Genomic DNA, 57,249 nt, shown 5'->3' with positions numbered 1-57,249 from the left:
ACTTGTAACGGTGGATGTTGGACAGCTGCTTGTTCGGCTGTGGGTTCTTGCGGTAGATCAGCGCTTTCTTGCCGATGGTCTGCACCAGTTCGGCGCGGCCGGCCTTGCACAGTTCGGCGATGGTCTCGGCGCGTTCCTCGCGATCTTCCGAGCGAATCTCGACCTTGATCAGCTCATGGTCGACCAGGGCGCGCTCCAGTTCGGCGATCACGCCTTCATTCAAACCGTTGCCAGCAACGATCAGGACCGGCTTCAGGTCGTGACCAATGGACTTGTATTGCTTCTTCTGCTCGTTATTGAGCGGCATAATCTGACCCTTTTCGTCTGATTCTGTAAAATTGACGGGCATTTTACCCGAGGGCCTGTGGCTCCGCCCAGTCAAACACGACGCATATCATCGAGGTGCCCCGTGGTACAACGTTCCAAAAGCAGCGCAAACTGGCTGCGTGAACATTTCAACGATCCTTTCGTCAAGCAGGCGCAGAAGGATGGCTACCGCTCGCGCGCGAGCTACAAGCTGCTGGAGATCCAGGAGAAAGACCGCCTGATCCGTCCGGGCATGAGCGTGATCGACCTCGGTGCGGCTCCCGGTGGCTGGTCGCAGGTAACCAGTCGTCTGATTGGCGGGCAGGGCCGCCTGATCGCCTCGGACATACTGGAAATGGATTCGATCCCCGACGTTACCTTCATCCAGGGCGATTTCACCCAAGACGAAGTGCTGCAACAAATCCTGCAGGCGGTCGGCGATTCGCACGTCGACCTTGTGATTTCCGATATGGCCCCCAATATGAGTGGTACGCCTGCAGTGGACATGCCGCGCGCCATGTTCCTCTGCGAACTGGCCCTGGATCTGGCGACCCGCGTGCTCAAGCCCGGCGGAGATTTCCTGATCAAGATCTTCCAGGGCGAAGGCTTCGACATGTACCTCAAGGACGTGCGCAGCAAGTTCGACAAGGTGCAGATGCGCAAGCCGTCCTCCTCGCGAGACCGTTCCCGTGAACAGTACCTGCTGGGCAAGGGTTTCAAGGGCGCATGAAAGGCGTGTTGCGGGGTTGCCGATAGTTATTTCCAATCGGCCGTCCCGACTGGATCGTCCGAACTTCGTGTAGTCTAGCTTTCACAAAGGGTTACAGACGGTGCCTGCGGATGCGTGGGTAATGTAGTAAGTTAGGGCGATGAATATCATGCGAGGCACGGCTGCGTCGTGCGCCGGCCTCAGAGGGTAGCGAATTGAACGACATGGCAAAGAATCTGATCCTGTGGTTGATCATCGCCGCCGTCCTGGTGACGGTGATGAACAACTTCTCCAGCCCTAACGAGCCGCAGACCCTCAACTATTCCGACTTCATCCAGCAGGTCAAGGATGGCAAGGTTGAGCGGGTGACCGTCGACGGCTATATCATTACCGGCAAGCGCACTGACGGCGACAACTTCAAGACCGTACGCCCGGCGATTACCGACAACGGCTTGATCGGAGACCTGGTCGACAACCACGTCACCGTCGAGGGCAAGCAACCTGAACAACAGAGCATCTGGACCCAGTTGCTGGTTGCGAGCTTCCCGATCCTGGTGATCATCGCCGTGTTCATGTTCTTCATGCGCCAGATGCAGGGCGGTGCCGGTGGCAAGGGCGGGCCAATGAGCTTCGGCAAGAGCAAGGCGCGCCTGCTGTCCGAAGACCAGGTGAAAACCACCCTGGCTGACGTCGCCGGCTGCGACGAGGCCAAGGAAGAGGTTGGCGAACTGGTCGAATTCCTGCGCGATCCGGGCAAGTTCCAGCGCCTGGGTGGTCGTATCCCTCGCGGCGTGCTGATGGTCGGCCCGCCGGGTACCGGTAAAACCCTGCTGGCCAAGGCCATTGCCGGTGAAGCCAAGGTGCCGTTCTTCACCATTTCCGGTTCCGACTTCGTCGAGATGTTCGTCGGCGTGGGCGCCAGTCGTGTTCGCGATATGTTCGAACAGGCCAAGAAGCACGCGCCGTGCATCATCTTCATCGACGAGATCGACGCTGTCGGTCGTCATCGTGGCGCCGGCATGGGTGGCGGTCACGATGAGCGCGAGCAGACCCTGAACCAGTTGCTGGTCGAGATGGACGGCTTCGAGATGAACGATGGCATCATCGTCATTGCAGCCACCAACCGGCCCGACGTGCTCGACCCGGCGCTGCTGCGTCCCGGTCGCTTCGACCGCCAGGTGGTGGTTGGCCTGCCGGACATTCGCGGTCGTGAGCAGATCCTCAAGGTGCATATGCGCAAGGTCCCGGTTGGCGAGAACGTCAACGCGGCGGTCATTGCCCGTGGTACCCCGGGCTTCTCCGGTGCCGACCTGGCCAACCTGGTCAACGAGGCGTCGCTGTTCGCCGCCCGTGCCAGCAAGCGCCTGGTCGAGATGAAGGAGTTCGAACTGGCCAAAGACAAGATCATGATGGGCGCCGAGCGCAAGACCATGGTCATGTCCGAGAAAGAGAAGCAGAACACCGCGTATCACGAGGCGGGCCACGCCATCGTCGGTCGCGTCGTTCCCGAGCACGACCCGGTCTACAAGGTCTCGATCATTCCCCGTGGCCGCGCCCTGGGCGTGACCATGTTCCTGCCGGAAGAAGACCGCTACAGCCTGTCCAAGCGTGCGCTGATCAGCCAGATCTGCTCGCTGTACGGTGGCCGTATCGCCGAAGAGATGACCCTGGGCTTCGACGGTGTTACCACCGGGGCCTCCAACGACATCATGCGCGCCAGCCAGATCGCCCGGAACATGGTCACCAAGTGGGGCCTGTCCGAGAAACTCGGCCCGCTGATGTACGCCGAAGAGGAGGGCGAGGTATTCCTCGGTCGCAGCGCGGCGAGCCAGCATGCCAGCGTCTCGGGCGAAACCGCCAAGATGATCGACTCCGAAGTGCGCAGCATCATCGATCAGTGCTACGCCACGGCCAAGCAGATCCTTACCGACAACCGCGACAAGCTCGACGCCATGGCCGAGGCCTTGATGAAGTACGAAACCATCGATGCCGACCAGATCGACGACATCATGGCTGGCCGTACCCCGCGCGAGCCACGTGACTGGGACAATGATTCCGGAACCTCCGGCAACCAGGCTTCCCAGGATGATCGTCCGGAGTCGCCGATCGGCGGTCCAGCGGCTCAACACTAAGGGTATCTATGAGCTTGACGCAGTACCCGACCCGGTTGCCTTGCGGCAACCGGGTTCTTGATTTGTCCCGTACCCATGTCATGGGTATCCTCAATGTCACCCCAGACTCGTTCTCCGATGGTGGGCGCTTCAGCCAGCGCGATGCGGCCTTGCGCCATGCCGAGGAGATGGTTGCGGCCGGTGCGACCCTGATCGACGTGGGCGGGGAGTCTACCCGTCCTGGGGCTCGCGCCGTCTCGCCTATCGAGGAACTGGAGCGCGTGGCGCCAATTGTCGAGGCGATCAGCAGTCGGCTCGACGTGATCATCTCGGTCGATACCTCGACGCCCTCGGTCATGCGCGAGACGGCCCGCCTTGGTGCAGGGCTGATCAACGATGTGCGCGCCCTGGAGCGTGACGGCGCGCTCGATGCGGCGGCCGATACCGGCCTGCCGGTGTGCTTGATGCACATGCGTGGCGAGCCGGGCAACATGCAGGACAATCCGCAGTACGAGGATGTGACAGCCGATGTAACGCGCTATCTTGAGCAGCGTATGGCCGCCTGCGCGGCGGCCGGCATCGGGGCTGAGCGCATCATCCTCGATCCAGGGTTCGGCTTTGCCAAGACCCTTGAGCACAACCTGAGCCTTTTCAAACACATGGAAGCGCTCTATCGCCTGGGGCGCCCGCTGCTGGTGGGCGTTTCGCGCAAGAGCATGATCGGTCTCGCGCTGGACCGTCCGGTCGGTGAGCGGCTCTATGGCAGTCTGGCCCTGGCCGCCCTGGCCATGACCAAGGGCGCGAGCATCCTGCGGGTACATGACGTCGCCGAAACCGTCGATGTCGTGCGCATGATCGCCGCGGTCCAGAGCGCCGAATAAGAACATTGGAGTCACTATGAGCAGAAAATACTTTGGTACCGATGGTATCCGCGGTCGCGTCGGCCAATTCCCCATCACCCCTGATTTCATGCTGAAACTCGGCTGGGCCGCCGGCATGGCCTTCCGCAAGCAGGGCAACTGCCGGGTACTGGTGGGCAAGGACACGCGGATCTCCGGCTACATGTTCGAATCCGCGCTCGAGGCGGGCCTGTCCGCCGCCGGTGCCGATGTGATGCTGCTCGGCCCGATGCCGACGCCGGCCATCGCCTACCTGACTCGCACTTTTCACGCCGAAGCCGGCATCGTCATCAGTGCTTCGCACAACCCCCATGACGACAACGGTATCAAGTTCTTCTCCGGTGCCGGCACCAAGTTGCCGGACGAAGTCGAACTGATGATCGAGGAGTTGCTCGACCAGCCGATGAATGTCGTCGAGTCCGGCAAGCTGGGCAAGGTCTCGCGCATCAACGACGCGGCGGGGCGCTACATCGAGTTCTGCAAGAGCAGCGTGCCCAGCAGCACCAGCTTCGAAGGCTTGAAGATCGTCGTGGACTGCGCCCATGGCGCCACCTACAAGGTCGCGCCGAGCGTGTTCCGTGAGCTGGGGGCTGACGTCACCGTGCTGCACGCCGCCCCGGATGGCCTGAACATCAACGAGAACTGCGGTTCGACCCATATCGAGTCGCTGCAGGCGGCGGTCCTGGTTGGCCATGCGGATATCGGCATCGCCTTCGATGGCGACGGCGACCGCGTGCTGATGGTCGATCACACCGGCGCCATCGTCGACGGTGACGAACTGCTGTTCATCATCGGTCGCGACATGCAGGAGCGCGGCAAGCTTCAAGGCGGCGTGGTCGGCACCCTGATGAGCAACCTGGGCCTGGAGCTGGCGTTCAAGGAACTGGACATCCCGTTCGTGCGGGCCAAGGTGGGCGACCGCTACGTCATGGCCGAACTGCTCGAGCGCGAGTGGCTGCTGGGTGGCGAAAACTCCGGTCATGTCGTCTGTGGCAGCCACACCACCACCGGTGATGCGATCATCGCCGCGCTGCAGGTGCTGATGGCGCTCAAGCGCCGTGGCGAAAACCTTGCCCAGGCCCGACAGGCCGTGCGCAAGTGCCCGCAGGTGCTGATCAACGTGCGTTTCGCGGCGGGCAAGAACGACCCGCTGGAAAACCCCCTGATCAAGGAAGCCAGTGCCAAGGCCACCGAGGCCATGGCCGGTCGTGGGCGGGTGCTGCTGCGCAAGTCCGGTACCGAACCGCTGGTGCGGGTGATGGTCGAGGGCGACGATGAAAGCCAGGTACGTGGCCATGCCGAGGCCCTGGCCAAGCTGGTCGAAGAAGTTTGTGCCTGAAAGAGGCTTGCCAGCGCAGATCGGGTTGGGTAAGATCTGCGCCCACTTTGACCGACGAGGTAAAGCATGCGTCGCCCCATGGTAGCTGGTAACTGGAAGATGCACGGTACCCGCGCCAGCGTCGTAGAGCTGACCCAGGGCTTGGGCAAGTTGTCCCTGCCGAGCGGAGTGGAAGTCGCGGTGTTTCCGCCATCCCTGTTCATCAATCAAGTGATTGATGGCTTGGAGGGAAAAGGAATCAACGTAGGCGCACAGAATTCTGCGGTACAATCTGAGCAAGGCGCGCTGACCGGCGAAGTTGCACCGAGTCAGTTGGCTGAAGTCGGTTGCAAATATGTATTGATTGGGCATTCCGAGCGTCGCCAGATTATTGGTGAAAGCGATGAAGTGCTGAATCAGAAGTTTGCAGCCGCTCAGAAAAGTGGTTTGACGCCAGTGCTGTGTATAGGGGAAACTCTTGCAGAGCGCGAGGCAGGTGAGACGCTTGAAGTTGTAGGGCGTCAACTAAGCAGTGTTATCGACGTGTTCGGTATCAAGGCTTTTGCCAATGCAGTTATTGCCTATGAGCCTGTTTGGGCCATTGGTACTGGTTTGACGGCCTCGCCACAGCAAGCCCAGGATGTGCATGCAGCCATCCGCAAGCAGTTGGCGGCGAAGGACGCCGAAGTTGCAGAAAACGTGCAACTTCTCTACGGCGGCAGCGTGAAGGCGGCCAATGCGGCTGAACTGTTCGGCATGCCGGATATCGATGGGGGGCTCATTGGTGGAGCGTCCCTGAACGCAGACGAATTCGGTGCAATTTGTCGCGCCGCAGGAAACTGAACAAATGCTGGAAACAGTCGTAGTTGTTTTTCATCTGTTGGCAGCGTTGGCACTGGTTGTAATGGTGCTGCTGCAACAGGGTAAAGGTGCGGAAGCAGGTGCATCTTTCGGCGCAGGTGCTTCAAATACTGTGTTCGGAAGCCAAGGTTCCGCTACCTTTTTGAGTAAAGTTACTGCTATACTTGCTGCCACTTTCTTTTTGACTGCACTTGGGTTAGGATATTTCGCCAAGCAGCAGGCTCACCAGTTGACTCAAGCTGGTCTGCCAGATCCAGCAGTGCTGGAAGTCAAAGAGCCAAAGCCGGCAGTCAATGATGATGTACCGGTGCTCCAGCAGCAGAAGAGCGAAACCACCAACTCTGGTGACGTACCTCCTCCAGCCAAAGAGCAGCAGTAACGGGTTTCAAGAAGTAGTATTGCCGAGGTGGTGGAATTGGTAGACACGCAACCTTGAGGTGGTTGTGCCCATAGGGTGTAGGGGTTCGAGTCCCCTTCTCGGTACCAATTGAAGCATGAGAGCCCGCTTTAGCGGGCTTTCTTGCAGGTGGAGGTCGGATTGACCCGGCAAAGGGTTCAGTCTTATACTTTCGCCCCAGCTTTGTCGCGGGGTGGAGCAGCTTGGTAGCTCGTCGGGCTCATAACCCGAAGGTCGTTGGTTCAAATCCAGCCCCCGCAACCAGCTTCAGCAGAGCCCCTTTTCAGGGGCTTTTTGCTAGCCGAACAGTTTTCGGCGCCGTTGTCCAACGGCGCTTTCAGGGATGGGCGCTTCGCCCATTTTTTATTTGCACAGCATGCACGAGGGGGTTCAGGTGTCGAGCAAGCTAGAACAGTTGCAGGCCTTGTTGGCCCCGGTTGTCGAGGGCCTGGGCTACCAATGCTGGGGGATCGAATACGTCTCCCAAGGCAAGCATTCGGTACTGCGTATCTACATCGACAAAGAAGACGGGATCCTGGTGGACGACTGCGAAGCCGTCAGCCGTCAGGCCAGCGCCATTCTCGATGTGGAAGATCCGATCAGCTCTGAATATACCCTCGAGGTGTCCTCTCCAGGCATGGACCGCCCGCTGTTCACTCTGGAACAGTTTGCTGCGCATGCCGGCGAGCAGGTGAAGATCAAGCTGCGTACGCCCTTCGAGGGCCGTCGTAACTTCCAGGGCCTTCTCCGCGGTGTGGAGGAGCAGGATGTGGTGGTCCAGGTGGACCAGCACGAGTTCCTGTTGCCGATCGACTCGATCGACAAGGCCAATATTATTCCCAGTTTTGACTGAGACGTGCCGGACCCGGCGAAACACCCGGGGCCAATGGCTTGCGCAAGGCGAGGCGTACGATGAGCAAAGAAGTACTGCTGGTTGTTGAATCGGTATCCAACGAAAAGGGTGTACCGCCCGGCGTCATTTTCGAGGCGCTGGAAGTGGCCCTGGCCACTGCAACCAAGAAACGTTTTGAGGACGAAGTCGACCTGCGTGTGGAAATCAACCGCCACACCGGTAGCTACGAGACCTTCCGCCGCTGGACCGTGGTCGACGAGAACGACCTGGACGATCCGGCGATCGAGACCTGGCTGGAAAAGATCCAGGACACGCACCCGGACGCCAAGATCGGTGACGTGATCGAAGAGAAGATCGAGTCGATCGAGTTCGGCCGCATCGCCGCCCAGACCGCCAAGCAGGTCATCGTGCAGAAGGTCCGCGAGGCCGAGCGCGCCCAGGTGGTCGACGCTTACCGCGAGCGCGTGGGCGAGATCATCTCCGGTACCGTGAAGAAGGTCACCCGCGACAACGTCATCGTCGACCTGGGCAACAACGCCGAGGCGCTGCTGGCCCGCGAAGACATCATTCCCCGTGAGACCTTCCGTGTCGGCGTGCGCCTGCGTGCGTTGCTCAAGGAAATCCGCACCGAGAACCGTGGTCCTCAGCTGATCCTGTCGCGCACTGCGCCGCAGATGCTGATCGAGCTGTTCCGCATCGAAGTGCCGGAAATCGCCGAAGGCCTCATCGAAGTCATGGCCGCCTCCCGTGATCCGGGATCGCGCGCCAAGATCGCCGTCCGCTCCAAGGACAAGCGCATCGACCCGCAAGGCGCCTGCATCGGCATGCGTGGTTCGCGTGTCCAGGCCGTATCCGGCGAGCTGGGTGGCGAGCGTGTGGATATCGTCCTGTGGGACGAGAACCCGGCGCAGTTCGTCATCAACGCCATGTCGCCAGCAGAGGTTGCTGCGATCATCGTTGACGAGGACGCCCATGCGATGGATATCGCCGTGGCCGAGGACAACCTGGCTCAGGCCATCGGACGTGGCGGTCAGAACGTCCGTCTGGCGAGCCAGCTGACTGCATGGACCCTGAACGTGATGACCGAGAAGGACATCCAGGCCAAGCAACAGGCTGAGACAGGCGACATCCTGCGTAACTTCATTGAGGAACTGGAAGTCGACGAAGAGCTGGCACAGGTGCTGGTCGACGAAGGCTTCACCAGCCTCGAAGAAATTGCCTACGTACCGTTGGAAGAAATGCTCAACATCGATGGCTTTGACGAAGATATCGTCAATGAGCTGCGCGCTCGTGCCAAGGACCGTTTGTTGACCAAAGCCATCGCTACCGAAGAAAAACTGGCAGACGCCCATCCGGCCGACGACCTGCTCTCCCTTGAGGGCATGGACAAGGACCTGGCGGCGGAACTGGCGGTGCGCGGCGTGGTTAACCGCGAAGACCTGGCCGAGCAGTCGATTGACGACCTGCTCGACATCGACGGCATCGACGAAGAGCGTGCCGGCAAGTTGATCATGGCCGCCCGAGCCCACTGGTTCGAGTAATTAGGCGCGGCCTGAGGAGAGAAGTGCATGACGCAAGTCACGGTGAAAGAACTGGCCCAAGAGGTCGAGGCACCGGTAGAGCGCCTGCTGCAGCAGATGCGTGAGGCAGGTCTGCCGCACACCGACGCCGGTCAGGTAGTGACCGACAATGAGAAGCAGACCCTGCTGACTCATTTGAAGAGCAGCCACAAGAGCAAGGCGGAAGAGCCGCGCAAGATCACCTTGCAGCGCAAGACCACCAGCACTCTGCGTGTCGCCGGTAGCAAGAGCATCAGCGTAGAAGTACGCAAGAAGAAAGTATTCGTGCAGCGCAGCCCGGAGGAAATCCAGGCTGAGCAGAAGCGTGAGCAGGAAGAGCGCCGCGCCGCCGAAAACGCCGCGCGCGAAAAGGTTGAAGCCGAAGTGCGCCAGCGCAACGAGGAGCAGGCCCGCCGTCAGGCTGCCGAGGCCCCGGCCGCTGCACCAGTGGCCAAGGCCGAGCCTGCACCTGTTGCAGCCCCGGTAATGGCCAACGCGCCGGTGTCCGAAGACGCCGCCGCTCGTGCCGCCGAGCGCAAGAAGGACGAGAGCCGTCGTAACGAAAGCCGTACCCGCGATGACGATCGTCGCGGTGGTGGCCCGGCTGCGGCCGGTCGTGGCGAAGCGCCGCGCATGTCGGTCAAGGTCAAGGTCAAGGAGAAGGAAAAGGCTCCGACTCCACGTGCAGCGCCACGCACCACCGACGAAGAGAGCGATGGTTTCCGTCGTGGTCGCGGCGGCAAGGGCAAAGGCAAGAAGCGCAACCAGCACGGCTTCCAGAACCCGACCGGTCCAGTCATTCGTGACGTGACCATCGGCGAGACCATCACCGTCTCGGAACTGGCGCAACAGATGTCGGTCAAGGCCGCTGAAGTCGTCAAGTTCATGTTCAAGCTGGGTACTCCGGTCACCATCAACCAGGTGCTCGATCAGGAGACCGCTCAGCTGGTCGCCGAAGAGCTGGGCCACAAGGTCACCCTGGTCAGCGACACGGCCCTGGAAGATTCCCTGGCCGAATCGCTGAAGTTCGAAGGCGAGACCACATCGCGTGCGCCGGTCGTGACCGTCATGGGTCACGTTGACCACGGTAAGACCTCGCTGCTCGACTATATCCGTCGTGCCAAGGTTGCCGCCGGCGAAGCCGGTGGTATTACCCAGCACATCGGTGCCTACCACGTCGAAACCGACCGTGGCATGGTCACCTTCCTCGACACCCCGGGCCACGCTGCGTTTACCCAGATGCGTGCACGGGGTGCCAAGGCGACCGACATCGTCATCCTGGTGGTGGCGGCGGACGACGGCGTGATGCCGCAGACCCGCGAAGCCGTGCAGCACGCGAAAGCGGCTGGCGTTCCGCTGGTTGTCGCCGTGAACAAGATCGACAAGCCGGGTGCCGACCTCGATCGCATCCGTAACGAGCTGTCGGTCGAAGGCGTGACCTCCGAGGACTGGGGTGGTGACACGCCGTTCGTCAAGGTTTCGGCGAAGATGGGTACCGGCGTCGACGAACTGCTCGAAGCTGTCCTGCTGCAGGCCGAGATCCTCGAACTCAAGGCCACTCCGACCGCTCCTGGTCGTGGTGTCGTGGTCGAGTCGCGTCTGGACAAGGGCCGCGGCCCGGTGGCCACCATCCTGGTTCAGGACGGTACCCTGCGTCAGGGCGACATGGTCCTGGTCGGTTCCAACTATGGCCGCGTACGTGCCATGCTCGACGAGAACGGCAAGCCTGTGAAGGAAGCTGGCCCGTCGATCCCGGTCGAGATCCTTGGCCTGGACGGCACACCGGACGCAGGCGAAGAGATGTCGGTGGTTGCTGACGAGAAGAAAGCGCGTGAAGTTGCGCTGTTCCGTCAAGGCAAGTTCCGCGAGGTCAAGCTGGCCCGTGCTCACGCCGGCAAGCTGGAAAACATCTTCGAGACCATGGGTCAGGAAGAGAAGAAGACCCTCAACATCGTCCTCAAGACCGATGTGCGTGGTTCCCTCGAAGCGCTGCAGGGTTCGCTCGGCAGCCTGGGCAATGACGAAGTTCAGGTACGCGTCATTGGTGGCGGCGTCGGTGGTATCACCGAGAGCGACGCCAACCTGGCACTGGCCTCGAACGCGGTGCTGTTCGGCTTCAACGTGCGTGCCGATGCCGGTGCGCGCAAGATCGTCGAGCAGGAAGGTCTGGATATGCGTTACTACAACGTGATCTACGACATCATCGAAGACGTCAAGAAGGCCCTGACCGGCATGCTCGGCAGCGATGTTCGCGAGAACATCCTGGGTGTGGCCGAAGTGCGTGACGTGTTCCGTTCGCCGAAGTTCGGCGCCATCGCCGGCTGTATGGTCATCGAGGGTACCGTGTACCGCAACCGTCCGATCCGCGTACTGCGCGATGACGTGGTGATCTTCGAAGGCGAGCTGGAATCGCTGCGTCGCTTCAAGGACGACGCCTCCGAAGTGCGTAACGGCATGGAGTGTGGTATTGGCGTCAAGAGCTACAACGACGTCAAGGTCGGCGACAAGATCGAAGTCTTCGAGAAAGTCCAGGTGGCTCGCACCCTGTAAGGGCCGAGCCGGGTGCAGGCCCCGTCGCAAGGCGGCTGGCGGCGCCTCTGAAGGTAGCGCCCGGTCAGGCTTAAGCCTGACCGGGCGTTTGCCGCTTTACGTTACAGGTAGCAAGAATGGCAAAAGAATACAGCCGTACCCAACGTATCGGCGATCAGATGCAGCGTGAGCTGGCAGAACTGATCCGCCGTGAAGTCAAAGACCCGCGTGTCGGTCTGGTGACCATCACCGCTGTCGACGTCAGCCGTGACCTGGGTCATGCGAAGGTTTTCATCACCGTCATGGGCGAAGAAACGCCCGACGCAGTGAAGCAGTCGCTCAAGGCGCTGAACAGCGCCGCCAGCTTCCTGCGCCTGCACTTGGGGCGCTCGATGCAACTGCGCAGCGTGCCACAGTTACACTTCCACTTCGATGAAAGCGTCAGCCGTGGTGTCCACCTGTCTGCGCTGATCGAGCGTGCGGTGGCCGAAGACCGCCTGCACAAGGATGCCGACGAGCTGGACGCCAAGGAGTAAACGGTGGCCCAGGTCAAACGTATCCGCCGCAATGTCAGCGGCATCATCCTGCTCGACAAGCCGTTGGGATTCACCTCCAACGCCGCCCTGCAGAAGGTTCGTTGGTTGCTCAACGCGGAAAAGGCCGGCCACACCGGCAGCCTCGATCCGCTGGCAACCGGCGTGCTGCCACTGTGCTTTGGTGAGGCGACCAAGTTCTCCCAGTACCTGCTCGATTCCGACAAGGGCTACGAGACGGTCATGCAGCTAGGGCAGACCACCACCACCGCGGACGCCGAAGGCGAGGTCCTGCAGACCCGCGAAGTAACCGTTGGTCGCGCCGACATCGATGCCGTGATTCCGCGTTTCAAGGGTGAAATCCTTCAGGTGCCGCCGATGTACTCGGCCCTCAAGCGCGATGGCCAGCCGCTCTACAAGCTGGCACGTGCAGGAGAGGTAGTGGAGCGCGAGGCGCGTTCTGTTACTATTGGCCGCTTGGAGTTGCTCGAGTGCGAAGGCACCCGTGCGCGCCTGTCGGTTGGATGCAGCAAAGGCACCTATATTCGCACCCTGGTGGAGGATATCGGTGAGGCGCTGGGCTGTGGTGCCTATGTCGCCGAACTGCGCCGTACGCAGGCGGGCCCCTTCGAGCTGGCACAAACGGTGACGCTCGAGGAACTCGAGCAAGCCCATGCCGAAGGCGGCAACGAAGCGCTTGATCGCTTCCTCATGCCTTCGGACAGCGGGCTGCAGGACTGGCCACTGGTGCTGCTGTCCGAGCACAGCGCGTTCTACTGGCTGCATGGCCAGGCGGTACGTGCGCCGGACGCGCCGCAGTTTGGCATGGTTCGGGTACAGGATCACAATGGTCGCTTCATCGGTATCGGTGAAGTGAGCGAAGACGGGCGCATCGCGCCGCGTCGGCTGATTCGGTCGGAATGACCGGAACCACGGGCAGAGGCTTCGGCTGAAACCGGTGGATACGAGGGTGGCTGTTATTAGGCACGGTCACACCTCTTCTTTTTAATACGGGGACTTGTCCCTGGCCTATTGGAGACCGTTCGCGGGATCCGTTTATCAGGAGAAGCCAAATGGCCCTCAGCGTCGAAGAAAAAGCTCAGATCGTTGCCGAATACCAGCAAGCCGCCGGCGATACCGGTAGCCCGGAAGTGCAGGTTGCTCTGCTGACCGCCAACATCAACAAGCTGCAAGGCCACTTCAAGGCCAACGATAAAGACCACCACTCCCGTCGTGGTCTGATCCGTATGGTCAACCAGCGTCGTAAGCTGCTGGACTACCTGAAGGGCAAAGACACCACCCGTTACAGCGCCCTGATCGGTCGCCTGGGTCTGCGTCGCTAATAGCGGCCTGGCCAGTGGTGTTGCATGGCGTGTCGCACGCATCGGCAGGGTTGCCCGGCAACCCTGGCGTTGGACACGCCACGCGATCTGCGAGGTTGGCAGCCTGGTCCGTCGTGCGGTTCATCCGCCCGGCGCCAGGCTCCCAGCCTCGTGTTGTATCTGGACGGTCAATGGGGCCGATTCCCCGTTCTGCCCAAGAATTCGCAAGAACCAGTTCCCCCAAGAGCCACTGAAGAAGGTAGGAAACCGTGAACCCGGTAATCAAGAAATTCCAGTTCGGTCAATCGACCGTAACCCTCGAAACGGGCCGCATTGCCCGTCAGGCCACCGGCGCCGTGCTGGTCACCGTCGACAACGATGTCACCGTACTGGTGACCGTGGTCGGTGCCAAGCAGGCTGATCCGGGCAAGGGCTTCTTCCCGCTGTCCGTGCACTACCAGGAAAAGACCTACGCCGCCGGCAAGATCCCAGGTGGTTTCTTCAAGCGTGAAGGCCGTCCTTCCGAGAAGGAAACCCTGACCTCGCGCCTGATCGACCGTCCGATCCGCCCGCTGTTCCCTGAAGGCTTCATGAACGAAGTCCAGGTCGTCTGCACCGTGGTTTCCACCAGCAAGAAGACCGATCCGGACATCGCCGCGATGATCGGTACCTCGGCTGCCCTGGCCATCTCCGGCATTCCGTTCGAAGGCCCGATCGGCGCCGCCCGTGTCGCCTTCCACGAAAGCACCGGCTACCTGCTGAACCCGACCTACGAGCAACTGGCTGCCTCGAGCCTGGACATGGTCGTTGCCGGTACCGAGTCCGCCGTGCTGATGGTCGAATCCGAAGCCCAGGAGCTGACCGAAGACCAGATGCTGGGCGCCGTGCTGTTCGCCCACGACGAATTCCAGGCCGTGATCAAGGCGGTCAAAGAGCTGGCTGCCGAAGCTGCCAAGCCAAACTGGGACTGGAAACCTGCCGTTGCCAACACTGAGCTGTTCAACGCCATCCGTGCTGAATTCGGCGAAGCCGTTTCCCAGGGCTACACCATCACCGTCAAGGCCGACCGCTACGCGCGCCTGGGCGAGCTGCGTGACCAAGCCATTGCCAAGTTCTCCGGCGAAGAAGGCCAACCGTCGGCCGGCGAAGTCAAAGAGATCTTCGGCGAAATCGAATACCGCACCGTTCGCGAAAACATCGTCAACGGCAAGCCGCGTATCGACGGTCGCGACACTAAGACCGTGCGTCCGCTGAACATCGAAGTTGGCGTTCTGCCGAAGACCCACGGTTCGGCGCTGTTCACCCGCGGCGAAACCCAGGCCCTGGTCGTCGCGACCCTGGGTACTGCCCGTGACGCCCAGTTGCTGGACACCCTCGAAGGCGAGAAGAAAGACCCCTTCATGCTGCACTACAACTTCCCGCCGTTCTCGGTGGGCGAGTGTGGCCGCATGGGCGGTGCCGGTCGTCGCGAAATCGGCCACGGCCGTCTGGCCCGTCGTTCGGTCCAGGCCATGCTGCCGGCCGCCGACGTGTTCCCGTACACCATCCGCGTGGTGTCGGAAATCACCGAGTCCAACGGTTCCAGCTCCATGGCTTCGGTCTGCGGCGCCTCGCTGGCCCTGATGGACGCCGGCGTGCCGATGAAAGCACCGGTTGCCGGTATCGCCATGGGCTTGGTCAAGGAAGGTGACAAGTTCGCCGTCCTGACCGATATCCTGGGTGACGAAGACCACCTGGGCGACATGGACTTCAAGGTAGCGGGTACCGCCAAAGGCGTCACCGCGCTGCAGATGGACATCAAGATCAACGGCATCACCGAAGAGATCATGGAAATCGCCCTGGGCCAGGCCCTGGAAGCGCGCCTGAACATCCTCGGCCAGATGAACCAGATCATCGGCGAGTCGCGTACCGAGCTGTCGGCCAACGCCCCGACCATGATCGCGATGAAGATCGATACCGACAAGATCCGTGACGTCATCGGCAAGGGCGGCGCCACCATCCGCGCCATCTGCGAAGAGACCAAGGCTTCGATCGATATCGAAGACGATGGCTCGATCAAGATCTTTGGCGAGACCAAGGAAGCCGCGGACGCTGCCAAGCAGCGCATCCTGGGCATCACCGCCGAGGCCGAGATCGGCAAGATCTACGTCGGCAAGGTCGAGCGCATTGTCGACTTCGGCGCCTTCGTCAACATTCTGCCGGGCAAGGACGGCCTGGTGCACATCTCCATGCTGAGCGATGCTCGCGTCGAGAAAGTCACCGACGTGCTGAAGGAAGGCCAGGAAGTCGAAGTGCTGGTACTGGACGTGGACAACCGCGGCCGTATCAAGCTGTCGATCAAGGACGTTGCCGCTGCCAAGGCATCGGGCGTCTAAGCCTTCCCAGGCTGAAAGGAAGGACCCTTCGGGGTCCTTTTTTTATGCCTGCGGCTTTGTCTTGTGGACTTGCATCTTGCATGCAGGATTTTGCCCGGGCTTGCAAAATGCACGACCAGCTATCTATTGATGAATTGTTAACTTATTGATTTAAAAGATAAAAACTAAAATCAAAAAGCTGGCACACGCCCTGCAACATCACTTCTACCTGACGCCAGGAACCACGGCGCAGACCTTTCGAAAAAACAGGAGTGACCCACATGAAGAAGTTCGCCATTGCTGCCGCTACTGCCACCGCTCTGACCCTGACCATGGCTAACGCGGCGTTCGCTGCCCAGTCCACCCAGGCCCCGATGACGCTGGCGGCCGGTGAGGTGACCAAAGCCAAGGAAGCTACTTCCGACACCTGGATCACCACCAAGGTGAAGGCCGACTTGATGACCGAGAAAGGCGTGCCAGGCAGCGACATCAAGGTCGAAACCAACAAAGGCGTAGTGTCCCTGTCCTCGGACGTGGCCATTACCGATGCGCAGAAGGAGATGGCGGTTGCCATCGCCAAAAAGATCAAGGGCGTGCAGGCCGTGTCTGCTGATGGCCTGAAGTCCGAATAAGGAATGTCCCGTCGGCCAAAAGGATTTGGCCACCCCTTCAAGCAAAAGCCCCGGCATTAGCCGGGGCTTTTGCTTGCGCTCATGCAGGCGCGCTTCAGTTCACCGGATTGCGTGCGATCACATCGCTCTCGAAGCACACCTGCTCCACGATCAACGGTTCCACCAGCGGCCTGCTGTCCCGGAAATGCGCGGTCTGGGTATGGGTCTCATACGCAGCGTCGTCCTGGTAGATCTCGTACAGGTAGATCACATCTGGATTTTCCCGATCCTGGGCCACATCGAACACCAGGCAGCCCGGTTCGGTAGCCACCGAAGCGGCGGCGTTGGCCTTGATTGCAGTGAGGAAGGCTTCGGCAGTACCGGGTTTCACGCGGGTCTTGATAAACAGACAGTACACAGGAATCTCCTTTTGTTTTAAATTCTTTTCTTAATTGTATACAAAAATAGGAGCCGCGATCATGTCCCAACTACCTGTGCGACCAGGCCGCCTGAATGGCCTGCGTCATATCGCCTTGCTGGTCCCCAATCTGGAGGAATGCGAGCGCTTCTACGTGGATGTTCTAGGCATGGAGGTGCTGAACCGCGCCAATGAAGACCTGGTCTACCTGACCTGTGGCAACGACAACTTGTCACTGGGGCGCGGAGCAGGGGCGGCCAATGGGCTGCAGACACTGGACCACTATGGCTTCATCGTCGACAGCGTGGAGGAGCTGGAAGACTGGTACCAGTACTTCAAGGCCCATGGCGTGACGTTGCTGGATCGCCCGTTCAATCACGGCGATGGGGCGCGCAGCTTCCATTTGCTGGACCCGGCGGGGAACAAGGTGCAGCCGCTGTATCACCCGGCGGTGTCGGGGCAACGGCTGGCCTGATGGTATTGATCGCCAGCGCTACCCTCATCGCCGGCAAGCCGTCGATGAGGGCGATTGGGTCGAGATGCTTTACTCGGCATCCAGGTGCATCGGCGTCACCACGCGGCCATCGCTCTCGGCTTGGCCGAGGTTGGTGTCGATGAAGTACACCCGGTCATCTTCCAGCTGGCCCTTGTCCACGAGGTAGTCCTTGATGCTGCTGGCCCGCTCCTGGCCCAGATTGCGCAGCAGCACGGTACTTTCCGCCCAGGACTTGATCACCGCCTCGCGCAGCTTGGCGCTACGCTCGTCACGGCTCAGGTCCTGCCATTCAGCCGGGGGCTGCTGTTTCAAGCGGGTACGGTAGATGCCTTCGAGCATTGCCGGCTTGTCGCTGTCGTCCACCACCAGCAGCGAGGCGTTGGCCGGTACCTTGTCGCCGCGGCGCTGGAGGATCTTGTACCAGGTGGCCTGGTACTCGCGCTCCAGGCGCTGCTGGGCGATCAGCGGGCCGTCGCTGCTCTGGGCGGCGGTGCCTTCGATCTCCAGGCGCAGTTCGGGGCGTGCCTTGAGGGCTGAGGCGAGCTTGTCGAGGGAGGCCTGCACATCAGGGGTCAGGTCGCTGGAGCCCGCCGCGAAAGAGACGTTGCCCAGGTCTTGCGCGCCGCCGCCGGAGACCAGCCCGCCGAGCAGCTTGAACGGCGCCTGTGCCGCGCGCAGCACCAGGTTGCGCAGGGTCTGCCAGACGATCGGCATCACGCTGAATTGCGGGTTGTTGAGGTCGCCCGACACGGGCAGCTCGATGGAGATCCTGCCTTCGGTGTCCTTGAGCAGCGCCACCGCCAGGCGGATCGGCAGGTCCACGGCGTCCGGGCTGTCGACTTTCTCGCCCAGTTGCAATTGCTCGATCACTACCTTGTTCTCGGCCTTGAGCTGACCGTTGGTGATCAGGTAGTGCAGGTCCAGGTTCAGCCGGCCCTTGCGGATGCGCATGCCCGCGAACTTGCCTGAATAGGGGGTGAGGGTGGTCAGCTCGACACGCTTGAAGCTGGTGGCGATGTCCAGGCTGGCCAGCGGGTTGAACGGGTTGAGCGCGCCCTTGATGGTGACCGGCGCGTAGCGGTCCACCTTGCCCTTGATGTCCACTTTGGCCGGCAGCGGCTTGCGGTTGTCGATGGTGCCGATCTGGCCATTGAGCTGCTGCACGGCGGTGGCGAAGTTGGGTGTAAGGGTCAGGTCGGCGAAGTTGGCCGAACCGTCATTGATGCTGATCTGGCCGATACGAATGCCCAGTTCCTTGCCACCGCCGGACGCCGCCGACTTGCTCGGCGCCGCAGCCGGTTTGTCCGCGGGTTGCGGGATCAGCAGGTCGTCGACGTTGGTGGTACGGTCTTCGTTGATGATGAAGCGCGCATAGGGTTGCAGCAGAGTGACCTTGTCGATCGACAGGGCATCACCGTGCACGTAGGACAGGCCATCGACGTTGACCTGCTGCCATTTGACGAAGTCGCGGTTCTTGATGGTGTCCAGGGTGTGCAGCTGGTTGGCCTGGGCCTTGCCGGTGATGCTGAAGGCCAGTGGTTCGGTGCTCTTGAGGTCGACCTTGAGGTCGCTGGAGAGCATGCCGCTGCGCAGCTCCAGGCGGATGAACGGGCTGATGTAGGCCTGGGCGACCCGCAGGTCGATGTCGCGGGTGGCCACGTCGAGTTTCGCCGTGACCGGTGCCAGGTTGACCTGGCCGGCGGCCTGCAGCTTGCCCTGCTTGCCCACGCCGGTGTCGAGCTTGAGGGTGAAGGGTGACTGGTTGAGGCTGTCGAAGTTCTGCAGGTCGAGGTTGAGCGGGCCGACATCCAGGGCCACGGGCTCCTTCTGGCTACGGTCGGCCAGGTGGACCAGGTAGTTGCGCGCCTGCACATCCTTGAGCAGGACCTGCCAGGGCTTGCCCGGCTCCTTGGCGGCCTGCTCTTCAGGGGTCGGCTCGGCGGCGGCGGGCTCGGCCTTTTCCTTCGGCGTGGCCTTGGCGGGCTGGCTGGCGAACAGCTTCTGCCAGTCGAGCTGGCCGTCCTTCTCCAGGGCTGCCCAGGTCTCCAGCTTCTCGCTACGGATCTTGCCGACGGTGACCAGCTGTTTGGCCAGGTCGATGGAGGTCTCGCTGACTTCCAGGCTGGCCAGGCGGGCCAGCGGGCGACCGTCCGGGGCCTTTATGGCAAAGGGCGCGACCCGCACCGAGGTGTTGTCGAGCAGGAACTCGGTTTCCTTGGCGAGGTTGAGCTTGTAGTGGGTGTCGAGGCTGACCATGCCGTCTTCCAGCACCAGCGGCACGGCGTCACGCACATAAGGCCAGAACAGCTTCATCTTGCCGTCGGTGACCTTGAGGGTGCCTTCGGAGGCGATCGGCGTCAGGCTCAGGGTGCCGCTCCAGTCGATGCGCCCACCTGACGGGCCGTTGGCCACCAGGGTCATGTCGGCGTTGTCGTCGGGCAGGGTGCTGAGGTTCTTCAGTTCCAGGTTCATCGAGTCGTAGAGGAACTCGATCGGCTCGCTCGGGCGCAGGTCCTGGAAGTGCAGGTAGCCCTCGCTGAGCTTGATGCTGGCGATGCGCAGCGGGAACGGATCGCTGGGCGGCTCGTCCGGTTTGGGCTCGCTCGGCGGAATCTTGAACAGCTGGGTCAGGTTGAGGCTGCCGTCCTTGGCGAACAGCAGCTCGGTGCGCGGCTTGTCCAGTTCCACGGCGTCGAGGCGCAGGGCCTTGGTCCACAGGCTGTCGAGGGCGAGGTTGGCGTACAGGCGTTCGAAGCCGACCTGCTCCTTGCCGGGTTCGCCGATCTGCAGACCCCAGAGCGTCAGCTCAAGGCTGAACGGGTTGAGTTCGATGCGCTGCAGGTGTGCCGGCACCGTGGCGTATTGCGCCAACTGCTGGTTGGCAATGCGCAGGGCGACACCTGGAAGAATGAAAAAGCCGAGCAGGCCGTACAGGGCCACGAGGGCCAGCAGTGCGCCGATAGCGCGGGTCAATCCTTTGGGCATGTGTCGCATCGTCTGTATCAGGCTGGAGTGCTTGGAGTATGGCACGTTAAATCGGTTCCGATGAACGGAGCAAAATACCTCATTCGAGGCCCATGCGCCGCCGTGCTCGGTGCGCCGAACCGTCGCGCATGGCCCAGCGCAGTACCGGGGCGGTGTTGTCCAGGCCCAGGCGGATCATGCGCCGTTCGACCGCGCCCAGGTGCAGGCCGAGCATGGCGCAAGCCCACTCTGGCAGCAGGTCGATGCCGGCCTTGAGCATCAGCTTGCCCACCGGTTCTGCCATCCGGCTGGGCGCCGGGGCCTTGAGCAGGATGTCCACCACCTCCAGGCTGCGTGCGTCGCACTGCAGTTGCGGGCGCATGCGTTGCAGGTACTCGTCGACCTCGGCGCAGGAACGTGGCACGTCACGTGCACCGAGGCGTTCGGCGATCAGTGCGATCTCGTCGTAGTAGGCGTCCTGTTCGGCACGCGGCAGGCGGGGGTTGCGATAGCGCAAGTGGGCGGCGAGGAAGCTGCTGACTTCGGCCACATGCACCCAGGTCAGCAGGTCTGGGTCGCTGGCCGCATAGGGGCGGCCGTCGGGCGCGGTGCCGGTGACCTTGAGGTGGATGGTGCGGACCTTGTCGATCAGCCACTCGGCGTCGCGGGTGGAGCCGAAGGTGGTGCCGGAGATGAACTGACTGGTGCGGCGCAGGCGTCCTAACAGGTCCTGACGGAAATTCGAATGATCCCACACCCCGGCCAATGCCAGCGGGTGCAGCAGTTGCAGCATCAACGCGCTGATCCCGCCCACCAGCATGCTGGGGAAGTCGCCATGTACCCGCCAGCTGATGCTCTGTGGGCCGAACAGGCCGGGATCGCCTTTGGGCGATTCCAGGTCGAGCTGGCCGAGGGCCAGCCCGGTGAGGCTCATTACCTGGGTTTCGATGCGACGGCGTAGGACTTCCATGGCGACCTGTGCTGGCCGCCATGGCGGCCGTCTATGAATTGAGGCGTTTATCGTTCAGCCGGTCATCAGCCGGGCCTGAGGTGGAGCGCGTCTCGAACGTGCCACCCTGGACATGATAAACCGTGGGCTCCTCGGAAAAATACGGCGACAGGTGGGCCATGAAGACCTGGTGATCTTCACTGGCCTCGAAGCCAGGCGTGTGATCCTCGAGGGATTGCCACTGCACAATCAGGTTGAATTGATAGGGTGCTTCGATCCCTTGCGCGAGCAGGTGGCTGATGTGCCCATTGGCCCGGCTGAGCAGAGGGGCCACTTCGGCGAAGGCGTGCCTGAAGCTGTCGATATGTGCCGGCTGGATGGGAAGTATGGCGATTTCGTAGATCATGGCGGTTCTCGTTGGGTGATGGGGGCGTCAAACGCTGGCTGGGGTGTTCGCAGGCACGACCGCAATGGCGATCTTTCCTTGCAGGCCATTGTTGGGGCTTTGCAGCCGGGCGTGGGCGAGCGCAACGTCGGCCAGGGGGTAGACGGCGCCCACATGTGGCCGCAGTTGGCCGCGTTCGACCAGCGCGCTCAGCTCATCGAGCTTGCCGCGCTGCTGGCGGGTAAAGACAAAGTGATAGCTCGCATTCTTGCCCCAGGCCTGCAGGAGGTTCTGCGGCTGCGCAATGTCCACGATCGACACCACGCGGCCCAACTGGGCCAGGGCGTCCGGGCTGCGAGACAGGGCATCGCCGCCGATGGTGTCGAACACCACGTCGACGCCATGGCCAGCGGTTTCCTTGAGGATGACATCGACATAGTCCTGGCGCTCGTGGTCGATGACCACATCGGCGCCCATGCGCCGAACGAATTCGGCGTTCGCTTCGCGCGCCGTGGTAAAGACCCTGGCGCCCATGGCCTTGGCCAGCTGGATCGCCACATGACCGACTCCGCCGGCACCGCCATGCACCAGGATGCTCTCGCCCACCCTGAGCGCCGCGCGGACCACCAGCGCCTCCCAGGCCGTGCCGCCGACCAGGCTCAGGCTTGCCGCCTCGAGATGGCTCAGCGACGGCGGCTTCAGGCCGACGATGCCTTCGGCGGCGACGTGGTATTCGGCATAGCTGCCGGCGCCTTCGAAGATCTGCGGGGTGTACCACACTTCGTCACCGGGGCTGAACGCCGTCACCCCAGGCCCGACGGCTTCGACGACGCCGGAGACGTCGTGCCCGGTGATGGCCGGCAGCGGCACCAGGTCGGGATAGTCGCCGCGGCGGACCTGGTAGTCCAGCGGGTTGACGGAGGTGGCATGCACCCGGACCAGCACCTGCCCGGCCTTTGGCACCGGTTTGGCGGTGTCACGATAGACGAACGCATCCGGGCCGCCGAAGGCATCCAGTATTAACGCTTTCATGGTGTTTCCTCGCTTCGATAAAAAGGGATATCGAGAAATATCGATATAATAAGTGGGATCAAACTGCCTTTCTGGTTCTGGGCGCCTGGCAGGCACCTCGGTGATTGCTCCGTGGTTTCGTTAAAGCGGGATATCGGGAAATACCGATATATTGAGATAAAAGCAAACCCTACAGTTCGCTCCCGATCAGCTCCGCGAGCGCGCTGATGGCCGTTTCGTTGCGCTTGTAGTAGGTCCACTGGCCAATGCGGCGGACCTCGACCAGGCCTGCACGCTGCAGGGTGGCCAGGTAGTCGGACACCGTTGACTGCGACAACCCCACGCCTTCCTGGATACTGCTCACACAGACACCCACGGTGTGAACGTCACCTTCGTCCTGCGGAGGAAAGTGTTTCACCGGGTCTTTCAGGCCTTTGAGGATCTCGAGGCGTGTGCGGTTCGAGAGTGCCTTGAATACGTCGAGCAGTTCCATGACGCGATAATATCGGGATTTACCGATATGTCAAATCGCCCCAGGGCGGCCGGCAGAGACCGCCCTGTGAAGCTGCTTACTGATTCAGGCGTTTGTCGATCAGCCCCTGGACCACACTCGGGTCGGCGAGGGTGGACGTGTCGCCCAGGTTGTCCAGTTCGTTGCAGGCGATCTTGCGCAGGATGCGCCGCATGATCTTGCCCGAACGAGTTTTGGGCAGTGCGGGCGCCCACTGGATCAGTTCAGGCTTGGCGAAGCTGCCGATCTCCTTGCTGACCAGGGCCAGCAGTTCGGCCTTGAGCGCGTCGTCCGGCACGACGCCGTTCATGGGGGTGACGAAGGCGTATACCCCCTGGCCCTTGAGGTCATGGGGGTAACCGACCACGGCGGCCTCGGCGACGCTGTCGTGCAGCACCAGGGCGCTCTCCACCTCGGCGGTGCCGATACGGTGGCCGGAGACATTGATCACGTCGTCGATGCGCCCGGTGATCCAGTAGTCGCCATCGGCGTCGCGGCGGGCTCCGTCACCGGTGAAGTAGTAGCCGGGCATCGGCTTGAAGTAGGTGTCGACCATGCGCTGGTGGTCGCCGTAGACGCTACGGATCTGCCCGGGCCAGCTGGCCTTGATCGCCAGCAGCCCGGCGCCGGGGCCTTCGATCAGCTTGCCTTTGTCGTCCAGCAGTACCGGTTGCACGCCGAACATCGGCTGGGTGGCGCAGCCCGGCTTGAGCCTTGGCGTGCCGGGGAGGGGGGTGAGCATGATGCCGCCGGTCTCGGTCTGCCACCAGGTGTCCACGATGGGGCAGCGTTTCTGTCCGACGGCCTTGAAGTACCACTCCCAGGCTTCCGGGTTGATCGGCTCACCGACACTGCCGAGCAGGCGCAGGCTCTGGCGCGAGGTACTTTGCAAGGGCTCGGGGCCTTCGCGCATCAGCGCGCGCAGGGCGGTGGGCGCGGTGTAGAAGATGTTCACCCGGTGCTTGTCGACCACCTGCCAGAAGCGCGAGGTGTCGGGGTAGTTGGGCACGCCCTCGAACATCAGCGAGATCGCGCCATTGGCCAGCGGGCCGTAGACGATATAGCTGTGGCCGGTGACCCAGCCGACGTCGGCGGTGCACCAGAACACCTCGCCGTCACGGTAGTCGAACACGATCTTGAAGGTCATGGTCGCCTGCAGCAGGTACCCAGCGGTGGTGTGCAGCACACCCTTGGGTTTGCCGGTACTGCCCGAGGTGTAGAGGATGAACAGCGGGTCCTCGGCGTTCATCGGTTCGGCCGGGCAGTCGTCACCGGCTTTTTCCGTCACCTCGTGGTACCAGAGGTCGCGGCTTTCGCTCCAGGCCACGTCAGCGCCGGTGCGCTTGATCACGAATACGCTGCTCACCGCCGGGCAACTGGTAAGGGCCTTGTCGACGTTCTGCTTGAGGGGGATGCGCTTGCCGCCACGCACGCCTTCGTCGGCGGTGATCACTGTACGGCAGTCGGCGTCGAGGATACGGTCGCGCAGTGCGTCGGGGGAGAAGCCGCCGAACACCACCGAATGGATGGCGCCGATGCGCGTGCAGGCGAGCATGGCGTAGGCGGCTTCGGGGATCATCGGCATGTAGATGCAAACCCGGTCGCCTTTTTTCACGCCACGGGCTTTCAGGGCGTTGGCCAGGCGGCAGACCTGGCGGTGCAGTTCGCGGTAGCTGATGGCCTTGCTGTCCGCGGGATCGTCGCCCTCCCAGAGCAGGGCGGTCTGCTCGCCGCGCTGGGCCAGGTGGCGATCGATGCAGTTAAGGCTGACATTCAGCTGGGCGCCGTCGAACCAGCGGGCGCTGCCAGTGTTCAGGTCGCATTGCTGCACACTCGACCAGGGCTTGATCCAGTCCAGGCGCCTGGCCTGTTCGGCCCAGAAGGTGTCGGGGGCATCCACCGACTGGCGGTAGAGGCGGCGGTAGTCGTCGTCGCTGAGGGCGGCGGACTGGCTCACGGCCAGGGCTTGGGGATAGTCGCGGAGATCGAACATGGCGGGTGGTCCTGCTCTTGTTAGGGGCGAGGGACTGCAACGGCTTATTCGATGGACAGTGTAGAAGGTGGGGGTGTTCCCGGGTGCAAAGCATCGCGGGGCAAGTCGCATCGGCGCACCGATGCGACTTGCCCCGCGATTGGTCTTGCTGGTCGATCAGCCGCGGTGACGGCCGCGGAAGTAGTTGATCAGGCCCTGGGTCGAACCATCCTCGGCGTTGTCCTCTTGGGCGCCGACCAGGCGCTGGTAGACACCCTTGCCCAGTTCCTTGCCCAGCTCGACGCCCCACTGGTCGAAGGCGTTGATGCCCCAGACCACGCTCTGCACGAACACCTTGTGCTCATACATCGCCACCAGCGCACCAAGACGGCGCGGGCTGATGCGCTCGACCACCAGGGTGTTGCTCGGACGGTTGCCCGGGATCACCTTGTGCGGTGCCAGCTTGGCGATATCGGCCTCGTTCAGGCCCTTGGCGCGCAGCTCGGTCTCGGCTTCCTCGCGGGTCTTGCCGAGCATCAGCGCCTGGCTCTGCGACAGGCAGTTGGCGTACAGCCACTGATGGTGGTCCGCCACCGGGTTGAAGCTCACCACCGGAACGATGAAGTCGGCCGGGATCAGCTGGGTGCCCTGGTGCAGCAACTGGTGGTAGGCGTGCTGGCCGTTGCAGCCGACGCCGCCCCAGATCACCGGGCCAGTGTCGGTCTTCACCGGGCTGCCGTCCTGCAGAACGCTCTTGCCGTTGGATTCCATGTCCAGCTGCTGCAGGTGTTTGGTGATGTTGCGCAGGTAGTGGTCGTACGGCAGGATCGCATGGGCCTGGGCACCCCAGAAATTGCCGTACCACACGCCCAGCAGGGCCAGCAGCACCGGCATGTTCTTTTCGAACGGCGCGGTCTGGAAGTGCTGGTCCATGGTGTAGGCGCCGGACAGCAGTTCCTTGAAGTTGGCGGTGCCGATGGCCAGGGCGATTGGCAGGCCAATGGCCGACCACAGCGAGTAGCGGCCGCCGACCCAGTCCCACATCGGGAAGATGTTCTCTTCGCGGATGCCGAAGGCCACGGCCGCGGCCTTGTTGCTCGACACGGCGATGAAGTGACGGTACAGCTCTGCCTCCGAACCGCCCTGGGCGAGGTACCAGGTGCGCGCGGCCTGGGCGTTCTTCAGGGTTTCCAGGGTGTTGAACGACTTCGACGAGACGATGAACAGGGTGGTCTCGGCGCGCAGGTTGGCCGACAGCTCGTGGAACTCGCTGCCGTCGATGTTCGCCAGGTAGTGGCAGCGCACGCCGCGCTGGGCGTAGGGCAGCAGCGCCTCGGAGACCAGCTCGGGGCCGAGGAACGAGCCACCGATGCCAATATTGACCACGTCGGTGATCGGTTTTTCGCTGTAGCCGCGCCACAGGCCGTCGTGGATGCGGCCGACCAGTTCGGTGATCTGGTTCAGTACCTTGTGCACTTCCGGCATCACGTTGACGCCGTTCACGCTGAGCTTGTCGCCGACCGGGCGGCGCAGGGCGGTATGCAGCACCGGGCGGCCTTCGGAGGCGTTGATGATCTCACCGCTGAACATCGACTTGATGGCCGCTTCCAGGTCGACTTCCTTGGCCAGGTTCACCAGCAGGTCACGGGTCTGCTCGGTGATCAGGTTCTTCGAGTAGTCGAGGAACAGGCCGCAGCTGCTCAAGGAGAACTGCTCGAAGCGCTTGCCGTCGGCGGCGAAGGCTTCGCGCATGCTGAAGCCCTGCATGGCGTCGCGGTGTTGCTGAAGCGCCTGCCAGGCGGGCAGCGCCGTCACATCGTGGGGGGTACGGTAATACGCCATTGCGGGTGGTTTCCTTGGTGCATGGTCAGGCTTGGACAGCGGCATTCGTTGCCGGTTGCAAGCTGGACATTATAGGCATTGGCGCCAAGGCGGGAATGGGGCGAGGCAAACGGTGTGGATTAAAAATTGTCACCACCTGGATACCTGGCGTGCGTGGGGCGACGATTCGCCGCGCCCACGCGCGGATGTCAGGCGGTCTGCTCTTCCAGGTGCAGGTATATGTTGTCGATCAGACGGGTATTACCCAGGTACGCCGCCGCGATCACCACAAGGTCACGGTCGTCGATCATCGCCGGGCGCAGCGTCAGGGCGTGGCGCACTTCCAGGTAGTCCTTGCGCAGGCCTGCCGCTTCCAGTTGCGCCTGGCCCTCGGCGATCAGCGCCGCGAAATCGCGCTGGCCATGGCGCAGGGCCTCGGCGATGCCGTTCAGGGTGCGGTACAGCGCCGGGGCGGTGGCTCGCTGTTCTGGCGTCAGGTAGCCATTGCGCGACGACAGCGCCAGGCCGTCCTCGGCGCGCACGGTCGGCTCGCCGATGATCTGGATCGGCATGTTCAGGTCGCGCACCATGGCGCGGATCACCGCCAGTTGCTGGAAGTCTTTTTCGCCGAACACGGCCAAGTCCGGCTGGACCATGTTGAACAGCTTGCTGACCACCGTCGCCACGCCTTCGAAGTGGCCGGGGCGGCTGGCGCCGCACAGGCCTTCGGAGAGCTGCGGCACGCTCACCCGGGTCTGCACCGCCATGCCGTCGGGATACATCTCCTCGACGGTGGGGGCGAACAGCAGGTGGCAGCCGGCCTGGAGCAGTGTTTCCTGGTCGGCGGCGAGGGTGCGGGGGTACTTGTCCAGATCCTCGCCGGCGCCGAACTGCAGCGGGTTGACGAAGATGCTGGCGACCACGAAGTCGGCGCGCTGGGCGGCCTTGGTCACCAGGGCGGCGTGGCCGCTGTGCAGGTTGCCCATGGTCGGCACGAAGGCGATGCGCTTGCCTTCGCCACGGGCGCGGGCTACGGCGGCGCGCAGTTCACGGACGGTCTTGACGGTATTCATGCGCTGAACCCATGTTCGCTGCCTGGGAAACTGACTTCCTTGACCGCACGGACATAGGCGGCCAGGGCACTCTGGATGTCCGGCTGGCCGGCCATGAAGTTCTTCACGAACTTCGGCACGCGGCCGCTGAGCGACAGCCCGAGCATGTCATGCAGGACCAGCACCTGGCCATCGGTGGCGCTGCCGGCGCCGATGCCGATCACCGGAATGCTTACCGCCTGGGTGATTTCCGCCGCCAGTTCGCTGGGCACGCACTCAAGCAGCAGCATGGCCGCGCCGGCCTGCTCCAGGGCGATGGCGTCGGCGCGCATTTGCCGGGCCTGGGCTTCCTGGCGACCCTGGACCTTGTAGCCCCCCAGCACATTGACCGTCTGCGGGGTCAGGCCCATGTGCGCGCACACCGGCACGCCGCGCTCGGCCAGCAGGCGAATGGTTTCGGCCAGCCAGGCGGCGCCTTCGATCTTGAGCATGTGGGCGCCGGCGCGCATCAGTTCGGCGGCGTTGGCAAAGGCCTGTTCGGGAGTGGCATGGGCCATGAACGGCAGGTCGGCGAGGATCAGCGCGCCATCATTGCCGCGTTTGACGCACGCCGTGTGGTAGGCCATGTCGCGGTTGGTGACGGGCAGGGTGCTGTCATGGCCCTGCAGGACCATCCCCAGGGAGTCGCCCACCAGCAGGACTTCCACGCCGGCCTGGCTGGCGACCTTGGCGAAGGTCGCGTCGTAGCAGGTCAGCATGGTGATTTTTTCGCCCTTGGCCTTCAGGCCGTGCAGGGTGGTCAGGGTTACTTCAGGCATGTAGGGGAATCCTCGTTCAGGCGCTGTGAACAACAACTGCGTACAACGCGTGTATTCATCTTCCGGAGCGGCACATCATCGTCTGTGATGTTCGGGCACAGGTCCGTCCGGGCCTAAATGGGTGATTGCGGCAGAGTGGCGCCGCGGGACGCCTATAGTCGTGAGCGAGGTGGGGGAAGTCAACCAGGCGTGTTACCGCATTGTTACGGCACCGGTGTTACTGGCGTTACCGCGGTCGGAAACGCCCGAATTACAGGCGTTCCAGGCCGACGAACGGACAATCTTCGAGCAGCTGCGCCAGTGCGCGACCGTCGGCGAGGCGGAATTCGGCGGGCACCAGCTCGGCGAGCGGGTACAGCACAAAGGGGCGGGCGTGCATGTGATAGTGCGGCACCTGCAGGCGCGGCACGTCGATGACCTGGTCCCCGAACAACAGCACGTCGAGGTCGAGGGTGCGTGGGCCCCAGCGCTCCTGGCGCACGCGGCCCTGGTCGTTCTCGATGGCTTGCAGCGCGTCAAGCAGCTCCAGCGGCGCCAAGACCGTGTCGATGGCCGCCACGGCATTGGTGTAGCGCGGCTGGCCGGGCAGCAGCGAGTCGCTGGTGTAGAGCGCCGAGGCCGCCGCCAGGCGGGTGTCGGCGATCAGGTCCAGCGCCTGCAGGGCGCTGCGCAGCTGCTCGGCGGGCTCATCCAGGTTGCTGCCCAAGCCGATGAACGCACGGGTGTTCATGCTCAGTCCCAGGCCTGCTCGTCGTCGCGCTTGCGTTTGCCGCCGCTGCGCTTGCGCTTGCGTGGGCCGGCAGTGCCGCCGGCACCGTCGTCGCGGCTGCCTAGCTCGCGGATCATGTCGCGGCGCTGGCTGTCGTTGGCGTCCTGGTAGTCGGTCCACCATTCGCCCAGGCCGTCGGTTTCCTCGCCGGCGCTTTCACGCAGCAGCAGGAAGTCGTAGCCGGCGCGGAAGCGCGGGTTGTCCAGTAGCATGTCGGCGCGCTTGCCGCTGCGCCGTGGCAGGCGCTCCTGCATGTCCCAGATCTCGCGGATCGGCAGGGTGAAGCGTTTGGGAATGGCAATGCGCGCGCACTGCTCGGCGATCAGGTCGTGGGCCGCGCCGTTCATGGCCGGGATCGGCGGCACGCCTTGGCTCTGCAGGTACAGCGCACGTCCCGGCAGGGCCGGCCAGAGCAGGGCAGCGAAGAGAAACGCCGGGGTCACCGGCTTGCCCTGTTTGACGCGCAGGTCGGTGTTGCTCAGGGCCTGGCTGATCAGGGTGTGGGTGTAGGTCGGGCGCTCTTCCAGGGCCTGGCTGCTGGCCGGGAACAGCGGCTCGAACAGTTGCAGGTCGACCAGCATCTCGAAGGTGATCGCGCCCTGGCCGTTGAGGAACAGCTTGAGGCTTTCCTCGAACAGGCGTGCCGGCGGAATGTCACGCAGCATGGGCGCCAGCTCGCGGATTGGCTGCACGGTGTGCTTCTCGATGCCGAAGTCCAGCTTGGCGGCAAAGCGCACGGCGCGCAGCATGCGTACCGGGTCTTCCTGGTAGCGGTGCGTGGGGTCGCCGATCAGGCGCAGCAGACGATTACGGATGTCATGGACACCGTTGGCGTAGTCGAGGATGCGCTCGCTGACCGGATCGTAGTACAGGGCGTTGATGGTGAAGTCGCGGCGTTGCGCGTCTTCTTCCAGGGTGCCGTATACGTTGTCGCGCAGGATGCGGCCGCTGGCGTTATGCGACGAGCGGTGGCTATCGGACTGGTCTTCATCCGAGTGCGGGGCACGGAAGGTGGCGACCTCGATGATGTCACGGCCGAAATGCACGTGGACCAGCTTGAAGCGCCGACCGATGATGCGGGCGTTGCGGAACTCCGCGCGGACCTGCTCGGGCGTGGCGCTGGTGGCGACGTCGAAGTCCTTGGGCGTGATGCCCAGCAGCAGGTCGCGGACACAGCCACCGACCAGGTAGGCCTGGTAACCGGCTGCCTGCAGACGCTCGACGATGCTCACGGCATGGCGGCTGAACTGGCTGCGCTGCAGCGAGTGCTGGCTCTTGTTGATCACTTCAGGCGTGGTGCGCCTGTGGTGCTGGCCACGAACGGGCGGGCGGAACGACTGGAACAGCTTCTTCAGCATGGGATGCACTGTTTGAAGGAATGATCGGCCAAGGATAGGAGAATGGCCGCATGATGGGCGGGGATTCTAGCATTTACTGGGGGAATGGTGTAGGCGGTGTCGCAGGGGGTGATACGAAGGGGAGAAACGACATGGGGAGCCGAAGCTCCCCATCAAGTCGTTGCGTGCTCTTATTGTTTTTTTACGGGCTTCTTGTTTTTGTTGAATGCCCTGTCCACAAATCTGAAAGCTTGTGGACGACCCCCAAACCAGGGGTGAAGAGCAAACGGATTGCTTTGGTCGCCGAGTTGATGCTGATCTGTCGATCCAATCAGTTCAGGTGCTGCTTTTTAGTGCAGTTTTTGTTGTTCTCTGCCTGATCGTGGGGCAAGCCCCAAACACAACGCCTCTCCAAAAGAATCAGTTAGCTGCGCCTCCGCCGTCTTGTTCTTATTGTGCGTGAGTCGTTTCGTCTTGTTCTTATTCTGAGTTGCAGTGCTTGTTATTGTTCTTGTACCAGACATATAGCAGGTGCCGTGCCAACTTTTGAAAACCCAATGAAATCGGGGGGTTCAGTGATTCAGGCAGGTTTTGGCGCGGGGCAAATGTAGAAATTTCGTTACCTTACGCCTCGGAGATGTTACGCCTGACAGGGTGGGGTAACAGATTTTTGCGGGAACTGATGTGTTACCGCGCAAACGCATCGCGGGGAATGCCCGCTCCCACGGACCAGGCAAGGCTGGCGTGGGAGCGGGCATTCCCCGCGATCTGTCGGCGTTGAATCAATTGTCGCTGGTGGCGTTGCTCTTGCGCCGCGGGATGCCCAGGCGCTGGCGGCGCTCCCACAGGCATTTGCGGCTGACGCCCAGCTTGCGCGCCAGTTCGGTCTCGGTCATGTGGTCCTGGTGCTCGAGAACGAAATGCTGGAAGTAGTCCTCCAGCGACAGGTCCTCGGTCGGCTCGTGGCTGGCGTTGTTGGCGCTGGCCAGGCTCGGCAGGTTGTCCAGTACGTCGTCGTCTTCCAGGTCGCTCAGCTCGATGTCGATGCCCAGCAGCTCGGCAGAAATTTCCGCGCTCTCGCTAAGGATCACCGCGCGCTCCACGGCGTTCTCCAGTTCGCGCACGTTGCCCGGCCAGCTGTAGTGACGGATGGCCTGCTCGGCCTCGTGGGAGAAATGCAGGTCGTCGCGGCCGATGCGCGCGCTCTGGCGGGCGAGGAAGGCATTGGCGATCTCGTTGACGTCGCTGCCGCGCTCGCGCAGGGCCGGCAGCTTCAGGGCAATCACGTGCAGGCGGTAGTACAGGTCTTCGCGGAACTGCCCGGCCTTGGCCAGGTTCTTCAGGTCGCGGTGGGTCGCGGCGATCAGGCGCACATCGACCTTCTGCGACTGCACCGAACCGACCCGGCGGATCTCGCCTTCCTGCAGCACGCGCAGCAGGCGGGCCTGGGCCTCAAGGGGCAGTTCGCCGATCTCGTCGAGGAACAGGGTGCCGCCGTCGGCGGCCTCGACCAGGCCCGCGCGCCCGGCGCTGGCACCGGTGAACGCGCCCTTCTCGTGGCCGAACAGCTCCGATTCGATGAGCGTTTCCGGAATCGCCGCGCAGTTTACCGAGATCATCGGTGCCTTGGCCCGGCGCGAAAGGTTGTGCAGGGCGCGGGCGACCAGCTCCTTGCCGGTGCCCGACTCGCCCTGGATCAGCACATTGGAGTCGGTCGGGGCGACCTTGCGAATCTTGACGTACATGTCCTGCATGGGCGGGCACGAGCCGATGATGCCGATCTCGCCGTTGGCGGCCGCGCTACCGGCCTTGTCGCTGACGGCCTTGGCGTTGCCGGCACGAGGTTCGGCGGCAGGCGCGGTGGCCGGGGCGTTGTGTCGGTCGCGCAGGATGCGGGCCACGGCCTGGAGCATCTCGTCGTGGTCGAAGGGCTTGGCGATGTAGTCCACCGCGCCCATCTTCATCGAGTCCACCGCCGAGCGCAGGCTGGCGTAGCTGGTCATGATCAGCACCGGTGTGCCCTGGCCGAGCTTGATCAGCTCGGTGCCCGGGGCGCCCGGCAGGCGCAGGTCGCTGACGATCAGATCGAAGGTGGCAATGCTGAAGCGTTCCTGGGCTTCCTGCACCGAGCCGGCTTCGCTGACCTGGTACTGGTTCCGCTCAAGCAGGCGACGCAGGGCCGAACGGATGATGGTTTCGTCTTCGACGATCAGAATGTGCGGCATTGATTCAATTCTCTCGACGGTCTCGAATTTCAGGGGACGTCGCTACGACATGCCGGGGCAGGGTCACGCGGATCCGGGTACCACGTTGGCGCTCGATGTCGGCCGGGCTGTCGATGGTGATTTGCCCATAATGCTCTTCCACGATGGAATAGACCAGAGCGAGCCCCAGTCCGGTTCCTTCGCCCGGGTCCTTGGTGGTGAAGAAGGGTTCGAAGAGGCGGTCCATGATGCTTTTCGGGATGCCGCTGCCTTCGTCCTCGACGATCAGGTCGACGGTGTGTTCGTTCACTTCGCTGCGCACGCGCACGGCGCTGCCTGGCGGGGAGGCGTCGCGGGCGTTGGAAAGCAGGTTGATCAGTACCTGGGCCAGGCGCTGCGGGTCGCCCTCGACCCAGTGCTGCGGGTCGCAGAGGTTGAAGAACTGTACTTCGAAATTGCGCCGGTTCAACGCCAGCAGACCAATGGCGTCCTGCGCGACTTCGGCCAGGCACACCGGCTCCTCGCTGTTCTGCTGGCTGCCGCCGGCATGGGCGAAGCTCATCAGCGACTGGACGATGCGCGACACGCGCTTGGTCTGTTCGAGAATCTGGCTGGACAACTCGATGATCTCGCCGTCGCCTTCGCGCTCCTCGCGCAGGTTTTGCGCAAGGCAGGCGATGCCGGTGATCGGGTTGCCGATCTCGTGGGCCACCCCTGCGGCCAGGCGACCGATGCTGGCCAGGCGCTCGGAGTGCACGAGCTTGTCTTCCAGCGCCTGGGTCTCGGTGAGGTCCTCGACCAGCAGCACCAGGCCGCTGTTGCCCGGGGCCAGCGGCTCGTCGATGGCCGCCTTGTGCAGGTTGAGCCAGCGCGGCTGGCCATCGAGTGCCAGCCGCTGCTTGTGCAGGTGCTCGTCGGGCACGTTGATGAAGCCTTGCAGCAGGCCGCGCCAGGGTTCGCCGATAGTCACCAAGCGCGAACCGACCACGTGCTTGGCGGCGATCCCGGTGAGCTCCTCCATGGCCTTGTTCCACATCAGGATCTCCTGGTCCTTGGCCAGCGAGCACACGCCCATGGGCAGTTCCTGCAAGGTCTGGCGGTGGTAGCGGCGCAGGGCGTCGAGCTCGGCTGCAAGGCCGGTCAGGCGTGAGTGGTAGTCCTCGAGGCGGCTCTCGATGAAGTGGATGTCCTCGGTGACGTAGTTCTCGTTGCCGGACTTGTAGGGCAGGAAGGTCTCGACCATGTCCTGGGCCACGCTAGGGCCCATCAGGCCGGAGAGGTTGGCCTCGATGCGGTCGCGCAGGCGGCGCAGGGCATAGGGGCGGCGTTCGTCGAAGGGCAGGTAGAGGTCGCGCAGGGCTTGCTCGACCTCCTTCTGCGCGGCCTTGGCGCCCAGTGGCTTGGCCAGCTGGGTGGCGAACTCCTGGGGCGAGGCAGCGTGCAGCTCGCGGCGCTGCGGGCGACGCACGTTGTCCACCGCGCAGGCCTCGGCGGCGCTGACTTCTTCGCTGCTGGCGTTGGTGAACAGCGAGATCAGGGTGAACAGCAGGACGTTGGCCGCCAGCGAGGCGATGGCCGCCATGTGCCAGCTGGTGTCGTCCAGCACGTAGATCATGTCCAGCAGCGGGATGTAGAAGCCCTGCAGGTTGCCCAGCAGTGGCAGCAGCATGGTCACCATCCACACCAGCATGCCGGCCAGCAGCCCGGCGATGAAGCCGCGGCGATTGGCGGTCGGCCAGTACAGCACCGAAAGCACGCCGGGCAGGAACTGCAAGGTGGCGACGAAGGCGACGATGCCCAGGTTGGCCAGGCTCTGGTGGGTGTTCTGGGTCAGGTAGAAGACGAAGCCGGCGGTGATGATGGCGACGATCAGGGCCCGACGGGTCCATTTCAGCCAGCGGTAGATGTTGCCTTCGGCTGGCGGCTGGTACAGCGGCAGCACCAGGTGGTTCAGGGCCATGCCCGACAGCGCCAGGGTGGTGACGATGATCAGCCCGCTGGCGGCCGACAGCCCGCCGACATAGGCCAGCAGCGCCAGCGCTTCGTTGTTGGCGGCGATGCCCAGGCCCAGGGTGAAGTACTCGGGGTTGGTGCTGGCGCCCAGGCGCAGGCCGGCCCACAGCACCAGCGGCACGGCCAGGCTCATCAGCAGCAGGAACAGCGGCAGGCCCCAGCTGGCGCTGACCAGCGAGCGTGGGCTCAGGTTCTCGGTGAAGGCCATGTGGTACATGTGCGGCATGACGATCGCCGAGGCGAAGAACACCAGCAGCAGGGTGCGCCACGGCCCCTCCTGCAGTGGCGTGTGCAGGGCGGCGAGGGCGGTCTGGTTCTGCAGCAGCCAGACTTCCAGGCCGTGGGGGCCGCCGAACACGCCGTACAGCGCGTAGAGGCCGACGCCGCCCAGGGCCAGCAACTTGATCACCGACTCGAAGGCGATGGCGAACACCAGGCCTTCGTGCTTCTCGCGGGTGGCGATATGGCGCGAGCCAAAGAAGATGGTGAACAGCACGATCAGCACGCAGAAGGCGAACGCCACCCGCGCCTTGACCGGCTCGCCGGTGAGGATGCTGATCGAGTCGGCCACCGCCTGGATCTGCAGGGCCAGCAGCGGCAGCACGCCGATCAGCATGAAGATGGTGGTCAGCGCGCCGGCCCAGGTGCTGCGAAAGCGAAACGCCAGCAGGTCGGCCAGCGACGACAACTGATAGGTGCGGGTGATCTTGAGGATCGGGTAGAGCAGCACCGGCGCCAGCAGGAACGCCCCCGACACACCCAGGTAACAGGCGAGGAAACCGTAGCCGTACTGGTAGGCCAGGCCGACCGAGCCATAGAAGGCCCAGGCACTGGCATAGACGCCCAGCGACAGGGTGTAGGTCAAGGGGTGGCGGATGACCGCGCGCGGGATCAGCCCACGTTCGCTGATCCAGGCCACGCCGAACAGCACCAGCAGGTAGGCGGCGCTGATCAGGATCATCTGGGTCAGGCTAAAGCTCATCGGCATCTCGTTGGCTCTGCAGGATGAAGGTGACGACGATCAGGATCAGCCAGAGCAGGTAGGGGCGGTACCAGGCTCCGGTCGGCTCGATCCACCAGTCCATGATGGCCGGGGAGAACAGATAGATCCCCACGACCAGAAGCAGGACCAAACGATAGATGTACATGCTGGCCTCGATGGGTTGGGCGCTGCGGGCTTGGACTTATTATTGGCGCAAATGGCTGGGGCGATGCTAGCGGGAATCGGTAGGGTTCGCCAAGGGGTTGAATTTGTTGGGCTTTTGATTTTGGTATTGCGTGTTCTGGCCCTATCGCGGGGCAAGCCCGCTCCCACGATGCCAATGTGGTCTGCGTGGGAGCGGGCTTGCCCCGCGATAGGGCCGGTACTGCTTTAGCGCAATTGCGCCTCGGGCACCGTCATCTGCCGCGCAATTTGCTCCGGCCGCCATTGCTGCCGGGCCGCCGCAAGCACTTCACGTGGGCTGGCCCCCGCCAGTGCCGGATCTGCCTGCTGTCCCAATGCCCGCAGGGCGCGCAGCAGCAATGGCGTCGCCTGGTCCGCCTCCAGTGGTGGCGAGCGGTACGACTTGCCCAGCTTGTGCCCGTCCGGCTGCACGATCAATGGAATGTGCAGGTAACGCGGCTGCGAGAACCCCAGCAACTCCTGCAGGTACAGCTGGCGCGGCGTGTTGTCCAGCAGGTCGGCTCCGCGCACGATATCGGTGACACCCTGCCAGGCATCGTCCAGCACCACCGCCAGCTGGTAGGCATACAGCCCGTCGCGACGCTGGATGACGAAGTCGCCCACCTCGCGCCCCAGGTGTTGCTCGAACGTGCCCTGGACCCGGTCGCTGAATCGGTAGATCAGCTCCGGCACCCGCAGACGGATCGCCGCGCCTTCGCGGGCGTGCCCGGCGTTGCGGCAAAAACCCGGGTAGATGCCGTTGTGGCCTTCCAGCTGCTTGCGCGAGCAGGTGCAGGCATAGGCCAGGCCCATGTTGAACAGGCGGTCGACTACCGTGGCATAGGCATCGTGACGCTGGCTCTGGAACACCACCTCGTCGTCCCACTCCAGCCCGTAGCGCTCCAGTGTCTGCAGGATCGCGTCACGGGCGCCGGGCATCTCCCGGGGCGGGTCGGTGTCTTCCATGCGCAGCAGCCAGCGACCGTTGACGGCGCGGGCGTCGAGCCAGGAGGCGAGGGCGGCGACTAGCGAGCCGAAGTGCAGGAAGCCGCTGGGGGTGGGGGCGAAGCGGCCGATGTAGCGGGAGTCGTTCATGGATTGCACAGCTATATAAATGAAGACGGGGCGTACCCGTCGTAGAAAGCGGGCTAGCCTGCTTCCACAACCGATACGCCCCGTCTGCGAGGGTCCGGGATCAGCCTTTACCGACAGTCTTTTCCTTCTTCTCTGCAATTTCCTTGCAGTCGAAGCACAGGTCGGCGGTCGGACGGGCCTCGAGGCGGCGCAGGCCGATCTCGATGCCGCAGGAATCGCACCAGCCGTACTCGTCGGCCTTGATCTTGTCGAGGGTCTTGTCGATCTTCTTGATCAGCTTGCGCTCGCGATCGCGGTTGCGCAGCTCCAGGGCGAATTCTTCTTCCTGGCTGGCACGGTCCGCCGGGTCGGGGAAGTTGGCTGCTTCGTCCTTCATGTGGTCCACGGTGCGATCCACGCTGACCATCAGCTCGCCTTTCCAGGCGTTGAGGAGCTTGGTGAAGTGCTGCTTCATGAGCTCGCCCATGTACTCCTCACCCTTGGTCTCTACGTAGGGTTCGACACCGTACATGGTCTGGACTTTTTGCTTTTCTACGGTGGACATGAATAGACCGCCTCTCACTCATCTGATCCAATGCGCAGGCTGCTTCCATCTCCGGCGCCCGCCGGCCCTGCGACTGCGAGCCGCCGAACTTACCAGATAGATCCGGGGTGCGCTACCCCGCCCTATGCCTGCTTTTGACAGCGGCATCACCGGCGCGTTCGTTGGCGTGCACAGGTAGAATCACCAGTTTAGACCCAATTGAGAGAAGGCCCATGGCTCAGCCACACAGTGCGCGCAGTCGCGCCATCGAACCCTTCCACGTCATGGCCCTGCTGGCCCGTGCCAACGAGCTGCAGGCCGCGGGCCACGACGTGATTCACCTCGAGATCGGCGAGCCGGACTTCACCACCGCCGCGCCGATCGTCGCCGCCGGCCAGGCCGCCCTGGCCGCCGGGCACACCCGCTACACGGCGGCCCGTGGCCTGCCGCAACTGCGCGAGGCGATCGCCGGGTTCTATGGCCAGCGCTACGGTGTGGACCTCGATCCAGAGCGCGTGCTCATCACCCCGGGCGGTTCCGGCGCGCTGCTGCTGGCCAGCAGCCTGCTGGTCGATCCGGGCAAGCACTGGCTGCTGGCCGACCCGGGTTATCCGTGCAACCGGCATTTCCTGCGCCTGGTCGAAGGCGGTGCGCAACTGGTGCCGGTGGGGCCGGACGTCAATTACCAATTGACCGCCGATCTGGTCGATCGCCATTGGGACAAGGACACCGTCGGCGCCCTGGTCGCCTCGCCGGCCAACCCGACCGGCACGGTGCTCGACCGCGACGAGCTGGCCAGCCTTTCCAAGGCCACCCGCGAGCGTCATGGGCATCTGGTGGTGGACGAGATCTACCACGGTCTCACCTACGGCATGGATGCGCCGAGCGTGCTGGAGGTGGACGATGAGGCATTCGTCCTCAACAGTTTTTCCAAATATTTCGGCATGACCGGCTGGCGCCTGGGCTGGCTGGTGGCACCGCCGTCGGCGGTGGGCGACCTGGAAAAGCTGGCGCAGAACCTCTACATCAGTGCCCCGAGCATGGCCCAGCACGCCGCGCTGGCTTGCTTCGAGCCGCAAACCCTGGCCATCCTCGAGGAGCGCCGCGCCGAGTTCGCCCGTCGCCGCGACTACCTGCTGCCGGCTTTGCGCGGGCTGGGCTTCGGCATTGCCGTGGAACCCCAAGGGGCCTTCTATCTGTATGCCGATATCAGCGCGTTTGGCGGCGATGCCTTCGCGTTCTGCCGGCATTTCCTGGAAACCGAGCACCTGGCGTTTACCCCGGGCCTGGACTTTGGCCGACACCAGGCCGGTCATCATGTGCGTTTCGCCTACACCCAGAGCCTGCCGCGCCTGGAAGAGGCGGTACAGCGCATCGCCCGTGGCCTGCAGAGCTGGCAGGGCTGACCGATGCAGTTTCCGCCCCTGGAACAGGCGCGCCTGCTGCGCCGCTACAAACGCTTCCTGGCCGACATCGAGCTGGCCAGTGGCGAGCAGATCACCATCCACTGCCCCAACACCGGCTCCATGCTCAATTGCATGCGCGAGGGCGGGCAGGTGTGGTTCAGCCGCTCCAACGACCCCAAGCGCAAGTTGCCGGGTACCTGGGAAATCAGCGAAACGCCCCAGGGCCGGCTGGCCTGCGTCAATACCGGGCGCGCCAACGCCGTGGTGGAGGAGGCCCTGCGCGCCGGCGTGGTCGGCGAGCTGGCCGGCTTCACCACGCTCAAGCGTGAGGTGGCCTATGGCGAGGAGCGCAGCCGGATCGACTTCTACCTGGAATATGCCGACGGAGCCAAGGCCTATGTCGAGGTCAAGAGCGTGACCCTGGGTTACCCCGACACGCCGGTGGCGGCCTTCCCCGACGCCGTCACCCAGCGCGGTGCCAAGCACCTGCGCGAGCTGGCCACCCTGGCGCGCCAGGGGATCCGCGCGGTGCAGCTGTATTGCGTGAACCTGACCGGCATCGAGGCCGTGCGCCCTGCCGAGGAGATCGACGCCGCCTATGCCCAGGCCCTGCGCGCCGCCGTGGCGCAAGGGGTCGAGGTACTGGCCTACGGCACCCGCCTGGATGCGCAGCAACTGGTCATCGACCGTCCGCTGCCGGTGCTGCTCACTCCGTGAGCCAGATGCCCTGGCTGTCTTCCCGGCAGTCCAGGGCCTCCAGCCACTCGCCCGCGCAGGGGCCAGTGATGCATTCGCCGCTTTCTATGAGGAACTGGGCCCCGTGATGGGCGCACTGGATCAGGCTCGCGCTGTCGTCGAGAAAGCTGTCCGCCGCCCAGTTCAGCGGGATGCCCCGGTGCGGGCAGCGGTTGCGGTAGAGGTGGACCTTGCCCTGGCGGCGCACGCCGAACAGCGGCACGCCGGCTACGCTGAAGGCGCGGCTATGGCCCTCGGCGAGGTCGTTGGAGGCGCAGAGAAAATGCATTGCAGCGGAGTTTCCGGTTAAGCCGTGTGACAAAGGGATGGCTTGACGCTTCAATGCGAATAATTATCAAATTGCCCGCATTCGTCGCGCCAGGCTGTCTATGGTGCGCACTTGTGCCGCCCGCCACAAGGTGTGCTGCCCGCCCTCTGCAAAGGAATCCGATGATGCGCCGTCCCGCTGCTTTGATTGCCCTGTGCGCCGGTCTTGCCCTGTCCGCCCACACCATGGCCGCCGAGCTGCCGCAGCGCTGGGTCAGCGCCGGTGGTGCCCTGAGCGAGTGGATCAGCGCCCTGGGCGGCGAGCAGCGGCTGGTCGGTGTCGACACCACCAGCCAACACCCCGAGTCGCTCAAGGCGCTGCCCAGCATCGGCTACCAGCGCCAGTTGTCGGCCGAGGGCATCCTCAGCCTGCGCCCCGATGTGCTGGTGGGTACCGAGGAGATGGGGCCGCCGCCAGTATTGGCGCAGATCCGCAAGGCCGGGGTACGAGTCGAGTTGTTCTCCAGCAAGGCTGAGCTTGATGCGGTGGACGAAAACCTCAAGCACCTGGGGGCGTTGCTGGATGACGAGAAGAAGGCCCAGGCACTGGCCTCCGACTATCGTCGGCAACTGGAGGTGCTGCACAAGGAGGTCGAACAGGCCCAGGCCGGGCACAAGGCGCCCGGTGTCCTGCTGCTGATCGGCCATGCCGGCGCCAAGCCGATGATCGCGGGGCAGGGTACCGCCGGGGATTGGGTGCTGCGCCAGGCGGGAGGACGCAACCTCGCCGATCACCAGGGCTACAAGAACTTCTCGGTGGAGGCCCTCGCCGCGCTGAATCCGGACGTGGTGGTGTTCTCCGACCGAGCCCTCAGCGGCGAGCAGGCCTTGCAGGCACTGATCAAGGAAAACCCGGCCCTGGCGACTTCGCGCGCGGCGCGCGACAAGCGCCTGCTGTCGCTCGACCCGACGCTGCTGGTCGGCGGCCTGGGCCCACGCCTGCCGGCCACCCTGCATGAGCTGGCCGCCAGCTTCTATCCTGCCGCCAAGGCCAGCTTCACCCCATGAGGCAGCGGGTTCGACCACGTACGTTGTTCATTACCCTGGCGTTGCTGTGCCTGCTCGCGGTCTGGCTGTCGCTGGCGCTGGGCCCGGTCAGCCTGCCGTTGCTCGATACCCTGCGCGCCGGCCTGCGCCTGGTCGGCTTGCCGGTGCCCGGCGAAGGCCTGGAGCAGGCCGAGATGATCCTCGGCCAGATCCGCCTGCCGCGCACCCTGCTGGGGCTGGCGGTCGGTGCCGTGCTGGCGTTGTCCGGGGTGGCGATGCAGGGGCTGTTCCGCAACCCGCTGGCCGACCCGGGGCTGGTCGGCGTCGCCAGTGGCGCCGCCCTGGGCGCGGCGGTGGCGATCGTCGGCGGCAGTTGGCTGGGGGGCATTCCCGACTGGTTCGCGCCTTACCTGCTGTCGCTCTGCGCCTTCGTCGGTGGGCTGGGCGTGACGGCGATGGTCTACCGCCTGGGGCGGCGTGACGGCCAGACCAATGTGGCCACCATGCTCCTGGCCGGTATCGCGATGACCGCGCTCGGCGGCTCAGCGGTGGGCCTGTTCACCTACCTGGCCGACGATGCCACGCTGCGCACCCTGACGTTCTGGAACCTGGGCAGCCTCAACGGCGCCAGCTATGAGCGGCTATGGCCCCTGCTGCTGGTGGCGGCGGCCGTGGCCCTGTGGCTGCCGCGCCGGGCGCAGGCACTCAACGCCTTGCTATTGGGCGAGTCGGAAGCCCGTCACTTGGGCATCGAGGTCGAAGGGCTCAAGCGCGAACTGGTGTTCTGCACGGCGCTGGGCGTGGGGGCGGCGGTTGCCGCCGCCGGCCTGATCGGTTTCATTGGCCTGGTGGTGCCGCACCTGGTGCGGCTGGTGGCGGGACCGGACCACCGGGTGCTGTTACCGGCCTCGTTGCTGGCGGGCGGTACCCTGCTGCTGTTCGCCGACTTGATCGCGCGCCTGGCCCTGGCCCCGGCGGAATTGCCTATCGGCATTGTCACCGCGTTCATCGGGGCGCCATTCTTCCTGTTCCTGCTGGTGAAGGTGCGCAGCTGATGCTCGACGTCCGAGGGCTGTCTCTCAAGCGTGGTGGCAGCCAAGTGCTGCACGACATCAACCTGACGCTGCGGCCCGGGCAGGTCCTCGGCGTGCTCGGGCCTAACGGTGCCGGCAAGAGCAGCCTGCTCGGCGCCCTGTGTGGCGAACTGGCGCCCAGCGCCGGGCAGGTGCAACTCGATGGTCGCAGCCTTGATGGCTGGCCGGGCCAGGAACGGGCACGGCGACTGGCGGTGTTGCCGCAGGTGTCCAGCCTGGGCTTTGCATTCAGTGTCGAGGAGGTGGTCGGCTTAGGTCGACTGCCCCATGCCAGCGGCCGTCAGCGTGACCGGGAGATCGTCGATGCGGCGCTGGCGGCGGCGGATGCGGGGTATCTGGTCGAGCGCAGCTACCTGGCGCTGTCCGGCGGCGAACGCCAGCGCGTGCATTTGGCGCGGGTGCTGGCCCAGCTGTGGCCTGGCGAGCCCGGCACCACGCTGCTGCTCGACGAGCCCACCTCCGCGCTCGACCCGCTGCACCAGCACACCACGCTGCAGGCGGTGCGCAGCTTCGCCGACCGTGGCGCGGCGGTGCTGGTCATCCTGCATGACCTGAACCTGGCGGCGCGCTACTGTGACCATATCCTGCTGCTGGAACAGGGCCGCTGCCATGCCCTGGACACGCCGCAACAGGTGCTGACGCCAACGGCGCTGCGGGCAGTGTTCGGTATCGATGTCCTGGTCCAGCCGCACCCGGAGCGCGGCCATCCGCTGATCATCACTCGCTAAGAGGCTTGCACCATGCGCCATCCCCTGCTGTCCATCTGTCTGGTGCTGGCGCTGGGTGGTTGCCAGGCGAGCCTGCCACCCGTGCCGGCCTGGCAGGGTACCGAGGGCCGTGCCAACGTCCAGTTGGGGCAGATCATCGAATTGTCCAGCGGCCAGGCCTTGAGTCCCGGGCAGCTGGTCCAGCGCCTGGCCGATGCGCCACGGGTGCTGGTGGGTGAAAAGCACGACAACCCCGACCACCACCGCCTGCAGCTCTGGTTGCTGCGTGCCTTGGAGAGTCGTCGGCCACAGGGCAGCCTGCTGCTGGAAATGCTTGAGCCGCGGCAGCAGGCCCTGGTCGATGCGCAGAAGGGCAAGGTGTCGCCGGCAGCCGACCTGCCCAAGGCCCTCGACTGGCAGCCCGGCTGGAACTGGGCGCTGTACGGGCCGATCGTCCGCGAGGCCCTGGCCCAACCTTACCCGCTGCTGGCCGCTAACCTGTCGCCGGAGGAAGTCCGCCGGGCCTATCGCCAGCCAGCGACACCCCCGGGCGAGCGCTCCAATGCGCCGGCAGTGGTGCAGGCGCTGCTGGCCCAGGTGCGCGCCGGCCACTGCAACCTGCTGCCGGAAAGCCAGCTACCGGCGATGCTGGCGGTGCAGCAGCAGCGTGACCGACGCATCGCCGAGCGGCTGCTGGCCGCGCCACAGCCGGCACTGCTGCTCACCGGCAGCTACCATGCGCGCAAGGACCTGGGCGTGCCCCTGCACCTGGCCGATCTCGGCGCCAATGCCGAGGGCACGGTGCTGTTGCTGGCGGAAGTGGGGGAGGCGGTCGAGCCAGCCATGGCTGACTTCGTCTGGTATACCCCGGCGACGCCGGAGCAGGACTACTGCGCCCAGCTGCGCAAGGCGCACTGAATCGCGGGCAAAAAAAGACCCGGCAAAGTGCCGGGTCAATAACCGTGATTAGCCTGATGAGGAGATAATCTGAGCGTCCGAACCAGGGAGCATTCAGGTTACCCAACCAGTCTCGCGACCAGTTGTGATAATCATAACGATTCTCATTTCGAGGTCAATGTTTTTTGCGAATTATTTTTCGTTTTTCTGTGCCGGGCACTTCGCGTCGAGCTGCTGGTTCAGCGCTTGCTTGCGTTCGGCCGGCAGGTCGTTCCAGTGCATGTCCAGCAGGGCCCCCTCGATGGCGTACAACAACACCTTCGAAGCCCGGAATCCTCGCGTTCTCACGGCTTGATAGGCACCCACCGCGCCGAGCCGGCGCAGGTCCGAAGCACTGTGGATACCGACGGCGTGCAGCCATTGCGCGGAGGTCTTGCCAAGGTTTTTCAGATGCTGCAATTCATCGTTCATCGAGCCTCCTTGCGATGGCTGAACGGGTCGTGGGGATAAATCGCGAGCAGGTCAATGAGGAGTGTAGCGGGGGTTGTGAATAACGCGGCCTTTTGCCATCGGCGCCGACGGGATGCAGTACTTTCGCTGGGTGGGACCCTATGGGAGCGGGTTGCGTGGGAGCGGGCTTGTCCCGCGATGGCGATCGCTGGGGCAGACGCTATCGCGGGGCAAGCCCGCTCCCACGTGTGTCCGCTCCCACAAAGTTCCCATCCACAGCCTGGCGCAGGCCAGGCACTTACCCTTGGCGAGCACTGCGATATCGCATCCGCGTCCCGAACTTCACTGACATCAGGATTTCGTCGGCGCTGAGCTCAGCCGGGAAGTAGGTCCCGGAGATCTGCGCGTGGGCGAGGCTGGCGCCCTCCAGGCCGTTTTCGCGCAGGTCGAGCCCACGCAGGTCAGCGGCGCGAAAGTACGCGTCGGTGAAGTCGATGCCGCGCACATCCAGGGCGCGCAGGTCCAGGCCGCGGAAATCACCGCCTCGAAAGTCGATAGTCGTATCGCTGGGCTTCTCGCGGTTGAACGCCGCGATCTTCTCGTCGCGGATCATCGTGTACAGGACGTTGTCCAGCTGACGGGGCTGATTCATGGCGGCGCCTCCTCCGTGGGGTGTGATGATATTGTAATGACATCACTGGAGGGGCGCCTGACTTCAGGCGTGAACTGTCGACTGCTTCACGCCTTGTGGCTCAAAGGCCGGGCAGGTGCTGGCGGATCTGCTCGATCAGCTGGTCCATGCTGGCGCTTTCCTGGGTGTTCACGCGCTTGCTGTGCTTCTGCTCCTCGGCATCCAGCGGGTCGCGGCTGGCCTGCTGCGCCTGGATCACTTCCAGGGTGGCGTCCGACGGGTCGATGGCTTCGGCCTGGCGCTGGGCCAGCCAGCTGGCGATCACCGCGTCGGGGGCCTGGCAGTCGAGAATCAGGAACGGCACGCCGGTCTCGCTGGCGACGTCCGCCGCCGCCTTGCGCTGGTCATGCTTGAGGTAGGTGGCGTCGAGTACCACCGGGAAACCGGCGTGCAGGATGATCGCCGCCAGCTCATGCAGGCGCTGGTAGGTGGCGATGCTGGCTTCCTTGTCGTAGATGCCCGCCTCGAGCTGGCCCGCGTCGGCCGCCGACTGCTTGCCGAACAGACGCTTGCGCTCCACGTCCGAACGCACGCGCACCGCGCCCAAGGCCTCGACAAGACGCATCGCCACATGGCTCTTGCCCACGGCCGAGACGCCCTGGGTGACGGCCAGCAGGCGCGAAGGGATGGCGCTGTAGCTTTCGGCCAGGTTGGCGTAGTTGCGGTAGGTGCGCAGGGTGGTGGCGCGCTGCACGCCGTCGGCGTCGGGCGACAGGCTGAACAGTGCGACCTTGGCCCGCACCAGGGCGCGGTAGGCCTTGTAGAAGTTCAGCAGTTCCAAGCCTTCGTAGTCACCGGTCAGTTCCAGGTACTGGCTGATGAAGCGTCGCGACAGGCACTTCAGGCCGCGGTCCTCAAGGTCCATGGCCAGGAAGCCGACGTCGGCGTAGACGTCGGTCAGGCGGAACGGCTCGTTGAACTCGATGCAGTCGAAGATCACCACCTTGCCGTCGATCAGGGTGGCGTTGCCCAGGTGGATGTCGCCGTGGCACTCACGGATGAAACCATTGGCCTTGCGCGCCTCGAGCAGGCCGTGCAGGCGCTTGAAGCTGTCCTGGGCCCAGGCCTGCAGGTTGTCCAGTTGCTGCAGGTCGGCCTTGTCGGTCAGGAACGGGCGGATCTGCTCGAAGTTCTGTTCCACCGGCGCCATGACCGCGTCCGGGGTGCCCAACGGATGGTCGACCGGCACTTTCGGCGCCCGCAGGTGGAACTCGGCGATCTGCCGGGCCATCTGGTCGATGTGGCCGGCGTTCAGCTCGCCGTTGGCCTGCAGGGTGCTGAGCATCTGGTTCTGGGGGAACTGGCGCATCTTCAGCGCGTACTCGATCGCCGGGCCTTCGCCGCCGATCTGCGGGGCCTCGACGCTGCCGGTGATAGGCAGCACTTCCAGGTACAGGCCTTCGGTCAGGCGCTGGTTCAGCCGCAGCTCTTCGTTACAAAAATGCCCGCGCTGGTCCAGGCCGGTGAAGTCGAGGAAGCCGAAGTTCATGGGCTTCTTGATCTTGTAGGCGTACTCGCCGGTGAGCAAAACCCAGGAGATGTGCGTCTCGATGAGCTGGAAGCCCGCAACCGGGTGCGGATAGAGGGCGGGGTTCTGCAGCGCGCTGATCAGGGCTTGGCTCACGGATCATCCTTCAGGAGTCAGGGAATTCGAATCGGACATTATGGTCAATGGTGCCGTCCCTGCAAACCGCCGAGGGGCGTCTGCCCCCCTTTTCCAAAGTGCGTATAATCCGCCGCCATGACACGTACCCGAAATTCCCGCACCCCTAAAAAACGCCCGACCGGCCGCGCCCGCGCCTGGCTGGGCTGGGCACTCAAGCTCAGCCTGGTCGGCCTGGTGGTGATCGCCGGCTTCGCGGTCTACCTCGATGCCACCGTCCAGGAGAAGTTCTCCGGCAAGCGCTGGACCATCCCGGCCAAGGTGTATGCCCGGCCGCTGGAGCTGTTCGTTGGCCAGAAGCTGAGCAAGAACGACTTCCTCACCGAACTCGATGCCCTGGGCTATCGCCGCGAAGGCGTGGCCAATGGCCCGGGCGCCGCGTCGGTCAACGGCAACAACGTCGACCTCAACACCCGTGGCTTCCAGTTCTATGAGGGCATGGAGCCGGCGCAGTTCGTGCGTGTGCGCTTTTCCGGCGACTATGTCGCGGGCTTGAGCGGCGCCAATGGCGGCAAGCTCGACGTGGTACGCCTGGAGCCGCTGATGATCGGCGGCATCTACCCGAAGAACCTTGAAGACCGCATCCTGATCAAGATCGACCAGGTCCCGCCCTACCTGGTGGAAACCCTGATCGCCACCGAAGACCGCGACTTCTACAGCCACTTCGGCGTGTCACCCAAGTCCATTGCCCGGGCGGTGTGGGTCAACACCTCCTCCGGCGCCATGCGCCAGGGCGGCAGTACCCTGACCCAGCAGTTGGTGAAGAATTTCTTCCTGACCAACGAGCGCAGCCTCAGCCGCAAGCTGACCGAGGCGATGATGTCGCTGCTTCTGGAACTGCACTATGACAAGCGCGAGATCCTCGAGGCCTACCTGAACGAAGTGTTCATCGGCCAGGACGGCCAGCGCGCGGTGCACGGCTTCGGTCTGGCCAGCCAGTTCTTCTTCAGCCAGCCGCTGCAGGAGCTCAAGCTGCACCAGATCGCCCTGCTGGTGGGCATGGTCAAGGGCCCGTCCTACTACAACCCGCGCCGCTACCCCGAGCGCGCCCTGCAACGGCGCAACCTGGTGCTCGACCTGCTCGCCGAGCAGGGCGTGGCCACGCAGGAGGTGGTCGACGCGGCGAAGAAGATGCCGCTGGGCGTGACCAAGCGCGGCAGCCTGGCCGACAGCTCGTTCCCGGCCTTCCTCGACCTGGTCAAGCGTCAGCTGCGCCAGGACTACCGCGATGAAGACCTCACCGAAGAAGGCCTGCGCATTTTCACCAGTTTCGACCCGATCCTGCAGATGAAGGCCGAGACCGCCATGAGCGAGACCTTCAAGCGCCTTGCCGGGCGCAAGGGTGCCGACGAAGTGGAATCGGCCATGGTCGTCACCAACCCCGAGACCGGTGAAGTGCAGGCATTGATCGGCAGCCGCCAGTCGGGTTTCGCCGGTTTCAACCGCGCCATCGACGCCGTGCGGCCGATTGGCTCGCTGGTCAAGCCGGCGGTCTACCTGACCGCGCTGGAGCAACCGAGCAAGTTCACCCTGACCAGCTGGGTGCAGGACGAGCCGTTCTCGGTCAAGGGCGGCGACGGCCAGGTGTGGCGTCCGCAGAACTACGATCGCCGCCCTCACGGCACCATCTACCTGTACCAGGGCCTGGCTAATTCCTACAACCTGTCGACCGCCAAGCTCGGCCTTGAAGTCGGCGTGCCCAACGTGATCAAGACCATCGGTCGGCTTGGCGTGCAGGTCGACTGGCCGGCGTTCCCATCGATGCTGCTGGGCGCCGGCGGCATGTCGCCGATGCAGGTGGCGACCATGTACCAGACCATCGCCAACGGTGGCTTCAACACGCCGATGCGCGGTATCCGCAGCGTGCTCACCGCCGAAGGCGAGCCGCTCAAGCGCTACCCGTTCCAGATCCAGCAGACCTTCGATCCGGGTTCGATCTACCTGGTGCAGAACGCCATGCAGCGGGTGATGCGCGAAGGCACCGGTCGCTCGGTCTACAGCGTGCTGCCGAGCTCGCTGACCCTGGCGGGCAAGACCGGTACCAGCAACGACTCGCGCGACAGCTGGTTCTCCGGCTTCAGCCAGGACCTGCTGGCGGTGGTCTGGCTGGGCCGCGACGACAACGGCAAGACGCCGTTCACCGGTGCCACCGGCGCGCTGCAGGTGTGGACCAGCTTCATGAAGAAGGCCGACCCGCTGCCGCTGGACATGCCGCAGCCGGACAACGTGGTGCAGGCCTGGATCGATCCATACAGCGGCCAGGGTTCCGACGGCAGCTGTCCGGGAGCGGTGCAGATGCCGTATATTCGTGGCAGTGAACCACCCGCTGGCGCCACCTGTGGTGGCGAGCAGAACCCGGCCGAAGAGGTGATGGACTGGGTCAAGGGCTGGATGAATTGAGCGCGAGCTTCTGAAGAGGGTGTGAAGTGAACAAGTGGTGGATTCCTGCCGTGGCGGCAGTGACCGTGCTGCACGGCTGTGCCAGCGTCCCGCGTGGCAACATTCCGGTGGTCGATTCGAGCACCCGGGTCTCCAACAGCGAGCGCGTCTCGGCCAACCGCACGTCGGCCTATCCGACCAGCGGTGGCAGCAGCCAGGCCCAGTCATTGCCGGAAGACTCCGGCGTCACCGTGATGATCCCGCAAGGGACCGGCGGCGCGCCGATCCAGTCGTTCCCGGCAGGCACCGGGCCGGCGCCGATCAGCACCGGCCCGATCACCCCGGGCCCGGTCAGCAGCGGCCCGATCACGACCAACCCCAACCCGATCGCCGACGAACCGTTCGATATCGCCTCGATGAGCAATCCGGCGCCGGTGACCAGTGCCCCGACCGGTATCCCGCGTGGCAACACGTCCGGCGGCGGCCTGTCCGCCGACGAACAGCTCGACGGCCCGGTGCTGGCGCTGCTGACCACCGCCCAGCAGCAGCAGGGCAGTGGCGACTTCAACGGCGCCGCGTCGAGCCTGGAGCGTGCCCAGCGCATCGCCCCGCGTGAGCCGCAGGTGCTGTTCCGCCTGGCTCAGGTGCGCCTGTCCCAGGGCGATGCGGCGCAGTCCGAGCAACTGGCACGCCGTGCGCTGACCTACGCCAACGGTCGCCCAGACCTGCAGGCCCAGCTGTGGAACACCATCGCCCAGGCCCGCGAGAAGCAAGGTGACAGCGCAGGTGCCGCCCTGGCGCGGCAGAAGGCGCGGGTCAACCTGTGATGGAGCAGCGCATCCTCGATATCGCCGACCACTTGCTGCTGATCGAGCGCGAGCTCAAGGTCCAAGGTTGGTGGAGTGATGCCACGCCCAGCGCCGAGGCGCTGGCCAGCGTGGTGCCGTTCGCCGTCGACAGCATGGCCTTCGAGCAGTGGCTGCAGTGGATCTTCCTGCCGCGGATGAAACTGATTCTCGAGCACGGTCACCCGCTGCCCAATGCCTCGGGCATCCTGGTCATGGCCGAGACGGTGTTTGTCGACCGTCCGGAACAAAGCCGCGAGCTACGGCGCCTGTTGGCAGCATTCGACCATTTGATCAGCCCCTCCGCCTGATTTCTTCTCTTTTTCCATCAAGGGCCGCAGATTGTGGCCCTTTTTTATGAAAATCTTCTTATATCTGCTGCTGCCGGCCTTTTTAGTGGTGGCGGAGATTCATCTTGCGGAAAAATTGGCAATAATTTCTCTTGACTTGTGCGCGCCGAATCACAAGAATCCAGATTCCGCTGTAGAGGGACTGCCAGAAGCAGACCCGCTAAGCAGATCATGAGGCGCACACCCGCGCCGACTTGTAACACCCCGCAACGCGTTACCTCGCGCTGGGTGGGAAGGCCCGCAACACACCAGGGCACTCCCAATACTTGCTCAGTCAGTGCTGACGTTCGCTCATGCTCTGCTTGGCAGTAAACCTATTAAGACCCGCTCAGTGAGGGCGGTATTCTGGCGTTTTAGAGGTGAACAACGTGGAGCTTTTATCTGGCGCTGAGATGGTCGTCCGCTTCTTGCGTGACGAAGGCGTTAAGCACATCTACGGGTACCCTGGCGGTGCTCTCCTTCATGTTTACGATGCCCTGTTCAAGGAACCGGAAGTCCAGCACATCCTGGTCCGTCACGAGCAGGCTGCCACCCATATGGCGGACGGTTACGCCCGTGCCACCGGCAAGGCCGGCGTGGTCCTGGTGACTTCCGGTCCGGGCGCGACCAATGCCATTACCGGCATTGCCACCGCCTACATGGATTCCATTCCGATGGTCATCCTGTCTGGCCAGGTGCCCAGCACCATGGTCGGCACCGACGCGTTCCAGGAAACCGACATGATCGGTATCTCCCGGCCGATCGTGAAGCACAGCTTCATGATCAAGCACGCCTCGGAAATCCCCGAAGTCCTGAAAAAAGCCTTCTATCTTGCGCAGTCCGGCCGTCCCGGCCCGGTGGTGGTCGATATTCCCAAAGATATGACCAACCCGGCCGAGAAGTTCGAGTACATCTACCCGAAAAAGGTCAAGTTGCGTTCGTATAGCCCGGCTGTTCGTGGTCACTCCGGGCAGATCCGCAAGGCGGCCGAGATGCTCCTGGCGGCCAAGCGCCCGATCGTCTACTCCGGTGGTGGCGTGATCCTCGGCGGCGGCTCCGAAGCCCTCACCGAAATCGCCAAGTCGCTGAACCTGCCGGTCACCAACACCTTGATGGGCCTCGGCGGCTTCCCGGGCACCGATCGCCAGTTCCTCGGCATGCTCGGCATGCACGGCAGCTACACCGCCAACATGGCCATGCACCACGCCGACGTGATCTTCGCCGTCGGCGCGCGGTTCGACGACCGCGTGGTTAACGGCCCGGCCAAGTTCTGCCCGAACGCCAAGATCATCCACATCGACATCGACCCGGCGTCGATCTCCAAGATGATCAAGGCCGATGTGCCGATCGTCGGCCCGGTCGAGAGCGTGTTGAGCGAGATGCTCACCATCCTCAAGGAGATCGGCGAGCAACCCGACAAGGCGGCGCTGGATGCCTGGTGGAAGCAGATCGACGAATGGCGCGGCGACGGTGCACTGTTCCCCTACGACAAGGGCGACGGCAACCTCATCAAGCCGCAGCAGGTGATCGAGACCCTGTGCGAAGTGACAAAAGGCGATGCCTTCGTCACCTCCGACGTGGGCCAGCACCAGATGTTCGCGGCCCAGTACTATCGCTTCAACAAACCCAACCGCTGGATCAACTCCGGTGGCCTGGGCACCATGGGCTTCGGTTTCCCGGCGGCCATGGGCATCAAGCTCAACTTCCCTGACCAGGACGTGGCCTGCGTCACCGGTGAAGGCAGCATCCAGATGAACATCCAGGAACTGTCCACCTGCATGCAGTACGGCCTGCCGGTGAAGATCGTGAACTTGAACAACGGTGTGCTGGGCATGGTCCGCCAATGGCAGGACATGGCCTACAACGGTCGCCACTCGCACTCCTACGTCGAGTCGCTGCCGGACTTCGTCAAGCTGGCCGAGGCCTATGGCCATGTGGGCATCCGCATCACCAGCCTGAAGGACCTCAAGCCGAAGCTGGAAGAGGCTTTCGCGATGAAGGACCGCCTGGTGTTCATCGACATCGCGGTCGACCGGACCGAGCACGTCTATCCGATGCAGATCAAGGACGGCTCGATGCGTGACATGTGGCTGAGCAAGACGGAGCGTACCTGATATGCGGCACATCATCTCCCTGCTGCTGGAAAACGAACCCGGTGCCTTGTCTCGCGTGGTCGGTCTGTTCTCCCAGCGCAACTACAACATTGAAAGCCTGACCGTGGCACCGACCGAAGACCCGACCTTGTCGCGTCTGACGCTGACCACCGTTGGCCATGACGAGGTGATCGAGCAGATCACCAAGAACCTGAACAAGCTGGTCGAAGTGGTCAAGCTTGTGGACCTGTCGGAAAGCGCCCACATCGAGCGCGAACTGATGCTGGTCAAGGTCAAGGCCACCGGTGCCCAGCGCGCCGAAATCAAGCGCACCACGGATATCTTCCGTGGCCAGATCGTCGACGTGACCGCCAGCGTGTACACCGTGCAGCTGAGCGGCACCAGCGACAAGCTGGACAGCTTCATCCAGGCCATCGGCACCGCATCGATTCTCGAAACCGTGCGCAGTGGCGTCACCGGCATTGCCCGTGGCGACAAAGTGCTCAGCATCTAACTTCAAAAACTAGCGATGGCTCCGCTGGGGCCGAGATATAACAGGGGTATTTTCATGAAAGTTTTCTACGACAAAGACTGCGACCTTTCCATCATCCAGGGCAAGAAAGTCGCCATCATCGGTTACGGTTCGCAAGGTCACGCCCAGGCGTGCAACCTGAAGGACTCCGGTGTGGACGTTACCGTCGGTCTGCGTAAAGGGTCGGCCACCGTTGCCAAGGCAGAAGCCCACGGCCTGAAAGTGGCTGACGTGGCTACCGCCGTCGCCGCTGCCGACCTGGTCATGATCCTCACCCCGGACGAATTCCAGGGCCAGCTGTACAAGAACGAGATCGAGCCGAACATCAAGAAGGGCGCCACCCTGGCCTTCTCCCACGGCTTCTCGATCCACTACAACCAGGTCGTTCCGCGTGCCGACCTCGACGTGATCATGATCGCGCCGAAGGCCCCGGGCCACACCGTGCGCTCCGAGTTCGTCAAGGGCGGCGGCATCCCTGACCTGATCGCTGTCTACCAGGACGCCTCGGGCAACGCCAAGAACGTCGCCCTGTCCTACGCCGCTGGCGTCGGTGGCGGCCGTACCGGCATCATCGAAACCACCTTCAAGGACGAGACCGAAACCGACCTGTTCGGTGAGCAGGCCGTTCTGTGCGGCGGTACCGTGGAACTGGTCAAGGCCGGTTTCGAGACCCTGGTCGAAGCGGGCTACGCCCCGGAAATGGCCTACTTCGAGTGCCTGCACGAGCTGAAGCTGATCGTCGACCTCATGTACGAAGGCGGTATCGCCAACATGAACTACTCGATCTCCAACAACGCCGAGTACGGTGAGTACGTCACCGGCCCAGAAGTCATCAACGAAGAATCCCGCAAGGCCATGCGCAATGCCCTCAAGCGCATCCAGGACGGCGAGTACGCGAAGATGTTCATCAGCGAAGGCGCCACCAACTATCCTTCGATGACCGCCAAGCGTCGCAACAACGCCGCCCACGGCATCGAAATCATCGGCGAGCAACTGCGTTCGATGATGCCTTGGATCTCGGCCAACAAGATCGTCGACAAGACCAAGAACTGAGTCTTGCGTCGATAAATGAAAAACGCGGCTTCGGCCGCGTTTTTTCGTTTGCGCGGTCAGCTTCTGGTATAAAGCGACCAGTGGCTCGCTGTTAGAACGGTTTTGCCGAGCCCATGTCGAACATATTCCACCCTGTTGCAAGGTACTTTTCATGAGCGAACGTCCCGAAGAGCCGAACAAGCCCTCCGACGCCGAAAGCCTGCTACCTGTCGATGAGCACGTTGAAGAAGGTCACGACGCCGAAGGGCGCAAGGTGCGTCACCGCGGTATCTATCTGCTGCCCAACCTGTTCACCACCGCGAACCTGTTCGCCGGCTTCTATTCCATCATCAGCTCGATGAGCGCGCAGAGCGCCCTGAGCGCGGGTGATCCACGGGAGGCGAGCAAGTATTTCGCCTTCGCCGCCATCGCGATCTTCGTCGCCATGGTCCTCGACGGCCTCGATGGCCGCGTGGCCCGCATGACCAATACGCAAAGTGCCTTCGGCGCCGAGTACGACTCGCTGTCGGACATGGTCGCCTTCGGCGTGGCCCCGGCGTTGCTGGCGTTCGGCTGGGCCCTGGGGGACATGGGCAAGGTCGGCTGGATGGTCGCCTTCATCTATGTGGCCGGCGCCGCGCTGCGCCTGGCGCGTTTCAACACCCAGGTCGGCACCGCCGACAAGCGCTACTTCATCGGCCTGGCCAGCCCGGCGGCGGCCGGCGTGGTGGCTGGTACCGTCTGGGCGTTCAGCGACTACGGCATCCAGGGCTCCAAGCTGTCGTTCCTGGTGGCGCTGCTGGTGGCGGCCGCGGGCATGCTGATGGTCAGCAACATCAAGTACAACAGCTTCAAGGAACTCGACCTCAAGGGGCGCGTGCCCTTCGTCGCCATCCTCGCCGTGGTGCTGGTGTTCGCCGTGGTGTTCAGCGATCCGCCGCGCATCCTGCTGCTGATCTTCCTTGCCTATGCTGCATCGGGGCCGATCCAGTTCCTGTTGCGGGCGCGCCGTCGTAAATCCTGACAAGGATTTAATCGCGGAATAACCTGCAGGCTCCATAGTCTTACGTGTACATCAGTGACCCGTACTGTGGAGCCGCCATGCTCATCAAGCTTCCCCGACCATCCGACTGCAAAGCCTCGGAGATCACCCCCGAATCCATCTACTTCTCCCGTCGCACCTTGCTAGGCGCAGGCCTGGCGGGCGTGGCCCTGGGCGCGTTGCCGCGGTTGGGCGCGGCTGCCGAGGTGTCCCGCTATGCCGATGTCGAGGGCGGTGCCGCCCCCGGCTGGTTCAGCGACAAGCTGGTCAGCACCCGCTGGCAGGCGGTCACCGTCAGTGGCGAAGCGATCACGCCGTTCAAGGACGCCACCCACTACAACAACTTCTATGAGTTCGGCCCCGACAAGGGCGATCCGGCGGCCAATGCCGGCGGTCTGAAGACCGAACCCTGGAGCCTGGTGGTCGATGGTGAGGTGGCCAAGCCCGGGCGCTATGCGCTGGAGGACTTCATCAAGCCTTACCAGCTCGAGGAGCGGATCTACCGCCTGCGCTGCGTGGAGGCCTGGTCGATGGTGATTCCCTGGTTGGGCTTCCCCTTGGCGCAGGTGCTCAAACAGGTCGAGCCTACCTCGAAGGCGCGCTACATCCGTTTCGAAACCCTGGAAGACCCCAAGAGCATGCCCGGCCAGCGTTCCGGCTTCGCCCTGATCAACTGGCCGTATGTGGAGGGCTTGCGCCTGGATGAGGCGATGAACCCGTTGGCGATTCTGGCTGTGGGCATGTATGGCCGCGAGCTGCCCAACCAGAACGGCGCGCCGCTGCGCCTGGTGGTGCCATGGAAGTACGGATTCAAGAGCATCAAGTCGATCGTGCGCATCAGCCTGGTGGCGGAGCAGCCGCAGACCACCTGGCAGGGGCTGGCGCCGGACGAATACGGCTTCTATGCCAACGTCAACCCGACGGTCGACCACCCGCGCTGGACCCAGGCGCGGGAGCGCCGCTTGCCCAGCGGGCTGTTCAGTCCCAATGTGCGCGATACGCTGATGTTCAACGGCTATGCCGATGAAGTGGCGTCGCTCTATACCGGTCTCGACCTGCGGAAGAACTACTGATGCGCTATCCCTGGTTTCGCCTGGCGATCTTCGTCGTGGGGTGCCTGTTTCCACTGTGGTGGTTCTATGAAGCTGCCATGGGGCTGCTTGGGCCGGATCCTGGGAAGATCATGATGGACCGACTTGGTTTGGGGGCGTTGGTGTTTTTGCTTATCACCCTGGGCATGACGCCGCTGCAGCGGCTGACGGGGTGGTCGGGGTGGATTGTGGTGCGGCGCCAGCTGGGGCTGTGGTGCTTTGCTTATATAGTCCTGCACATGACGGCGTACATGGTGTTCATCCTGGGGCTGGATTGGGGGCAGTTCGGCGTCGAGCTGCGCAAGCGGCCCTACATCATTGTTGGCGCCTTGGGTTTCCTTGGCCTGCTGGCGCTTGCGGTTACCTCCAACCGTTACAGCCAGCGGCGCCTGGGGGCGCGGTGGAAAAAGCTGCACAGGCTGGTCTATGTGATTCTCGGGCTGGGGCTGTTGCACTTCCTGTGGATCGTGCGCTCGGACCTGAAGGAATGGGCGGTGTATGCCGCTATCGGAGTCTTGCTGCTGGTGCTGCGCATTCCCCCGGTATGGCGGCGTGTTCCACGATTGATGGGGCGGGGGAGGGCGGCCTGAAATCTTTCTTTAATAAAAGCTTGACGCCCTCTCAGATTCCCTTACAATGCGCCCCACTTCCAGCGACATCGGAACGAAAAACTCCTTGAATATCAATGAGTTGATTGTTGAAGAGGGTGGCGGAGGTGCTTCGATCATCTGATCGGCAGCGGTGAAAAAGGCAGTTGACAGCAGGTTGTAACGCTGTATGATTCGCCTCCCGCTACGAGAGATCGCAGCGAGTCAAGTGTTTGAAGTGAAACGAGTTCTTCGTTAAAAACCTCAAAATAAACGCTTGACAGCAAATGAGGAAAGCGTAGAATGCGCGCCTCGGTTGAGACGAAACGCTCTCAGCCAAACGCTCTTTAACAAATTGAATCAAGCAATTCGTGTGGGTGCTTGTGAGTACGGACTGGTAGTCGCCAAGATTATCAGCATCACAAGTGGCCATGCGAGAAATCACATAGTCATTTGAGATTGCTGAGCCAAGTTTAGGGTTTCTTAAAAACCCAAGC

Annotated in this window: 52 protein-coding genes and 2 tRNA genes (1 of these 54 only partly in view); 32 read left to right on the top strand and 22 right to left on the bottom strand. The window is 63.5% G+C overall.

The features are described 5' to 3' along the window. Positions 1-307, bottom strand: the 5' portion of a protein-coding gene (yhbY, locus tag AC25MA_RS03010; RefSeq protein ID WP_003249945.1) for a ribosome assembly RNA-binding protein YhbY. The gene continues 2 nt to the left of window position 1, outside the view; only the first 307 of its 309 coding nucleotides appear in the window; it begins with the start codon at positions 305-307; its stop codon straddles the left edge of the window (only 1 of its three bases is visible, at position 1). Between the two features lie 102 nt (positions 308-409). Between yhbY and rlmE the strand changes: the two genes are divergently transcribed. The 16 genes from rlmE (at position 410) to AC25MA_RS02930 (ending at position 16,383) form a co-directional block, all read left to right on the top strand. Beyond that, positions 410-1,036, top strand: coding sequence for a 23S rRNA (uridine(2552)-2'-O)-methyltransferase RlmE (gene rlmE / locus AC25MA_RS03005; protein ID WP_011532133.1), 627 nt, complete (start codon positions 410-412; stop codon positions 1,034-1,036). A 203-nt stretch (positions 1,037-1,239) separates the two neighbouring features. Further along, on the top strand, positions 1,240-3,147 hold the full coding sequence (gene ftsH / locus AC25MA_RS03000; RefSeq protein WP_028691259.1) for an ATP-dependent zinc metalloprotease FtsH: 1,908 nt from the start codon (positions 1,240-1,242) through the stop codon (positions 3,145-3,147). Between the two features lie 8 nt (positions 3,148-3,155). Continuing rightward, on the top strand, positions 3,156-4,007 hold the full coding sequence (folP, locus tag AC25MA_RS02995; protein ID WP_069016465.1) for a dihydropteroate synthase: 852 nt from the start codon (positions 3,156-3,158) through the stop codon (positions 4,005-4,007). Positions 4,008-4,023: 16 nt separating this feature from the next. After that, a complete protein-coding gene (gene glmM / locus AC25MA_RS02990; protein ID WP_241411213.1) occupies positions 4,024-5,364 on the top strand; it encodes a phosphoglucosamine mutase in 1,341 nt (446 codons plus the stop codon). A gap of 66 nt (positions 5,365-5,430) precedes the next feature. Continuing rightward, positions 5,431-6,186, top strand: coding sequence for a triose-phosphate isomerase (tpiA, locus tag AC25MA_RS02985; RefSeq protein ID WP_062572734.1), 756 nt, complete (start codon positions 5,431-5,433; stop codon positions 6,184-6,186). 4 nt (positions 6,187-6,190) lie between these two features. After that, complete coding sequence (gene secG, locus AC25MA_RS02980; protein ID WP_028691255.1) at positions 6,191-6,583, top strand: preprotein translocase subunit SecG; 393 nt, start codon at positions 6,191-6,193, stop codon at positions 6,581-6,583. 21 nt (positions 6,584-6,604) lie between these two features. Then, positions 6,605-6,690 (top strand) — tRNA-Leu (locus tag AC25MA_RS02975). A 98-nt stretch (positions 6,691-6,788) separates the two neighbouring features. Beyond that, a tRNA-Met gene (locus AC25MA_RS02970) sits at positions 6,789-6,865 on the top strand. A gap of 130 nt (positions 6,866-6,995) precedes the next feature. Continuing rightward, positions 6,996-7,454 carry a ribosome maturation factor RimP gene (gene rimP, locus AC25MA_RS02965; RefSeq protein ID WP_036986186.1) on the top strand — a complete coding sequence of 153 codons (459 nt, stop codon included), beginning with the start codon at positions 6,996-6,998 and terminating at the stop codon, positions 7,452-7,454. 59 nt (positions 7,455-7,513) lie between these two features. Continuing rightward, a complete protein-coding gene (nusA, locus tag AC25MA_RS02960) occupies positions 7,514-8,995 on the top strand; it encodes a transcription termination factor NusA (RefSeq protein ID WP_028691253.1) in 1,482 nt (493 codons plus the stop codon). Positions 8,996-9,022: 27 nt separating this feature from the next. Then, positions 9,023-11,563 carry a translation initiation factor IF-2 gene (infB, locus tag AC25MA_RS02955; RefSeq protein WP_028691252.1) on the top strand — a complete coding sequence of 847 codons (2,541 nt, stop codon included), beginning with the start codon at positions 9,023-9,025 and terminating at the stop codon, positions 11,561-11,563. A gap of 116 nt (positions 11,564-11,679) precedes the next feature. Further along, complete coding sequence (gene rbfA, locus AC25MA_RS02950) at positions 11,680-12,078, top strand: 30S ribosome-binding factor RbfA (protein WP_028691251.1); 399 nt, start codon at positions 11,680-11,682, stop codon at positions 12,076-12,078. Positions 12,079-12,081: 3 nt separating this feature from the next. Continuing rightward, a complete protein-coding gene (gene truB / locus AC25MA_RS02945; RefSeq protein ID WP_486971776.1) occupies positions 12,082-12,999 on the top strand; it encodes a tRNA pseudouridine(55) synthase TruB in 918 nt (305 codons plus the stop codon). A 149-nt stretch (positions 13,000-13,148) separates the two neighbouring features. Continuing rightward, positions 13,149-13,418, top strand: a complete 270-nt coding sequence (gene rpsO, locus AC25MA_RS02940; RefSeq protein WP_003249971.1) for a 30S ribosomal protein S15 — start codon at positions 13,149-13,151, stop codon at positions 13,416-13,418. 248 nt (positions 13,419-13,666) lie between these two features. Beyond that, a complete protein-coding gene (gene pnp / locus AC25MA_RS02935; protein WP_486971775.1) occupies positions 13,667-15,772 on the top strand; it encodes a polyribonucleotide nucleotidyltransferase in 2,106 nt (701 codons plus the stop codon). Positions 15,773-16,032: 260 nt separating this feature from the next. After that, positions 16,033-16,383 (top strand): BON domain-containing protein, encoded by a 351-nt coding sequence (locus tag AC25MA_RS02930; protein WP_028691248.1) that lies wholly within the window; start codon positions 16,033-16,035, stop codon positions 16,381-16,383. A 94-nt stretch (positions 16,384-16,477) separates the two neighbouring features. Here AC25MA_RS02930 and AC25MA_RS02925 read toward each other — a convergent pair whose 3' ends face one another. Then, positions 16,478-16,780 carry a heme-binding protein gene (locus AC25MA_RS02925; RefSeq protein ID WP_028691247.1) on the bottom strand — a complete coding sequence of 101 codons (303 nt, stop codon included), beginning with the start codon at positions 16,778-16,780 and terminating at the stop codon, positions 16,478-16,480. A 61-nt stretch (positions 16,781-16,841) separates the two neighbouring features. On the opposite strand from AC25MA_RS02925, the gene AC25MA_RS02920 reads away from it, so the two are divergent. Beyond that, complete coding sequence (locus tag AC25MA_RS02920) at positions 16,842-17,255, top strand: VOC family protein (protein ID WP_028691246.1); 414 nt, start codon at positions 16,842-16,844, stop codon at positions 17,253-17,255. A 69-nt stretch (positions 17,256-17,324) separates the two neighbouring features. On the opposite strand, the gene AC25MA_RS02915 is transcribed toward AC25MA_RS02920, so the two are convergent. From AC25MA_RS02915 to dksA, 16 genes are all read right to left on the bottom strand, one after another. Then, positions 17,325-20,261, bottom strand: a complete 2,937-nt coding sequence (locus AC25MA_RS02915; RefSeq protein WP_186596638.1) for a DUF748 domain-containing protein — start codon at positions 20,259-20,261, stop codon at positions 17,325-17,327. Positions 20,262-20,340: 79 nt separating this feature from the next. Beyond that, positions 20,341-21,210 (bottom strand): oxygenase MpaB family protein, encoded by an 870-nt coding sequence (locus tag AC25MA_RS02910; RefSeq protein WP_062360913.1) that lies wholly within the window; start codon positions 21,208-21,210, stop codon positions 20,341-20,343. A gap of 31 nt (positions 21,211-21,241) precedes the next feature. After that, positions 21,242-21,595, bottom strand: a complete 354-nt coding sequence (locus tag AC25MA_RS02905; protein ID WP_028691243.1) for an antibiotic biosynthesis monooxygenase family protein — start codon at positions 21,593-21,595, stop codon at positions 21,242-21,244. Between the two features lie 27 nt (positions 21,596-21,622). Then, positions 21,623-22,606 (bottom strand): zinc-dependent alcohol dehydrogenase family protein, encoded by a 984-nt coding sequence (locus tag AC25MA_RS02900; RefSeq protein WP_028691242.1) that lies wholly within the window; start codon positions 22,604-22,606, stop codon positions 21,623-21,625. Between the two features lie 169 nt (positions 22,607-22,775). Continuing rightward, positions 22,776-23,078: an ArsR/SmtB family transcription factor gene (locus AC25MA_RS02895; protein WP_028691241.1), complete on the bottom strand. Its 303-nt coding sequence runs from the start codon at positions 23,076-23,078 to the stop codon at positions 22,776-22,778. Positions 23,079-23,154: 76 nt separating this feature from the next. Beyond that, complete coding sequence (acs, locus tag AC25MA_RS02890) at positions 23,155-25,089, bottom strand: acetate--CoA ligase (protein WP_349738993.1); 1,935 nt, start codon at positions 25,087-25,089, stop codon at positions 23,155-23,157. Between the two features lie 156 nt (positions 25,090-25,245). Continuing rightward, positions 25,246-26,910: a glucose-6-phosphate isomerase gene (gene pgi / locus AC25MA_RS02885; RefSeq protein WP_028691239.1), complete on the bottom strand. Its 1,665-nt coding sequence runs from the start codon at positions 26,908-26,910 to the stop codon at positions 25,246-25,248. 188 nt (positions 26,911-27,098) lie between these two features. After that, on the bottom strand, positions 27,099-27,962 hold the full coding sequence (gene panC / locus AC25MA_RS02880) for a pantoate--beta-alanine ligase (protein WP_028691238.1): 864 nt from the start codon (positions 27,960-27,962) through the stop codon (positions 27,099-27,101). Continuing rightward, positions 27,959-28,759 (bottom strand): 3-methyl-2-oxobutanoate hydroxymethyltransferase, encoded by an 801-nt coding sequence (gene panB, locus AC25MA_RS02875; RefSeq protein WP_028691237.1) that lies wholly within the window; start codon positions 28,757-28,759, stop codon positions 27,959-27,961. The genes panC and panB overlap by 4 nt, the downstream gene beginning before the upstream one ends. Positions 28,760-29,009: 250 nt before the next feature. Beyond that, positions 29,010-29,489 carry a 2-amino-4-hydroxy-6-hydroxymethyldihydropteridine diphosphokinase gene (gene folK, locus AC25MA_RS02870; RefSeq protein ID WP_486971774.1) on the bottom strand — a complete coding sequence of 160 codons (480 nt, stop codon included), beginning with the start codon at positions 29,487-29,489 and terminating at the stop codon, positions 29,010-29,012. A 2-nt stretch (positions 29,490-29,491) separates the two neighbouring features. Then, positions 29,492-30,886, bottom strand: a complete 1,395-nt coding sequence (locus tag AC25MA_RS02865) for a polynucleotide adenylyltransferase PcnB (protein ID WP_028691235.1) — start codon at positions 30,884-30,886, stop codon at positions 29,492-29,494. A 761-nt stretch (positions 30,887-31,647) separates the two neighbouring features. Continuing rightward, positions 31,648-33,090: a sigma-54-dependent transcriptional regulator gene (locus AC25MA_RS02860; protein WP_069017543.1), complete on the bottom strand. Its 1,443-nt coding sequence runs from the start codon at positions 33,088-33,090 to the stop codon at positions 31,648-31,650. Between the two features lie 4 nt (positions 33,091-33,094). Continuing rightward, entirely contained in the window at positions 33,095-36,070 is a 2,976-nt protein-coding gene (locus tag AC25MA_RS02855; RefSeq protein ID WP_028691233.1) for a sensor histidine kinase, read from the bottom strand. Beyond that, positions 36,054-36,230, bottom strand: coding sequence for a hypothetical protein (locus AC25MA_RS02850; RefSeq protein ID WP_003250005.1), 177 nt, complete (start codon positions 36,228-36,230; stop codon positions 36,054-36,056). Before AC25MA_RS02850 ends, AC25MA_RS02855 begins: the two co-directional genes overlap by 17 nt. A gap of 224 nt (positions 36,231-36,454) precedes the next feature. Then, on the bottom strand, positions 36,455-37,342 hold the full coding sequence (gluQRS, locus tag AC25MA_RS02845) for a tRNA glutamyl-Q(34) synthetase GluQRS (protein ID WP_028691232.1): 888 nt from the start codon (positions 37,340-37,342) through the stop codon (positions 36,455-36,457). 100 nt (positions 37,343-37,442) lie between these two features. Next, positions 37,443-37,886, bottom strand: a complete 444-nt coding sequence (dksA, locus tag AC25MA_RS02840; protein WP_028691231.1) for an RNA polymerase-binding protein DksA — start codon at positions 37,884-37,886, stop codon at positions 37,443-37,445. Between the two features lie 212 nt (positions 37,887-38,098). On the opposite strand from dksA, the gene AC25MA_RS02835 reads away from it, so the two are divergent. Both AC25MA_RS02835 and sfsA read left to right on the top strand, forming a co-directional pair. After that, positions 38,099-39,271 (top strand): pyridoxal phosphate-dependent aminotransferase, encoded by a 1,173-nt coding sequence (locus tag AC25MA_RS02835; RefSeq protein WP_028691230.1) that lies wholly within the window; start codon positions 38,099-38,101, stop codon positions 39,269-39,271. 3 nt (positions 39,272-39,274) lie between these two features. Further along, complete coding sequence (sfsA, locus tag AC25MA_RS02830) at positions 39,275-39,988, top strand: DNA/RNA nuclease SfsA (protein ID WP_069017544.1); 714 nt, start codon at positions 39,275-39,277, stop codon at positions 39,986-39,988. On the opposite strand, the gene AC25MA_RS02825 is transcribed toward sfsA, so the two are convergent. After that, entirely contained in the window at positions 39,978-40,295 is a 318-nt protein-coding gene (locus AC25MA_RS02825) for a Rieske (2Fe-2S) protein (RefSeq protein ID WP_028691228.1), read from the bottom strand. The two genes, sfsA and AC25MA_RS02825, sit on opposite strands and share 11 nt — an antisense overlap. 161 nt (positions 40,296-40,456) lie before the next feature. Between AC25MA_RS02825 and AC25MA_RS02820 the strand changes: the two genes are divergently transcribed. From AC25MA_RS02820 to AC25MA_RS02805, 4 genes are read left to right on the top strand one after another with little or no spacing between them, the layout of a single operon-like run. Continuing rightward, positions 40,457-41,341 carry a heme/hemin ABC transporter substrate-binding protein gene (locus tag AC25MA_RS02820; RefSeq protein ID WP_349739101.1) on the top strand — a complete coding sequence of 295 codons (885 nt, stop codon included), beginning with the start codon at positions 40,457-40,459 and terminating at the stop codon, positions 41,339-41,341. Between the two features lie 50 nt (positions 41,342-41,391). Then, positions 41,392-42,375, top strand: coding sequence for a FecCD family ABC transporter permease (locus AC25MA_RS02815; protein ID WP_169740504.1), 984 nt, complete (start codon positions 41,392-41,394; stop codon positions 42,373-42,375). Further along, the gene (locus AC25MA_RS02810) at positions 42,375-43,142 is read left to right on the top strand and encodes a heme ABC transporter ATP-binding protein (protein WP_069017547.1); all 768 of its coding nucleotides are present in this window, start codon (positions 42,375-42,377) and stop codon (positions 43,140-43,142) included. The genes AC25MA_RS02815 and AC25MA_RS02810 overlap by 1 nt, the downstream gene beginning before the upstream one ends. A 12-nt stretch (positions 43,143-43,154) precedes the next feature. Continuing rightward, positions 43,155-44,039: a ChaN family lipoprotein gene (locus AC25MA_RS02805; protein WP_069017548.1), complete on the top strand. Its 885-nt coding sequence runs from the start codon at positions 43,155-43,157 to the stop codon at positions 44,037-44,039. A 171-nt stretch (positions 44,040-44,210) separates the two neighbouring features. Here the strand turns inward: AC25MA_RS02805 and AC25MA_RS02800 are convergent, their stop codons facing one another. The 3 genes from AC25MA_RS02800 to AC25MA_RS02790 all read right to left on the bottom strand — a co-directional run bounded on the left by AC25MA_RS02800 (position 44,211) and on the right by AC25MA_RS02790 (position 46,783). Then, positions 44,211-44,489, bottom strand: a complete 279-nt coding sequence (locus tag AC25MA_RS02800; RefSeq protein WP_028691223.1) for a TfoX/Sxy family protein — start codon at positions 44,487-44,489, stop codon at positions 44,211-44,213. A 277-nt stretch (positions 44,490-44,766) separates the two neighbouring features. Further along, positions 44,767-45,120, bottom strand: coding sequence for a pentapeptide repeat-containing protein (locus tag AC25MA_RS02795; RefSeq protein ID WP_088851449.1), 354 nt, complete (start codon positions 45,118-45,120; stop codon positions 44,767-44,769). Positions 45,121-45,220: 100 nt separating this feature from the next. Next, entirely contained in the window at positions 45,221-46,783 is a 1,563-nt protein-coding gene (locus AC25MA_RS02790; RefSeq protein ID WP_486971773.1) for a bifunctional aminoglycoside phosphotransferase/ATP-binding protein, read from the bottom strand. 117 nt (positions 46,784-46,900) lie between these two features. On the opposite strand from AC25MA_RS02790, the gene mrcB reads away from it, so the two are divergent. The 9 genes from mrcB (at position 46,901) to msrQ (ending at position 56,755) form a co-directional block, all read left to right on the top strand. Continuing rightward, a complete protein-coding gene (gene mrcB / locus AC25MA_RS02785) occupies positions 46,901-49,222 on the top strand; it encodes a penicillin-binding protein 1B (RefSeq protein ID WP_486971772.1) in 2,322 nt (773 codons plus the stop codon). Positions 49,223-49,248: 26 nt separating this feature from the next. Then, positions 49,249-50,028, top strand: a complete 780-nt coding sequence (locus AC25MA_RS02780) for a tetratricopeptide repeat protein (protein WP_028691219.1) — start codon at positions 49,249-49,251, stop codon at positions 50,026-50,028. Next, the gene (locus AC25MA_RS02775; RefSeq protein WP_069017549.1) at positions 50,025-50,357 is read left to right on the top strand and encodes a YqcC family protein; all 333 of its coding nucleotides are present in this window, start codon (positions 50,025-50,027) and stop codon (positions 50,355-50,357) included. The genes AC25MA_RS02780 and AC25MA_RS02775 overlap by 4 nt, the downstream gene beginning before the upstream one ends. 407 nt (positions 50,358-50,764) lie before the next feature. Next, positions 50,765-52,489, top strand: a complete 1,725-nt coding sequence (locus AC25MA_RS02770) for an acetolactate synthase 3 large subunit (protein ID WP_028691217.1) — start codon at positions 50,765-50,767, stop codon at positions 52,487-52,489. Between the two features lies 1 nt (position 52,490). Further along, the gene (gene ilvN / locus AC25MA_RS02765; RefSeq protein ID WP_003250040.1) at positions 52,491-52,982 is read left to right on the top strand and encodes an acetolactate synthase small subunit; all 492 of its coding nucleotides are present in this window, start codon (positions 52,491-52,493) and stop codon (positions 52,980-52,982) included. 54 nt (positions 52,983-53,036) lie between these two features. Next, positions 53,037-54,053 (top strand): ketol-acid reductoisomerase, encoded by a 1,017-nt coding sequence (gene ilvC, locus AC25MA_RS02760; RefSeq protein ID WP_028691216.1) that lies wholly within the window; start codon positions 53,037-53,039, stop codon positions 54,051-54,053. A gap of 151 nt (positions 54,054-54,204) precedes the next feature. After that, complete coding sequence (pssA, locus tag AC25MA_RS02755; RefSeq protein WP_028691215.1) at positions 54,205-55,056, top strand: CDP-diacylglycerol--serine O-phosphatidyltransferase; 852 nt, start codon at positions 54,205-54,207, stop codon at positions 55,054-55,056. Between the two features lie 77 nt (positions 55,057-55,133). Next, positions 55,134-56,147, top strand: a complete 1,014-nt coding sequence (msrP, locus tag AC25MA_RS02750) for a protein-methionine-sulfoxide reductase catalytic subunit MsrP (protein WP_028691214.1) — start codon at positions 55,134-55,136, stop codon at positions 56,145-56,147. Beyond that, entirely contained in the window at positions 56,147-56,755 is a 609-nt protein-coding gene (gene msrQ / locus AC25MA_RS02745; protein ID WP_028691213.1) for a protein-methionine-sulfoxide reductase heme-binding subunit MsrQ, read from the top strand. Before msrP ends, msrQ begins: the two co-directional genes overlap by 1 nt. Positions 56,756-57,249: the final 494 nt, after the last annotated feature.

Source organism: Pseudomonas sp. P65(2024) (genome assembly GCF_057480955.1).
Note: the sequence above shows the minus strand (reverse complement) of the source record. Positions and strands in the feature narration are given on the sequence as shown.

Coding starts and splice junctions, on each gene's coding strand:
- pgi (WP_028691239.1), bottom strand. CDS start 26,910: ATGGCGTATTACCGTACCCCCCACGATGTGACGGCGCTGCCCGCCTGG.
- AC25MA_RS02905 (WP_028691243.1), bottom strand. CDS start 21,595: ATGATCTACGAAATCGCCATACTTCCCATCCAGCCGGCACATATCGAC.
- msrP (WP_028691214.1), top strand. CDS start 55,134: ATGCTCATCAAGCTTCCCCGACCATCCGACTGCAAAGCCTCGGAGATC.
- AC25MA_RS02860 (WP_069017543.1), bottom strand. CDS start 33,090: ATGCCGCACATTCTGATCGTCGAAGACGAAACCATCATCCGTTCGGCC.
- AC25MA_RS02900 (WP_028691242.1), bottom strand. CDS start 22,606: ATGAAAGCGTTAATACTGGATGCCTTCGGCGGCCCGGATGCGTTCGTC.
- pssA (WP_028691215.1), top strand. CDS start 54,205: ATGAGCGAACGTCCCGAAGAGCCGAACAAGCCCTCCGACGCCGAAAGC.
- AC25MA_RS02915 (WP_186596638.1), bottom strand. CDS start 20,261: ATGCCCAAAGGATTGACCCGCGCTATCGGCGCACTGCTGGCCCTCGTG.
- AC25MA_RS02855 (WP_028691233.1), bottom strand. CDS start 36,070: ATGCCGATGAGCTTTAGCCTGACCCAGATGATCCTGATCAGCGCCGCC.
- mrcB (WP_486971772.1), top strand. CDS start 46,901: ATGACACGTACCCGAAATTCCCGCACCCCTAAAAAACGCCCGACCGGC.
- AC25MA_RS02895 (WP_028691241.1), bottom strand. CDS start 23,078: ATGGAACTGCTCGACGTATTCAAGGCACTCTCGAACCGCACACGCCTC.
- nusA (WP_028691253.1), top strand. CDS start 7,514: ATGAGCAAAGAAGTACTGCTGGTTGTTGAATCGGTATCCAACGAAAAG.
- infB (WP_028691252.1), top strand. CDS start 9,023: ATGACGCAAGTCACGGTGAAAGAACTGGCCCAAGAGGTCGAGGCACCG.
- rpsO (WP_003249971.1), top strand. CDS start 13,149: ATGGCCCTCAGCGTCGAAGAAAAAGCTCAGATCGTTGCCGAATACCAG.
- gluQRS (WP_028691232.1), bottom strand. CDS start 37,342: ATGAACGACTCCCGCTACATCGGCCGCTTCGCCCCCACCCCCAGCGGC.
- panC (WP_028691238.1), bottom strand. CDS start 27,962: ATGAATACCGTCAAGACCGTCCGTGAACTGCGCGCCGCCGTAGCCCGC.
- msrQ (WP_028691213.1), top strand. CDS start 56,147: ATGCGCTATCCCTGGTTTCGCCTGGCGATCTTCGTCGTGGGGTGCCTG.
- AC25MA_RS02800 (WP_028691223.1), bottom strand. CDS start 44,489: ATGAACGATGAATTGCAGCATCTGAAAAACCTTGGCAAGACCTCCGCG.
- AC25MA_RS02835 (WP_028691230.1), top strand. CDS start 38,099: ATGGCTCAGCCACACAGTGCGCGCAGTCGCGCCATCGAACCCTTCCAC.
- folP (WP_069016465.1), top strand. CDS start 3,156: ATGAGCTTGACGCAGTACCCGACCCGGTTGCCTTGCGGCAACCGGGTT.
- AC25MA_RS02850 (WP_003250005.1), bottom strand. CDS start 36,230: ATGTACATCTATCGTTTGGTCCTGCTTCTGGTCGTGGGGATCTATCTG.
- AC25MA_RS02930 (WP_028691248.1), top strand. CDS start 16,033: ATGAAGAAGTTCGCCATTGCTGCCGCTACTGCCACCGCTCTGACCCTG.
- tpiA (WP_062572734.1), top strand. CDS start 5,431: ATGCGTCGCCCCATGGTAGCTGGTAACTGGAAGATGCACGGTACCCGC.
- ilvN (WP_003250040.1), top strand. CDS start 52,491: ATGCGGCACATCATCTCCCTGCTGCTGGAAAACGAACCCGGTGCCTTG.
- AC25MA_RS02810 (WP_069017547.1), top strand. CDS start 42,375: ATGCTCGACGTCCGAGGGCTGTCTCTCAAGCGTGGTGGCAGCCAAGTG.
- AC25MA_RS02825 (WP_028691228.1), bottom strand. CDS start 40,295: ATGCATTTTCTCTGCGCCTCCAACGACCTCGCCGAGGGCCATAGCCGC.
- AC25MA_RS02795 (WP_088851449.1), bottom strand. CDS start 45,120: ATGAATCAGCCCCGTCAGCTGGACAACGTCCTGTACACGATGATCCGC.
- acs (WP_349738993.1), bottom strand. CDS start 25,089: ATGTTCGATCTCCGCGACTATCCCCAAGCCCTGGCCGTGAGCCAGTCC.
- dksA (WP_028691231.1), bottom strand. CDS start 37,886: ATGTCCACCGTAGAAAAGCAAAAAGTCCAGACCATGTACGGTGTCGAA.
- glmM (WP_241411213.1), top strand. CDS start 4,024: ATGAGCAGAAAATACTTTGGTACCGATGGTATCCGCGGTCGCGTCGGC.
- AC25MA_RS02920 (WP_028691246.1), top strand. CDS start 16,842: ATGTCCCAACTACCTGTGCGACCAGGCCGCCTGAATGGCCTGCGTCAT.
- folK (WP_486971774.1), bottom strand. CDS start 29,489: ATGAACACCCGTGCGTTCATCGGCTTGGGCAGCAACCTGGATGAGCCC.
- AC25MA_RS02910 (WP_062360913.1), bottom strand. CDS start 21,210: ATGGAAGTCCTACGCCGTCGCATCGAAACCCAGGTAATGAGCCTCACC.
- ftsH (WP_028691259.1), top strand. CDS start 1,240: ATGGCAAAGAATCTGATCCTGTGGTTGATCATCGCCGCCGTCCTGGTG.
- AC25MA_RS02820 (WP_349739101.1), top strand. CDS start 40,457: ATGATGCGCCGTCCCGCTGCTTTGATTGCCCTGTGCGCCGGTCTTGCC.
- AC25MA_RS02865 (WP_028691235.1), bottom strand. CDS start 30,886: ATGCTGAAGAAGCTGTTCCAGTCGTTCCGCCCGCCCGTTCGTGGCCAG.
- sfsA (WP_069017544.1), top strand. CDS start 39,275: ATGCAGTTTCCGCCCCTGGAACAGGCGCGCCTGCTGCGCCGCTACAAA.
- panB (WP_028691237.1), bottom strand. CDS start 28,759: ATGCCTGAAGTAACCCTGACCACCCTGCACGGCCTGAAGGCCAAGGGC.
- ilvC (WP_028691216.1), top strand. CDS start 53,037: ATGAAAGTTTTCTACGACAAAGACTGCGACCTTTCCATCATCCAGGGC.
- secG (WP_028691255.1), top strand. CDS start 6,191: ATGCTGGAAACAGTCGTAGTTGTTTTTCATCTGTTGGCAGCGTTGGCA.
- AC25MA_RS02805 (WP_069017548.1), top strand. CDS start 43,155: ATGCGCCATCCCCTGCTGTCCATCTGTCTGGTGCTGGCGCTGGGTGGT.
- rbfA (WP_028691251.1), top strand. CDS start 11,680: ATGGCAAAAGAATACAGCCGTACCCAACGTATCGGCGATCAGATGCAG.